The sequence below is a fragment of the Melghiribacillus thermohalophilus genome (assembly GCF_004342905.1).
GTDB lineage: Bacteria > Bacillota > Bacilli > Bacillales > Alkalibacillaceae > Melghiribacillus > Melghiribacillus thermohalophilus.
Window position 1 is genome coordinate 1 of record NZ_SMAN01000021.1, and the last position, 57,671, is coordinate 57,671.

Here is a 57,671-nt window from a genome sequence, read left to right on the forward strand (position 1 = left end):
GAAGATTCAAAAAAGAGCCAAATGAATATTTAAACACTATTGAAGAGAAATGGAAAAGGCACAACTAATTTATTGTGTTAGTTGTGCCGTTTAAGTTTTTTTTTGCCAGACGGTTCAAGCCTTCCGGTGACGCGGCCAGTTAAAAGATGTGGCATTCTAGAAAATTCTCCGGCAGGATCCAGAACAGGAAAATCAGTTTTATATTCAAAAGGATTTTCTTCGTGGAACTGTGTTCGGAATGTGGAGAAATTGACAGAGTGAAACGGGCACATTGAAAAAATTCCCAGCATGAAAAGGCTGTCATGACGCTCATCGGCTGGTTTTTCTTGTAATAGATTGGTTGTCAGTCCCGTTCCTTTAGTGTTATGATTATTTTTGGGTTATTCTATACAAATGGATGATTTTAAATAGAGGTGCATACGAATATGCTTGGATTATTGAAGAAAGTATTTGGTGATGGTAATACAAGGGAATTGAAAAAGCTTGAAAGAATAGCAGATGAAATTGAAGCACTGGAACCGGAGATGGAAAAGTTATCAGATGAAGAGCTTCGGGGAAAAACGGAAGAATTTAAACAGCGTTTTGAGCAGGGGGAAACCCTTGATGACCTTTTGGTAGAAGCTTATGCGGTCGTTCGCGAAGGAGCAAAACGAGTTTTGCATATGCGTCCGTACTACGTACAGCTTCTTGGTGCCATTGCCCTGCACGAAGGAAATATTGCTGAGATGAAAACCGGTGAGGGTAAAACTCTGGCATCCACCATGCCAGCCTATTTAAATGCCCTGACCGGAAAAGGTGTTCATATAGTTACAGTAAATGAATACCTGGCTGACCGTGACGCAAAGGAAATGGGTCAACTGTATGAATTTCTTGGGCTGACGGTTGGATTAAATGTCAATGGCATGTCCAAGGAAGAAAAACGGGAAGCCTATGCAGCTGATATTACGTATGGTACAAACAATGAGTTCGGCTTTGACTATTTACGTGATAACATGGTGCTTTACAAAGAACAAATGGTTCAACGTCCCCTTCATTTTGCCATTATTGATGAGGTCGACTCCATATTAATTGATGAGGCCCGTACACCATTAATCATTTCAGGATCAGCGCGAAAATCGGCTGATTTGTATGTGCAGGCTGATCTGTTTGTACGCCGTTTGAAACAGGATGAAGATTTTACCTATGATGAAAAGACAAAAAATGTACAATTGACTGAAGAAGGTATCAATAAAGCGGAACAATTTTTCAGTGTGGAAAATCTCTATGATTTGTCCAACGTGTCTTTGACCCACCATATTAATCAGGCCTTGAAAGCTCATGTGGTGATGAAAAAAGATACGGATTATGTCGTTCAGGATGGGGAAGTCGTCATCGTAGACCAGTTTACTGGCCGGCTTATGAAGGGACGCCGGTACAGTGACGGACTGCACCAGGCGATTGAAGCGAAAGAGGGTCTGCAAATCCAGAAAGAAAGCATGACGCTGGCAACGATTACGTTCCAGAACTATTTCCGCATGTATGAAAAACTGGCAGGGATGACCGGTACGGCAAAAACGGAAGAAGAAGAGTTCCAGAGCATTTATAACATGAATGTTATTGTCATTCCGACGAATAAGCCGGTGATTCGGGAAGACAAACCAGATGCCATTTATAAAACCATGGAAGGAAAGTTTCGAGCGGTTATCCAGGATATAAAAGAACGTCATCAGAAAGGCCAGCCGGTTCTCGTTGGCACAGTTGCGGTTGAGACGTCAGAATTAATTTCGAAGCTTTTGAAAAAAGAGGGAATTAAACATAATGTATTGAACGCAAAAAATCATTTTCGTGAGGCAGAAATTATTGCAGAAGCCGGGCAAAAGGGTGCGGTTACGATTGCTACAAATATGGCCGGACGGGGTACGGACATCAAGCTCGGTGAAGGAGTAAAAGAACTCGGCGGCCTGGCAGTGATCGGTACCGAACGTCATGAATCCCGCCGAATTGATAACCAGCTCCGAGGTCGTTCCGGACGTCAGGGAGACCCGGGTTTATCCAGGTTTTATCTGTCCCTTGAGGATGAACTGATGCGCCGATTTGGTTCTGATAATATGCGGAATATGATGGATAAACTTGGTATGGATGACAGTCAGCCGATTGAGAGCAAGATGGTTTCCCGGGCTGTGGAATCGGCACAGAAGCGGGTAGAAGGAAACAACTATGATGCCCGTAAAACATTGCTCGCTTATGACGATGTGTTACGCCAGCAGCGCGAAATTATATATAAACAGCGTTTTGAGGTGCTCGATTCCGATAATCTGCGGGAAATTATTGAGGGCATGATTCAATCGACTGTTGAACGTGTCGTTGAAACCCATACACAAGAAGAAATCCAGGAAGACTGGGATCTCGAATCCATTGCGGATTATATTCACGCCAATCTGCTGGAAAAGGAAGATTTAACGGTAGACGGGCTGAAAGGAAAAGAGCCTGAAGAGATGACAGCATTCATCATGGAAAGAGTAAAGAAAAAATATGATGAGAAAGAACAGGAACTCTCACCTGAACAAATGCGGGAGTTTGAAAAAGTGATTTTACTTCGTACAGTCGATACGAAATGGATGGACCACATTGACCAGATGGATCAACTGCGTCAGGGAATTCATCTCCGGGCTTATGGACAGACCGATCCCCTGCGTGAGTACCAGATGGAAGGGTTTGCGATGTTCGAACAGATGGTTGCTTCCATCGAAGAAGAGGTGTCCCGCTATGTGATGAAAGCACAAATCCGTGAAAATTTAGAGCGACAGGAAGTGGCAAAAGGGGCTAAAGCTGTAACCGGCGGCGGAGGAAACCAGCAGAAAAAACGGAAGCCGTATGTAAAGAAACAGGACATTGGACGGAATGATCCATGTCCGTGCGGTAGCGGCAAAAAATATAAACACTGCTGCGGAGCCTAAAACAAATGGTGTCTGACACCTTCAAAAATTATCCGAATAAGGAATCTTTATTTGTCGAGGGTTCAGCGCACATTTTTACGTCAAACCACTGTCGACAGGTGCCTGACACCCGACCCCTGTTTACCATACCCGGTCATTTATGATATATATTTACTGAAATCATACTAAAGAACAATTTTGAAGAGGTGGTCGTAATGGAATTGATTGAAATTAAGCAGGAAATCGAAAAAATGGCTGCGCGATTAGCCGATTTTAGGGGGTCTCTTTGACTTAACCGAGAAAAAAGAACGAATTGCAGAACTGGAAGAAAAAATGTCTGCACCGGATTTCTGGGACGATCAGGACCGTGCACAGACGATTATAAACGAGAATAACGCGCTAAAGGATTTAGTACAATCCTTTGAAAACAATCAAGAGGCTCTGGAAAACATCGAGGCAACGTTTGAACTGATCAAAGAAGAGGACGACCCTGAACTTCGCCAGGAACTAGAAGAAGAAGTCAAAGATCTGACAAAGGCCTTAAATGAATTTGAACTACAAATTATGCTTAGTGAACCTTATGATAAAAACAATGCCATTCTCGAGCTACACCCCGGCGCAGGGGGAACGGAATCACAGGACTGGGCGAGCATGCTTCTGCGCATGTACACCCGCTGGGCTGAACGTAAAGGATTTAAAGTGGAGACCCTTGATTATCTGCCGGGGGATGAAGCAGGTGTAAAAAGCGTCACCCTTTTGATTAAAGGCCACAATGCCTATGGCTATTTAAAAGCAGAAAAAGGCGTTCACCGCCTTGTTCGGATTTCTCCATTTGATTCATCCGGACGCCGCCATACATCCTTCGTATCCTGCGAAGTGATGCCTGAATTCAACAATGAAGTCGAGATCGAAGTGAAACCGGATGAAATAAAAATTGATACGTATCGATCTAGCGGTGCCGGGGGACAGCACGTCAATACAACCGATTCGGCTGTGCGGATCACCCATCTGCCGACAAACACGGTTGTGACCTGTCAATCGGAGCGTTCACAGATCAAAAACCGGGAAAAAGCCATGAAAATGTTAAAGGCAAAATTGTACCAGCTAGAAATTGAACGCCAGCAACAGGAACTGAATGAGATTCGCGGTGAACAAAAAGAAATTGGATGGGGCAGCCAGATCCGCTCCTATGTCTTCCATCCTTACTCTATGGTCAAAGATCACCGCACCAATGTGGAGATAGGAAATGTCCAGGCGGTTATGGACGGAGAAATCGATCCGTTTATCGATGCGTATTTACGATCAAAACTTCAATAAATGTCACTTCAGGTTATTTATATTCTGCTCGAATATTAGTGCACATGGCAGCTAAAATCAGCCATGTGCTTTTTTTATACCTGAACCTTCAAGGTTACGTTTCCCTACTCGGGAAATACCCCACGATATATGTCTGAATCATGGTAAAATAGAAATGTTATGTAGACAAAAGGCGGTGAAGAACATGGCTCGATTGAAGGAAGAAATGATGTGGCTGATCCTTCCTCTGGTATACGGATGGGTGAACGTGTATGTCATATTCCCTCCATTGATCAGTCAGATGTTGATGGGAGTATTCTGGTTCTGGGTGGGAATGAAGTGTGCCGGACAGAAACGTGCGATCAAACGATGTCTCTTCACAAACAGTTTATGGGGGATTTCCCTGATTATTTTTATCTGGCAGTTTATTTTACTAAGTGATGAAAGCAGAAATTTACCCCTGGCTTTATTTTCACAGCTGTACATTCAGGGATTTATCTGGATGGGCACAAAAATATCGGGACTCCTTTTTGATGTCGATCATGGAACAGTGATCCATATTCTGGCCTACATAAGCATGCTGGGCGTTTTTTTGCTGGGGGCTGCATACCAGAAATTACACGAACGAAGAATCTAAATGGCGGCACCTCTTTCTTTTTTTTTGATTTCTCCTCGGACAAATAATCATCCTTTCCATGCGGATTTCTCTCCATTTATCCTCTATCCTTCAACGTGCTAATGCGTTATCGGGCTCTCATTTACACATCTCAGCTTGTGTGATATATTCCATTACGGTTAAAAAAGATGCCTGATTTCAGCTCCAGCATGTTCACTGGAGATCACCATGACGAGTGATGGCCGGGAAAATTGGAGAAGATATTCATATAAAGAGGTGCTCATCCATCATGATGAAAAAATACAGACGAGAACCAATGCCCAAAAAAATGCGAATAGCCCTTGAATACGTTTATGTCATTTTAGGCTCCTTTTTTATCGCTTTTGCTTTCAACTTATTTTTGTTGCCCAACGATATCGCTTCCGGTGGTGTTGCGGGGATCAGTACCATTACAAAAGATGTGTTTGGTTGGGAACCTGCATTTGTACAGGCCGGCTTGAATATCCCTTTATTTATTGCAGGAATTGTGATTTTAGGGGCTAACTTTGGTCTGAAATCATTTATTGGCACCATTGCTTTGCCGTTTTTTGTTTATTTGACAAAAGATTTTGCTCCGGCTACATTCAATCCCCTGCTCGCTTCCATTTTTGGCGGAATGGGTGTCGGCATTGGCCTGGGTGTGGTTTTTAAGGGACGTGCATCCACCGGGGGAATTGATGTAGCCGCCCAGATTCTGCATAAATTCACCAACCTGTCACTGGGCTTATGCATTGCCATTATTGACGGTGCGATTGTCACCACTTCTGCCTTTGTTTTTAATATTGAACAGGCTTTATATGCACTCATCGGATTATTTGTAACAAGCAAAACCATCGATCTGGTTCAGGTCGGTTTCAACACATCGAAAAATGTCATGATTATAACGGATTACGTTGAAGAAGTCCAAAAGGCCATATTAACCGATGTGGATCGGGGAGTTACAGTACTAAGTGGGGTAGGTGGTTACACCAACGAATCCCGAAATGTCATTATGTGTGTAGTAGATAAGAATGAATTCACGAAATTGACACAAATCGTGAAAAACATTGATCCTAAAGCATTTGTAGTAGCTATGACAGCGGCAGAGGTTCTTGGCGAGGGTTTTAATTCAACCTGAATAGGATATAATATCCTTGAATAGTGCATAATAAGCACTATAAATTCTGTAATTGGGGGGCCACAAAATGAAGAAGAAATTAATGGCTTTACTCTTTGGATCAGCTCTAGTGCTGGCAGCCTGTGGCGGCGGTGATGATAATGCCGATAATGGTGATAATGGGGACACCGCTGACAATGGTGCAGATACTGAAGAGCCAGCAGACAATGGAGAAGGCACTGTAGATACAGCAGCAGCTGAAGAAATTTACAACAATAACTGCTCTATGTGTCATGGTGCTGATCTGTCTGGTGGAGCTGGACCAGACTTGCGCCAAATTGGCGGAAAGTACTCTAAGGAAGAAATTGTAAACATTATTAAAAATGGTATGGGTAACATGCAAGCCGTTAACATCAGCGATGATGATGCCAATACCGTCGCTGAATGGCTGGCCGCCAAACAATAACACGTTTTTGTGATGTTAAAATCCCGGGTATCTGCATTTGCAGATACCCGGGATTTTTTTGGTGTCTGGCACCTGTTGAATGGGTGATCAAGGGATATCCCTTGATCACATTAAGATTATTTTTTGACAATATTCGGGAAGTGACCGTCACTTGTTTTTATGAAACATATTTGTAATATTTTTGTGTCTAAAAGAAATGTCGTATAAATGTTATAATATAAAGGAATTGAATTTGCAGATTTTTTCTGAAAATGTCTAAATTCGTGAAGAAATAGATTGCGACTTATGTTATGATAATAATTATCAAATTATGTCATTTTTTTCGTTTTTTTGACAGCATGAAAGAACATCATAATAGAGATATAGGTGGGTATTGTTCTATGATCGAGATGAAAGGCGTACATAAAAAGTATCCTAATGGTGTTACAGCGTTAAATGGGATTAATGTAAGCATTCATAAAGGTGAATTTGTCTATGTGGTAGGGCCAAGTGGAGCCGGAAAATCCACGTTTATAAAATTGATGTATCGTGAAGAAAAGCCTTCCAAAGGCTCTGTCGTCATGAATGGAGTAGATCTAGCCACACTAAAGGAACGAAAAGTTCCTTATCTCCGCCGCAACGTCGGCGTTGTATTCCAGGATTTTAAACTCCTTCCAAAACTGACAGTCTATGAAAATATTGCATTTGCTCTTGAAGTCATTGAGGAATCACCGAAGAAAATCCGCCGTAAAGTAATGGAAGTTCTGGACCTTGTCAAATTAAAAAACAAAGCGCGTTTTTTGCCGAATGAACTGTCGGGCGGGGAACAGCAGCGAATATCTATTGCTCGGGCTATTGTCAATCGTCCAGGCCTTGTCATCGCGGACGAGCCTACCGGAAACCTTGACCCCGATACTTCATGGGATATTGTGCGCATATTAGAAGAAATCAATTCCAGGGGAACAACCGTTGTCATGGCTACTCACAGCAAGGAAATAGTAAACACATTGAAAAAACGCGTCATTGCCATCGAAAGTGGTCGAATTGTGCGTGACGAGCTTCGGGGTGAATACGGCTATGAAAGTTAGGACAATCGGCCGCCATTTCCGTGAAGGCGGAAAAAATATTATCCGGAACGGCTGGATGACACTGGCCTCAGTAGGTGCTGTGACAACAACATTGATTCTTGTCGGTTTGTTCCTGGTCCTGATGCTGAATCTAAATCAGGTTGCAGAAAATGTCGAAGAAGATGTGGAAATCAAAGTATTAATCGACTTAACCGCAAAGGAAACGGATATTAACAAACTGGAAAATGAGATTAGAAATATTCCACAGGTTTCTATGCTTCAATTTTCATCAAAGGAAGAAGAATTGAAGCAGCTGATTGAAAGCATGGGTGAAGAAGGGGAGGCCTTCGAGCTGTTTGAACAGGACAACCCTCTAAATGATGCCTTTATCGTTAAAACAGAAGACCCAATAGATACCTTTAAAGTAGCCGAACAAATCATGAAATTTGACAATGTTGGCGAGGTCGTCTATGCCGAAGACGTGATCCGCAAACTGTTTGAATTCAATCAGTATGCGCGATATGTCGGGCTGGGCTTTATTATCGCACTAGTCCTGACAGCGGCATTTCTTGTCTCCAATACGATCAAAATTACCATTATGGCCCGCAGCAAAGAAATTGGAATTATGAAACTGGTTGGTGCAACCAACAGTTTTATTCGCTGGCCTTTCTTTATTGAAGGGCTGCTCATGGGAATCTTAGGTTCCATTCTGCCAATTGCTCTGATATTGGGCGGGTATTACTACCTTTATGAAAACTTGCAGGACCGTATTCAGTTCCCGTTTGTGGAGTTGTTGCCTTATCATCCATTTGCTTTTCAGCTTTCATTTTTATTGCTGGCCATCGGAGCATTCATTGGGGTATGGGGAAGCGTGATGAGTGTCAGAAAGTTTTTAAAGGTATAAGCTTTGAATCCTTAACGATAGATCAACCAAATTGTAGGGGGAAGGAGTTGCTGGCGTGAAGAACAGGTTTGTGCCCATATTAACTATTACTCTATTAATTCTTACTGGTATGGTCTCTCAACAACAACATAAAATTTTTGCAAATACAAAAGAACAAATTCAGAACGAAATTGAAAAAATAAAGGATAGGCAGAATGAAGTAGATAAGAAACAGAGCAGCATCAATAGTGAAGTATCCCAGACGGAGGAAAAAATTGCCGATAACAAGTCCAGGCAAAATCAAATCAATGCCCAGATCAGGGATATCGATGTAAAAATTTCTGATACCAGTGCTAAAATTCGGACCAAAGAAGACGACATTCATCAGACAGAAGAAGAGATCAAAAAGTTACAGAAAGAAATTGAAGATTTAAAAGAGCGGATTGCTGTACGGGAAGAACTTCTTAAAGACCGCTTAAGAACGATTCAAAGAAATGGTGGTTCGATCAGTTACTTAGAAGTGGTAATGGGAGCAAAGACTTTTGGAGACTTTCTGGACCGTACGACAGCTGTTACAAAAATTATGAACCAGGATAAACGAATTATGGACAAGCATACCGCTGAAAAAGAATCACTTGAACAGGCGGAAGCCGAACTTGAGGATAAAAAAGACAAATTGGTCGCTCAAAAAGAGGACCTCGAAAATTTACGAACCCAGCTGCAAAATCAGCGGGGTGAAAAGGAACGGTTAATGGCCGAATTGCAAAGTGAAGAGCAGGAATTAAGAGAGTATGTCATGTCCCTTGAGGAACAGGAAGCTATTTTGCAGCAAACTGAAGCTACTTTGAAAAAGATGGAAAAAGATGTTAGAGCAGAAGAAAGACGAGCTGGAACAATTAAACCAGAGTCAGAGTCAGGGAAACGGCATCTTTATGAGACCAGCTCAGGGTCCGGTTACTTCTAGCTTTGGCCCGAGATGGGGTAGTTATCATTATGGCATTGATATCGGACGCCGGGGAACCAATGTACCGGTCGTGGCGGCCTATAGCGGTTATGTTATAAAATCTTACTATTCATCGTCCTACGGAAATGTTGTTTTTCTTGCACATACTATAGACGGTCAAGTCTACACCACCGTTTATGCTCACCTGGAAAATCGTGAAGTAAGTGACGGCCAGTTTGTCCAGAAGGGGCAGCGCCTGGGATATATGGGGAATACAGGCCATTCAACAGGACCTCATCTTCATTTTGAAATACATAAAGGCTCCTGGACATATGATAAACGAAACGCGGTCAATCCCCGGCAATACATTAATTTCTAAGGGAAAACATGTTTATGTTTATTTTTTCATATATTAAGTTTAAAGGCATCGCACAATTCGGTGTGATGCCTTTTTGCGCCAGTTTATGAAGGAATCGATAAAGGAAAAAGAGAAATTAGATGACAGAAATCAATCAGAGGTGAAAAGGATGTATATGAAAGGCAGAAATGTTGCCATTTTATTTTTCGTTGCGATGCTATTTGGGGCAGGAATGGCTTATGCTGGCACGCAAATCGTAGAAAAGGCAGATTCGGCTGATCAGGAAACGGAAGAAAATGATCAGATTGATGAGGATGGCGATAACAGATCCCAGGATAATAGCCAGCCTTCAGAAGAAGAGAAATTGGAACTGATTGAAGATTACCGTCAGATGGGGGCTTTTTCAAAAGTTCTGCAGGCCTACAGCATAATTCAAAACAATTATGTTGAGGATGTCAAAGAAGAGGAACTGATTGAAGGTGCCATTCAGGGAATGCTTGACACCCTGGACGATCCATACAGTGTATACATGGATAAGGAAACCGTAGAGCAGTTTAATGATGCCATCGAATCTTCCTTTGAAGGAATTGGGGCTGAAGTCAGTATAGTGGACGGAAGGGTAACGATTGTAGCCCCTATTAAAGATTCACCCGCAGAAAAAGCCGGCCTGAAACCGAACGACCAGATCATAGAAGTAGACGGGGAAAATATTGAAGGAATGGATTTATATGATGCCGTTTTAAAAATACGCGGTGAAAAGGGAACACCTGTCACCTTAACCATTAAACGTCCGGGAACAGAAGAACTTCTGGAAGTTGAAGTGATCAGGGATACCATTCCAATCGAAACCGTGTACACCAGCATAAAAGAGGTGAACGGTCAAACAGCGGGGATTATCGAAATCACATCCTTTTCCGAAAACACAGCTGCTGATTTTTCCAGTGCTTTAAAAAAGCTTGAAGAAGAGGAACAAATTGACGGATTAGTCATCGACGTCCGTGGGAATCCAGGCGGCCTGTTTACTTCGGTAGAAAATATTCTCGGCCATTTTATTACCAAAGATGATCCTTATGTACAGATCGAAAAGAGGGATGGTGAAAAAGTTCCTTACTATTCTGATCTGAACGAAGGAAAGGATTATCCAATTGCGGTTTTAATTGATGAAGGCAGTGCTTCCGCTTCAGAAATTTTAGCGGCAGCTATGAATGAAGCAGGAGATTATCCGCTTGTCGGAACGAAAACATTCGGGAAAGGAACAGTTCAGCAGGCGATTCCGATGGGAGACGGCAGTGATATTAAGCTGACGATTTATAAATGGCTGACCCCGGAAGGAAACTGGATTCATGAAAAGGGGATAGAGCCGACTGTCCCTGTTGAACAACCGGAATTCTTTTATGCCAATCCCATTCAAGTGGAAGAATCTTTATCATCTGACATGACAGGAGATCAGATTGCCAGTGCTCAGCTGATGTTAAAGGGAATTGGATATGATCCTGGAAGGACAGACGGATATTTTGACGATAAAACCGAGCAGGCAGTAAAGGCATTTCAACAGGATCAAGGGCTACAGGTGACGGGTCAAATTGATAATCGAACGGCATCTGTACTTGAACAACAAATCGTCGAAGCAGTCCGCAGTGAAGAAAATGACCGTCAGCTGAAAAAGGCTCTGGAGGTACTGTTTCAATAAACAGCTGAACAAACCGCGGTTTTCCGCGGTTTTTTACTTATAAACATCAAGGCTTTTGAAGCTTCCTGTGTTTACGGTTTGCAATCCAGCCGTCAGGGAAAGGAATTCAAGTATAGCTGTTTGATCAGATTATGAAGTTCCTGATCTATAGAAGGAGATTCCCGATCGTTTATCGAATGAATACATCTAAAGCTTTTCATCAAAACCTGCAAAAAATAACAAGAAATGGATTGGTATGATATACGGAGGGGACAGCATGATTGAAATCTGGCTTATGGAAATCGGAAAAGGGCTTCTCTGGCTTTTGGGTCAGCCACTCTTATACTGGGCTGTTATCGTTACCATGATTGCCTCATTTATTCGAATTAAGCAGGAACGTAAAACCTTTGGTATACGTGTGTTTCCGATCGGGTTTGAATGGAAGGGCACCCTGGCAACTGGACTAACAGCGGGTGTCATTCTTTCGGCAGGATTAATTCTGGCCGGGGGAGTATTGCCATTTTCGTTTCTCCTTTTCATATCACTTGTTACCATTTTATTATCCATAGCAGGACGTCTGTTTTTATCGCCTGCTTATCTTTTTGGCCTGAGTATCCTGGTAGTCTGGATCATCTCCTCTTTTAACCTGATTCCTTCTGATGCTCTCTGGCTTACCGAGTGGGAAAAGATCAGTCAGCAGCTATTAATTCTTTTCATGGTTTTACTGCTTGCGGTAGAAGGACTGCTGGCAAGAAGGGTCAAGCGGAATGAAACCTTCCCAAAGCTGATCAAGGGAAAGCGGGGGAAATTTGTCGGCCAGCATCTCGTACGGAAATTAAGTGTTGTGCCTGTTCTTGTTCCAGTCCCATCGGGCCGTCTGGAACTGACATGGGACTGGTGGCCACTCTTTCCCGTTGAAGGACAGGGGATCAGCTTGATGCTTGTGCCATTACTCATTGGTTTTGAGCAAACTTTTCAGGGCAGTTTTGCTGATGAAGGAGCCAGAAAACACGGGAACTGGCTGTTGATCCTTTCCGTTTTTCTTGGGGCGGTGGCTTACGCAAGTTTCTATTTTTCCTTTCTTGTTCCGGTTGCAGCGGTCACTGCCATTCTGGGAAAACTTTTGATTCATCTATGGATCCGTTTTGCTGATCTGGAAAAAGTACCAGTATTTAGCCCTGAATTAGACAGCCTCCCTATCCTGGGTGTCATGCCAGGTTCTCCAGCAGACGATATGGGGCTGATGGTCGGAGAGAAGATCATGAAAGTTAACCAGATTCCAGTCACAAATGAACATGAATTTTATCAGGCCCTGCAAAAAAATCGAACCTATATCAAACTGGAAGTTCTAAACCTGGAAGGGGAACCTCGTTTTGTGCAGCGGGCGATGTATGAAGGGGAACACCATGAACTTGGTTTAATATTTGTGAAGGAAAAGCCAAAGTTTAAATTGTATTCGGTTCAGGAAGAAAGCCTAATGAGCAGTGATATGAGTCATACAGGTGAAGGATAAAAGTCGATATCTATTTAAATAAAATTGATTAGAGCCCCGTTTTGTTCAAGTAAGACTGAACAGAATGGGGCCTGTTCATAACTCCTTTCATTTTACATGTGATGGACATCTGAATAAAGTGCAAACAGATTTCCATTTAGGGAGGATAAGTAATCGGTTTTACTAATTACAGAAATGCGAAGAGGAAGGCTTAATGTTCCCCCCTGTTTCTTATATGAGAAACGCCCGATTCCCGATTGACAGCAGCTCTCCTCTACCAGGCAATGATATCATGTTCATATAAAAAAGAGTGGGGCAGATCCATAAAAAGATATAGCCGGGTATTTAATGGGTAGGAAAAGGTCCGAATCAGTTCACCTGTTTCTATATCACTGTAAATGTCTGACAGAATACCTTTCTGCTCGTCATTCATCCGGAAAATGTTTTCCATAAAGTATGGGCGCCAGCTCCAGTTTTTTCCCTTATACTCCGAATGAAGAACCCACTTATCCTTTTGCAGGACACCGTTGGATGTCTGTTGGAATCCATCCTGATCACAGATATAGATTCGAAAGCAACAATCACTGATTTGATGGGCGATGGCTACCATCCAGTTGTCAAGATTCGTTTGCTTTTTTGTTTCTTTCAATGCCAGGTGAATTCGATTATTTAGCTCATTTGCCAGGTTATAGCGCCTTTGAATTTTTGTGCGTTCATGAAGAATAAATTGATGTACTGCTTCACGAAAACGGTCTTTGAAATGATCCACCGGAAGAAAAGATCGCTCTGGCCCGGCCAGAAAGTAACCCTGAAAATAGCGACCGTGCTGCCTCAGGGAATCATGAAGTTGATGGACGGTTTCGATTCCTTGAAATATCAAATCGGCGCCGATTTTTCTGGCAAGATGCGATAAGGAATAGAGGACGCCATGATGAGAAATAGTCTTTTCATTATAATTTAGCGAATGGATATCAATTTTGAATAAATCAGGCTCAAGTATTCCAATCCGGTCAAGATTACTTGATCCTTTCGCAACGTCGTCTAAAGCAATTTTTATTCCGAGCGTCTGCAGGTAACGGATCAAATGGGCCAGTCTCGAAATATCTCCACGATATTCATGTTCAGTTATTTCTATAACAATCTGATCTAGCCTAAGTCCCTGATCCTGATAAGAGGAAAGCATGCGGACAAACCGCTCCCCGGTGTCTTCCATTATGATATTAGGATTGATATTCAAAAATAAAGCTGCGTCTTGATTATGGCTAAGAAATTCCTCCAGAGCGATTTTTACCAGATGTTCATCCACTTCACGCTTATATTCATTGGGAACATGGCTGTCATGGAAGAAAGAGCCGAGGCTCTTGACGCCTTGCTCTGTTTTAATCCTGCCAAGCACTTCATAGCCATAAATATTGTGACTATCAGCGCTGATAATCGGTTGATAATAAGGACGTGTATTTTTAAGGTTCATTAAAATATCAAGAGCATCCACCGACTGCACCCCATCTGCATTTGTTTAAATATACGTATATATAAATAAATATACATAACAATTATACCATATCTTTTTTTCTTAGACATACGGGAAGAAAACGGATAGAGACCTGACAGATTAATTTCCTCTAAATTCAATTGTTGAGGCATAGAATTCAATGGAACCTGCCTGCATTTCATGAGTAGTTTACCATTAAAACGAATGGTCTGAAAATGGTTGTTTTGTAGATCGAAGCCATAATTCCATTTCAAACCGATCCACACGTTTTGCAAAAACGCTGTAAAAGAAATATTCTTATGAATAGAGAATGTCTATGTAAAAAAATCGAATGTTTGTTCGTGTTTGTGTTAAAATAGAGTTAGCAAAAATCCGGAATGGAGGTTCAGCCGTGGAAAATCGCTTTGAACTGGTATCGCAATATGAACCCCGGGGGGATCAGCCAAAAGCGATTCGGGAGCTTGTGGATGGTCTTAACCAGGGAAAAAAGCATCAGACGCTGCTCGGTGCAACAGGCACCGGGAAAACGTTCACCATTTCCAATGTCATTAAAGAGGTTAATAAACCGACCCTAGTCATTGCCCATAACAAGACCCTTGCCGGGCAATTATACAGTGAGTTTAAGGAATTTTTTCCAGATAATGCAGTAGAGTATTTCGTCAGCTACTATGACTATTATCAGCCGGAGGCCTATGTGCCTCAGACGGATACGTATATTGAGAAAGACGCGAGCATTAATGATGAAATTGATAAATTAAGGCACTCGGCCACATCGGCGTTGTTTGAACGCCGGGATGTGATCATTGTGGCGAGTGTATCCTGTATTTACGGATTGGGTTCCCCGGAGGAGTACCGGGATCTGGTTGTTTCCCTCCGTCCGGGAATGCAGAAAGACCGGGACCAGCTCCTCAGGGATCTGGTGGATATTCAGTATACCCGTAATGACATCGATTTTCAGCGGGGAACGTTCCGGGTTCGGGGCGATTCGGTGGAAATTATTCCGGCGTCCAGGGAAGAGCATTGTATCCGGGTTGAATTTTTCGGAGATGAGATAGACCGGATCCGGGAAGTAGACGCTCTGACAGGAGAAATTATCGGAGATCGGGAACATGCAGCCATCTTCCCGGCTTCCCACTTCGTCACCCGGGAAGAAAAACTTAAACGGGCCATCGTGAATATTGAAAAAGAACTGGAAGAGCGCCTGAAAGAACTCCGATCCCAGAACAAATTGCTGGAAGCTCAACGCCTGGAACAGCGGACCAAATACGATCTGGAAATGATGCGGGAAATGGGGTTCTGTTCAGGAATTGAGAACTACTCCCGTCATCTGACATTCCGGGAACCGGGTTCTACACCCTACACACTCCTGGATTATTTCCCGGATGATTTTCTGATTGTGGTGGATGAGTCCCATGTCACCCTGCCCCAGATCAGGGGAATGTATAACGGGGACAGAGCCCGGAAAGAAACACTGGTGGAACACGGCTTTAGGCTTCCATCCGCTCTGGATAACCGGCCGCTGAAGTTTGAAGAATTTGAAAAACATATCAATCAGATTATCTATGTTTCAGCAACGCCGGGTCCATACGAGCTGGAGCACACACCAAAAATGACCGAGCAAATTATCCGGCCAACAGGTTTGCTTGATCCAAAAATTGATGTGCGCCCGATTGACGGACAGATTGACGATCTGATTGGTGAAATCCAGAAGCGGAAAGAGCGAGGTGAACGGGTTCTCGTGACGACGTTAACCATTAAAATGGCCGAGGATTTAACGGATTACCTGAAAGACGTAGGGCTGAAGGTTGCTTACCTGCATTCGGAAATTAAAACTCTGGAGCGGATAGAAATCATTCGGGATCTCCGTCTCGGCAAATATGATGTTCTCGTGGGCATCAACCTGTTGCGGGAAGGTCTCGACATTCCGGAAGTGTCCCTCGTTGCTATTCTCGATGCGGATAAGGAAGGGTTTTTACGCTCGGAGCGTTCACTTATCCAGACCATCGGCCGGGCTGCCCGAAATCAGAATGGGGAAGTCATCATGTATGCAGACAAAATCACAGATTCCATGCGGGTGGCCATTGATGAAACGAATCGGCGACGTGCCAAACAGATGGCGTTTAACGAGGATCACGGCATTGAACCTAAAACGATAAAGAAGGAAATTCGTGACGTTATTCGGGCAACAATGGTAGCTGAAGAGGAAGAAACGTATGAAGAAGGTAAAAATCTGAAAGCATTGAGCAAAACCGAGAAAGAGAAGATGATTGAGGACCTCGAAAAAGAAATGAAACAGGCTGCCAGGGAGCTGAATTTTGAAAAGGCCGCTGAACTACGGGACATTATTCTGGAACTCAAAGCGGAAGGATGATGAAAAAATGGCGATGAAAACGATTAATATCAAGGGTGCACGTGCCCATAACCTGAAAAATATTGACCTTGAAATACCGAAAAATCAATTTGTTGTGCTGACCGGTTTATCGGGATCGGGGAAATCTTCTCTTGCTTTTGACACGATTTATGCGGAGGGACAGCGCCGTTATGTGGAATCCCTGTCTGCCTATGCCCGTCAGTTTCTGGGCCAGATGGATAAACCGGATGTGGATGCCATTGAAGGTCTGTCTCCGGCCATCTCCATTGACCAGAAAACGACGAGCCGAAATCCCCGTTCTACGGTAGGAACGGTAACGGAAATTTATGACTACCTGCGCCTTCTTTATGCGAGAATTGGCCGCCCGACCTGTCCAAAGCACGGGATTGAAATTTCGTCCCAGACAGTCCAGCAGATGGTGGACCGCATCCTGGAATATCCGGAGCGGACGAAACTGCAAATATTGGCACCCGTTGTTTCCGGGCGTAAAGGGGAGCACACCAAAGTTCTGGAGCAGCTGAAAAAAGAAGGATATGTACGTCTCCGGGTAGATGGAGAAATGCGGGAAGTTTCAGAAGAAATCAAGCTGGAAAAAAACAAGAAGCACTCCATTGAGGTGGTCATTGACCGGATTATCGTGAAAGATGGCATCGCATCCCGTTTGACCGACTCTCTCGAGAATGCTCTGAAACTTGGGGAAGGAAAAGTCTTAGTCGACATAATCGGTGATGAAGAATTGCTGTTCAGTGAAAATCACGCCTGTCCGATCTGCGGGTTTTCCATTGAAGAACTGGAGCCCAGGATGTTTTCCTTCAACAGCCCTTATGGCGCCTGTGAACGCTGTGACGGGCTCGGAACCCAGCTGGAGGTGGATCTAGATTTAGTGATTCCAGACTGGAACCGGACGCTGAGGGAACATGCGATAGCACCATGGGAGCCGAACAGCTCTCAGTATTATCCGCAGCTTCTGGAAAGCGTCTGTCTCCATTATGGTATAGACATGGATATCCCGATAAAAGAGCTGTCCAAACAGCAGCTGGATAAAATTTTGTATGGAAGCGGCAAGGAGAAAATATTGTTCCGCTATGAAAATGACCGGGGTCAGGTGCGGGAAAACTATATCTACTTTGAAGGAGTCATCCATAATGTAGCCCGCCGCTACCGGGAAACGACATCCGATTATATCCGGGAACAGATGGAAAAGTATATGGCCCAGAAGCCATGTCCGGCCTGTAATGGATATCGACTAAAGGAAGGAACTCTGGCGGTTTTAATTAACGGCAAACATATCGGGGAAATTACCGATTTTTCCGTAACAGAAGCACTGAAGTTTTTCAGCTCCCTGACCTTAACGGAAAAAGAAGAAAACATCGCCCGGTTGATTCTGAAGGAAATTCGGGGCCGGCTTACCTTTTTAGTAAATGTAGGACTGGATTATTTGACCCTTTCCCGTTCTGCCGGCACACTGTCCGGAGGGGAAGCCCAGCGGATCCGTCTGGCTACCCAGATCGGTGCAGCCTTAACCGGTGTTCTGTATGTGCTGGATGAGCCTTCTATCGGCCTCCACCAGCGGGATAACGACCGTTTGATTCAAACACTGAAGCAGATGCGGGATCTGGACAATACATTAATCGTAGTGGAACATGATGAAGATACGATGCTGGCGGCAGACTGGCTCATCGACATAGGCCCCGGTGCCGGAGCCCACGGAGGAGAAATCGTCTCGAGCGGTCCCCCGGAAAAAGTAATGAATGATCCAAACTCCTTAACGGGCCAATATTTATCTGGAAGAAAGTTTATTGCTCTCCCTGAAAAGCGACGCGAACCTGATGGCCGCTATTTAGAAATTATTGGCGCTCAGGAAAATAATTTAAAGAATGTGAATGTAAAAATTCCCCTTGGAATATTTACGGTTGTAACAGGGGTATCCGGCTCAGGGAAAAGTACATTAGTCAATGAAATATTATTTAAATCTCTGTCTCAGAAACTTCATCGTGGAAAAGCAAAACCGGGAAAACACGATGAAATCCGTGGCATGGAACATCTGGAAAAAGTGATCGATATTGACCAGTCCCCAATTGGCCGGACTCCCCGTTCCAATCCAGCGACATATACAGGTGTTTTTGACGACATCCGGGACGTGTTTGCCCGCACCAATGAAGCGAAAATACGGGGGTACAAAAAAGGTCGTTTTAGTTTCAACGTTAAGGGTGGCCGGTGTGAGGCCTGCCGGGGTGACGGAATAATCAAAATTGAAATGCACTTCCTGCCGGATGTTTATGTTCCATGTGAAGTGTGTCATGGAAAACGATACAACCGGGAAACATTAGAAGTGAAATATAAAGGAAAAAATATCGCGGATATTCTGGATATGACCATTGAAGAAGCCCTGGAGTTTTTTGAAAACATTCCAAAGATTAAACGGAAACTGCAGACCATTTATGATGTGGGACTGGGCTACATTAAGCTGGGTCAGCCGGCCACAACCCTGTCTGGAGGGGAAGCTCAACGGGTGAAGCTGGCCAGTGAGCTTCACCGTCGTTCTAATGGTCGTTCCCTGTACATTTTGGATGAGCCAACTACCGGCCTGCATGTAGATGACATTTCTCGTCTATTAAATGTTCTACAACGTCTGGTCGATCATGGGGATACAGTATTGATCATTGAACATAATCTAGATGTCATTAAAACGGCTGATCACATCATTGATCTTGGTCCGGAAGGCGGAGACGGGGGCGGTCAGATTATAGCAACGGGAACACCTGAAGAAGTAGCAGCAATAAAGGGTTCCTACACCGGTCATTATCTCAAACCTATTCTGGATCGGGATCGTAAGCGGATGGCTAAAAAAATCGAAACGAAAATATCTTCATAAGAAATGTTTTATTCGTACTACATTCAAGATCATCCTGAACCCCCGGGGCACGAATTATTTTGCCCGGGGGCTATTTACATCAATATCGTTACTCCTGTTTCTATGAAGTATATTCGTTGACGTTCCGTGTTGAATTCGATAAGGTAAAAAAAGACAAAGGGTACGTGAGAGGGGTATAAAGGGATGAAACCAATTCAGATGAAAGATGTGCAAAAAACATTCGAATCATTCGTTAATAAAGATGTATACATTCACCTCGAAACTACAAATGGAGCCTACGCCCGTCATTTTAATCAAAAGTCTTACAACGTCGGTGCCTATATTCGTAATGCAAAAGTGACATTTTCCCGGGCCAGAATTGCAGGAGAAGATGGATTTTACCGGGTAGGATTAAAGATGGACCTGGGCTGGATTTATGCAGAAGGACTGACCCACTGGGAAGTGGATGGGCAGGGACGTCTGTTAATGGCCGGACATGACGACGCAGGCCGGCTGATGGTAGCACTGGAAATCAGTGAAAAGCCATTCAAATAAAATATCACGCATTAACGATGGAATAATAGATTATAAAATTGATGTCTGTATAACAGGGAAGGAGATTACGATGGACTATAAAGAACATAAACATGTGGTTGTCATTTATCCCCACCCGGATGATGAATCCTTTGGGGCAGCGGGTACGATAACCAGATTTCGGGAAGCCGGTGTACCGGTCACTTATTTGTGCGGTACCCTGGGGGAGATGGGGCGAAATATGGGAAGCCCTTTATTTGCAAATCGGGAGACCCTTTCAGAAGTACGTAAAAAAGAACTGATGGATGTGGCTAAAGTGCTGGACATTGAGGTGATCATGCTCGGTTATCGGGATAAAACCCTTGAATTTGAAGACCGGGATGGAATCGCTGAACACTTGAGATCCTATCTGGCGAACATTCAGCCATCCCTTGTGATCACGCATTACCCTGGTTATGCGGTACACCCGGATCATAATGCTCTTGGAGCAGCGGCAGTCGAAGCCGTCAGACGTATGGAGCCGGGAAATCGTCCGATATTATGGGCACAGGCCATTTCCAATAATCGAATCGAAGCACTTGGAAAACCAGATATCGTCATTGATACCGAACCCATATTTGATAAAAAAGTTCAGGCTATTCAAGCCCACCGTTCTCAGGCTGAAGCCATGATTAAGCGAATGGAAGAAGCTTCTGATCATTCCGGTGAAGATGAATTCCGCAAGCGTATGCGTTATGAACGTTTTTATATCTGGAATTTTGATAACTGATGAGCAGAAAGGCAAGCCCTTGCATAACGCAAGGGCTGAATTATTGAAATTTCATAAGCCAAATAAGCCTCTTTGTTTTGAGTGATCGCGTTTCTGTTTCGGCAAAGATGAAACACTGTCCGTATTCAATCCGTATATGAATGAATCAAGTTTGGCCATCAGCCATTAAGGATAAAATATGTATGGGAAAGAGAAAGGAGACGGTTTGATGAACGATGAAAGAAAACGCATTTTAAAAATGGTTGAAGAAGGCTTAATTTCTGCGGACGAGGCAGCAGATTTACTGGAGTCACTGGAAAAAAACAAGCAACAAACGGATCAGTCTTCCAGTGCCATTTCAACAGAAGTAGACTGGGAAAATCAAAACACATTCACAGATGAACAGCACTCATCAGATACCAAATCTTTTAAAAATAAGCTTTTAAACTTCGTTGAAGATACCATCAAAAAAGTCAAACATGCTGATCTTGACTTCAATTTTGGAACCTATTATCATGTTTCACATATTTACCAGTATTCCGATGTTTCACTGGATGAAGTCGATCTGGACATTGAAAATGGAAGTGTCACACTCCAGGTATGGGATGAAAAAGATGTACGTGTTGAATGTAATGCCAGGGTATACCAGGTAGAAAATGAACAGGAAGCAAAGGAAAAAATGATGCGGGATTTTCGCGTCCATACCAATGACGGCAGGCTCACCCTTCGTTCCCAGACGAAAAAAATAAAGCTGGATTTACAGGTTTATGTTCCAGATAATGTTTATACCGATCTTCATGCCCGTCTATTTAACGGAACGGTCAAGTTTGAAGGTTTATCAGTCGATAAGGCAAAAGTGAAAACATCTAATGGAAAAATTCATTTGTATCAGATGGAAGGAAAGGACTGGGAAGTCGAATCGGCAAATGGATCCGTTCGACTTGAAAAAATTGTGTGCGATGAGTGTGAAGTAGAGACGATGAATGGTTCGATTCACCTGGACGGAGATTTTGGAAAAGTTGAGACGCAGACCATTAATGGCATGATTCGCTGCTACTGGAACGGTGAAAAAGGGCATACAGGTTTTTTTAAAACAACAGCCGGGTCTATTCATTTATATTTGCCTGAAAACAAAGCCATTGACGGGGAATTAAAAACAAACATAGGAAGTGTTCAATGCCATCTTCCAGTGGCAAAAATGATCCAAAATAATCAGGATGTACTAAGAAAGAGTATGCGCTTTCAAACCAGTTCAAATGTTGAACAGTATCATCATATTGAAGCAGAGACAAAAACAGGAAGCATTAAAGTTCAGCCACTGACGACAGGTCGCTGATCATTCAGGTGAACATCCAAAACATGTATCAATATAAGGGCAGGGGGTATTCAGATATGCTTAAAAACTGGCTCATTTCGATTGTCATTAATGCCATCGCGATTATAGCGGTGGCCCAGATCTTTAATGGGTTTATCGTGGAAGGCTTCGGCACAGCTTTGCTGGCCAGCTTAATGTTATCCATTTTAAATGTCATCATTAAGCCCTTTTTAGTTATTCTCACACTGCCTATCACGATTGTTACTCTTGGTCTCTTTTTATTTGTTATAAATGCCATTACATTGATGATCGCACAGGCACTTATCGGAAGTTCTTTTATCATTGAAAGTTTCGGGACGGCAATTCTGGCTGCAGTGATTATTTCGATTCTCAATTTAATTCTCCAGCAATTATTGAAAGATACCTTCCGTAAAAAATAATTACCCCGAGGAATGACGGCATGCCCTCTCCGAAGATCGAAAACAACCTGTCGAAAAAAAAGATGGGATGAACAAAGCTTCTTTCTCTTTGATTCAATCATGAAGTTCTATTACAATTGCTGTCAAACGTGCTAAAATAAGATACAGTGATTCCAATCGGGGAGGAAACAACGTGATGGGCAAAGTTCGGACAAAAGATATTCTGGAACGATTTAGCCTGGAACTGGTGGCCGGGGAAGCTGGAATTCACCGGGAGATTATTACCAGTGACATATCCAGACCGGGTATGGAAATAGCCGGATACTTTAAACATTATCCAGCAGAGCGGCTTCAGTTATTAGGGCGCACAGAGCTTTCTTTTTTTCATGAACTGCCCCAGGACGTCAAAACAGAGCGGGTTGAACAGCTATGTACTGATGTGACACCTGGTATTGTGATTACCAGGGGAATGGAAGTCCCGCAGGAGCTGGTCGATGCGGCCAATGATGCCGGAGTACCAATCATGCGTTCTCCTTATAAAACCACACGGGTCATTAGCCGTCTGACAAACTTTTTAGAATCCAAATTTGCTCCGTTTACGGCAGTCCATGGGGTACTTGTCGATATATATGGTGTTGGTGTCCTGATCACCGGACAGAGCGGTGTAGGTAAAAGCGAGGCTGCCCTTGAGCTGGTGAAGCGGGGACATCGCCTGGTAGCCGATGACAGTGTGGAAATCCGTCAGGAGGACTATGACACGTTAATAGGCAATCCGCCTCCATTAATTGAACATTTATTGGAAATTCGCGGTCTTGGTATTATTAATGTGATGACCCTGTTTGGGGCTGGTGCGGTACGAAATTTCAAAAGAATCTCTCTTGTCATCCATCTGGAACTGTGGGATGAGAAGAAACAGTATGACCGGCTGGGGCTGGATGAAGACACGATGAAAATCATGGATGTTGAATTGCCGAAAGCCACAATTCCTGTACGCCCCGGGCGAAATCTTGCTGTGATTATCGAAGTGGCAGCGATGAATTTCCGGTTAAAACGGATGGGAATCAATACAGCAGAAGAATTTTCCGATCGTTTATCGAAAATGGTGGAAGTGGATCAGGATGACTGGGAGCGCTATTAAAAGGAGGATAAGCCATTGACCTGTAATACATTACCTTATGATCGAGTATTTCTGGAACTGGGGCCTTTTACAATATACTGGTATGGGGTCATTATCGCCACCGGAGCATTTTTAGGATTGCTCCTGGCGATGCGGGAATCCGATCGTCTCGGTTTAAATAAAGATTTATTTGTGGATTTATTAGTGTTTGCTATTCCGGCAGCGATTATCGGAGCCCGTACATATTACGTCATTTTTGAATGGGAACGTTATCAGGGTGGTCCATGGTGGGATGTGTTTGCCATCTGGGAAGGTGGAATCGCTATTCATGGAGCACTGATTGCATCGATCATCACCGCTGTCCTCTATGCCCGGGCAAAAAACGTTTCGTTCTGGCAGCTGGCAGACATTGCGGCACCAAGTCTGATTTTAGGTCAGGCGATTGGGCGCTGGGGGAATTTTATGAATCAGGAAGCTTATGGGGGACCTGTATCGCCCGAAGCGTATGAGAATGTACTCCGGTATGTGCCTGATTTCATCATGAATCAGATGTGTGTGGATGGTGTTCTCCATCATCCAACCTTTTTATATGAGTCTGTCTGGAACATACTCGGGTTAATATTCTTGTTGTTTTTAAGAAAAATAAATCCGCGACGTGGGGAAATATTTTTCGGTTATTTAATCTGGTATTCCATTGGACGGTTTTTTATCGAAGGGATGCGTACGGATAGTCTTTATCTTGGCGATTTTCGTGTGGCTCAGCTGATATCCGTGGGGTTGATTTTGGCAAGCGTTGTGGTGATGATCTATCGCCGTAAAGCAGGGTATGCTGACCAACATTATGATGGATCGAGAGTGACTACAGGCAGGAGGTAACATAACATTGTCAGGAGTGTGGAAACGTGGACTGAAAAGCGGGTTATCGTTAACCTGGACCTTAGGAAAAATCATTTTTCCGATAACGGTGATTGTCACGATTTTGCAGTATACCCCGATTTTGCCCATGATCATTGACTGGCTGGCTCCAATAATGGGCTGGTTTGGCCTTTCAGGAGAAGCGGCAGTCCCCCTTGTGCTCGGGAATTTTCTGAATTTGTATGCTGCGATCGGGGCGATTTTATCCTTTGAATTCACGGTAAAAGAGGTTTTTATCCTTGCAGTCATGCTGTCTTTTTCCCATAATTTATTGATCGAATCCACGGTAGCTTCAAAAGTAGGCGTCAGCTGGTGGTTTATTTCCGGCTTAAGGCTCGGGCTTGCGGCAATTTCCGGACTGTTGATTAATCTATTCTGGCAGGGAGGGTCCGAGCTTGCAAGGTATGGAGCTAGTTCTACAGAAGGAGCGGGACCTGAAGGATGGGGTCAGATTTTGTATTCGGCCTTAGAAACAGCCTTGATTGGCGTTGTACAAATTGCGGTTATTGTGATACCACTCATGATGGTGATGCAGTGGCTGAAGGAAAACAACTGGCTGGATCGGTTTTCTCAGTGGTTCGCACCTATAACGAAATGGTTAGGGGTTGAAAAAAATGCATCCATGACGCTGGTGGCGGGATTGACGATTGGGCTTGCTTACGGCGCCGGACTCATGATTCAGGCTGTCAAGGAAGATGGAGTATCCCGAAAAGATATGTATCTTGTTCTCATTTTTCTTGTTTCCTGTCACGCAGTCGTCGAAGATACCTTGATCTTTGTACCCCTGGGAATTCCGGTATGGCCGCTGCTGTTGATTCGTATAACCACAGCTATTATATTGACGGCTGCCGTTGCTTTTGTCTGGAATCGTCTTGAATTATCAAACAGAAAGGAAACAGCCCATGAACGTGCAAACAATCCTTTTTGATTTAGATGGAACCTTGATCGACACGAATGAACTGATTATCGCCTCTTTTTTGCATACCCTGGAACAGTATTTTCCGGGAAAGTATACACGGGAGGATGTGCTCGATTTTATCGGGCCGCCTCTTCCTGACAGTTTTCGCAAAGTTCACCCTGAGAAAGTGGATGAACTGGTCGAGGCATATCGGGAACACAATTTAGCCCATCATGACCGGTATGTGACCGTTTATGATGGTGTGAAGGAAACCGTTGAAACATTAAAACATAATGGTTTTCAGCTCGGTATTGTCACAACGAAAATGCGTCCATCCGTGGATAAAGGGCTGAGGCTGACCAGACTTGATTCTTATTTTGATATCATCGTGTCACTGGATGATGTCCATCACCCCAAACCCCATCCAGAACCAGTGATGAGGGCGATGAAAGCTCTTGATGCAAAAGCTTCAGAAACGATCATGATCGGGGATAACTATCATGATATTCAAGCGGGGAAAAATGCTGGAACCAAAACAGCCGGTGTTGCCTGGACCATTAAGGGGCGAGAGAAATTGGAACAGTTCAAACCGGACTTTATGTTGGAACACATGACCGATCTTTTGAAAATTGTAGGAGTGTGATTTCATGCGGAAAACGAAACGGTACCGGGTGCACGGGGCCAATTCTCTGTGGCATGTGTATAAGACCGTTCCTTTCTGGAAAGTGGTTAAAAATTTTATCGTCATCCAGACGGCCCGTTACACCCCGTTTCTTGCCCTGAAAAACTGGATGTACCGGACTTTATTAAAGATGAAAGTCGGAGACCAGACTTCCTTCGCTCTGATGGTGATGCTGGATGTGATGTTTCCAGAAAAGATTTCCGTAGGGCGGAACACCGTTATAGGCTATAATACGACCATTCTTGCTCATGAATATCTGGTAAAGGAGTATCGGCTGGGAGAAGTAAAAATCGGTGATGAGGTCATGATTGGAGCTAATACGACCATTCTTCCCGGGGTGACGATCGGGGATGGGGCAATTGTCTCTGCCGGAACTCTGGTACATAAAGATGTCCCACCGGGCTGTTTTGCAGGCGGCAACCCTATGCGGATCATATTTTCAAAGGAAGAAATGGACAGGCGAATGGCGGAAGACCCTTTCCTGAAGGATTAGGGTCTTTTTTATGGTCATTTGCATCATTCAAAAATGAATATTACAGTTTGTTCACATTTCCTCTGTTAACTTTTGAATGAATGATAGAAAAAGCAAATACATTATGTCAAAACCAGTAGTTCGTGCATAATACCCTGTCATGTGTTTAACGAGCAGCGTGATTGACAACTGCCATCATCTGTTCTTTAATCATTCCTCTGTATAACCAGAGCAATGATTAGAACAACTAAATAGATAAGAAAGGATATGTTATCCAACTTAACCACCCACTCCCCCTAAAAAAGAACCAGAAAGACTGATATCCTTCAGTCAATCAACCAATTCAAATTGGTTCTGGGATGACATTCATGAGATTGTGTTCTTTTAATAAACGGTCATGCACTTCCATACGATTAATGAACTTTTAAGAAATGACCTCATGCAGACTGACGGGATGGTTTCTTTCAATCATTCCTCTAACAAAATAGGGGCTTTTTTGTCAAAGCAAAAAAGCCCCATTAGATGGAACATGGCAACCCGGCTATCATAGTCAAACCTTTGCTTCAGGCGGTTAGACCTTAGATCCGTAGCTTTGCGTCACCGACTTTCGACGGTTTTGCCTTTGACATATTGAATATCATGAAATGAAGTAAGAAGGTGTATGATTCAATTATTGATAGAATTGAACAAAATGTCAATTTTTATCGAATTTACCTTTATTATAGAATGTAAAAAATAGGAACAATCATAAGAATAAATATCGATATATCTGGATGAAAAAGTAAAAATATCTTTGAAACCGTTGAATAGATAGGTGTAAATTCCTGTTTTTGCATTTTTTTGTGACGGTATGATAACAAGCATTCGTTAAGTCATTGCAAGTTCTTTTTGGTAGACATCCATCATTTCCTTTAAAAACTGGACATAACGTTCCACCTCGTCCACGGTTGTATATGGAGAAATTGAAAAAAATTTATGGGCATATATGGGCATCCTTCGTTCATAATCAACTGGTTGAACGAAACGCTGTTTTCTGGTTCCGCCAAAATATATTTTTTGCCGATTCTGACCGAGAATCTCGCCAAATTTTTCATTAAATTTGTTTATCTGTTCAATTTGTGCACGGGTCAATCGACCATTCAATTCATCTTTCCACAATACCTCGTCAGGGTAAAATCGAAAGGTCGTCACAGGTGAAACATCGTTGGTAATGGCTGCATTCGGTATTTCTCTCTGGAGCAAGTTCCTAAACGAAATATTCACTTCGATATAGTTAGCTAAAATTTTTTGATACCCTTCGACCCCTAAAGCTAACAATGAAGCATAAATAGGTATGGAACTCCCCATCCGGGAACATTCCAGGGTGTAGCTGGTGTGATACGAGCCAAAACTTCGATTTCCGACATAAGGTGTTTCATCGTGATCCAGATCGACATATTTTAAGAGCTCTTTGTCCTTTATCATAAATAAACTTGAAGCATAAGGAGTTTGTCCGAGTTTATGAAAATCAAATACGAGACTGTCTGCCAGGCATAAGTTCCGGAACTTTTCCTGATATGCTTTCAGTACTTTATGGGCCTCCAGGCTTAACTCGAGAGGATTTGACTCAAAATCGTATTCATTAAAAAACGCATACATTCCCCCCATGGCAGAATCTGCATGGATATATACAGGATCCAGCCCATATTCCTTTTCCAGTTGATCAGTAACGTTCTTTATTTCTTTCAAATCATCTATTCCAAATGTATCGGTTGTTCCCATGGTAGCTAAAACATAAATGGGTACGCCGCCCCGGGAAATCACTTCGATCATTTTTTTCTTCAAATCATCAATATTGATGGAATGATCATCATTTGTTTTCACACGTATAAGATGGTCAACCCCGATACCGGTTGCTTCCATAGATTTGTACAGGCTATAATGGGACAGCTCTGAACAGAAACAGTAAAGATGGTCAGGTATCCCCTGTTTATTGGATTCCGGGTAATGGCGGGCGATAGCCAGTCTCAGCGAGTGAAAGACCGCTCCCTGTCCCCCCCATGTGGTATATCCCGCACTTTGATGAGGATCCAGTCCAATCAGTTTGGAAAGCATGCTGGTGATGGCAACTTCAGCCCGGGATGCTCCTGAGCTTTCCACATCCCAGAGATTATTTCCGTTTAATAGAATCATCAGCAAGTTTCCAAGAATAGCTGGAATGGAAGGAAGAGGTGCAGCATTGGCTACATAATTGCGGTTAATGTAACGGTGGCCTTTTGCCAGATTCAAAAGTTCATGAATCGTCTTTTCCATTGCAATAGACTGCCGGGGAATTTCAGCAGTATGAATAATTTGATTGTAATGATCTTCCTTGTAATCGGGTATTTCACCCAGTGTTAATTGATCCGGGTCTTTTAATTCGTCTAATTCGTTCAGTATGTCCTTGATATAACCGATCAGCTTATTTCTCTGATCTAAATTTCCATCTATACTTGGGAAAAATTGTTGTATATCTTTCATCATCAGGCCTCCTACAAGCAGATGTTTGTTCACATGAAAAAAATATATACCCTGAAATAACCTATTTTTCTATTATAAGGGAGTTTTCACCATACGTGCAGGTCTATTATTACCATTTATTTACTGACTTTTCATAAAACTTTATGACGATTTTTGTCGGATCAAGGCTAGGATAATATGACTAATTAAAGAAAATATGAACATTAAATTTTTATAATATAATTAATGATTTATTCTACCATCCGATGAAATAATTAGATTAGTGATGACAGAATCTTTCTCTTTTTTAAGTCGTTCATCAAAACTCCCCCTTCTTACCCCCTGATTATACCAAATAATAACGAAATTTATCCAAATATGTCGAAAATTGTATCATTTTCTTTCCTGATGTTATATAATGGAATAGAAAATGGCGGTCTAATTTGATCAAGAAATGAACATACAAAAAGGGAGGAGGGAAGTCTATATTATCTTGAAATAAAAAATAGTTAGAAGATGTGTGTAAAAAATCAGATGCAGAAAGGGGTCCGGAAATGAAAGGAATCGTTGTAGATAAAAAGAAATATAAGATGGCAATTGATGAAGCCAGACAAGAATTGCGGATTCAGGTACATGGGCTGATTCGGGAGAACGATGTAGAAAGTTATATGACAGATCTTCAGGAAACGATTAATAAAGTTCCAAAGGAGAAGTACACCTTTGTGGTAGATGGGACTTATCAGACACCTGTACCATCGAAGGTTGTCTCCCAGCTGGAGCAAACCATGCAGTTTTATGCCAGCCTTGGATTTAAGGAAATCATTATCGTCAAACCGTCTTCTAAGATTGCCCAGGTTCAGCTCAGGAACGCGCTGGAACGAATTGATTTTCCGGGAAAACTAGTTGATCAAATATAGATCTAACCAGGAGGAGTTGTCATATATGCCGACGTCGCAGCATGTATTTACCTATGAATTTTTAACAGGCGACCAATCAAAATTGATCGATCAAGCAGCCCAGTGCCTTACCCGTTCATTTATAGGGGTGGAAATTGAAGGAAAATGGGTTCAGGAGCCTATGTGTGGGGTTCTAAATATAAATGATGATGATTTTTATCAGTTTACAAAAGACTATCTTGAATCGACAGTCGATCAGGGTTTTTGCATGATTGCCAGGGATCAGGAGGATCAAGTGGTAGGTGTCCTTGCCGGTGACACCAATGCTCCTGAAATTATTGGAGAAGATGTTTTCAAGGGTTCATTTGCGGATATGAATGTGATCCTTCATGTATTAGAAGATGTGGACAAACGCTTTATGGAAGATTACAAGAAACAGAAGGGAAAAGAAATAGAGGACGGGGAATTGGTTCATTTGTTTATGCTTGGTGTTACAGCGAAGGAAGGGCGTCATGATATTATCAAACAGCTGGGGAAAGGGCTTATTGAAAAAGCTTCCACCAATGGAATGAAGGCTCTTTACGGCGAAGCGACCAACATCCGCTCGATTCGAGTGATGGAAAAATATCATGGATTTAAAAAGTATAAAGACATTAATGGAAGTCATATTGTTTACAAGTACAGGGATAACAGCCGTTTAAACCAGATTTCTCCAGATCATGGTGATGGAACATATCTGTTGATCAAAGAGTTGTAGGATATCAAGAAATGGTTCAAGAAATCTTTTTAAAAGAACAGGTGATAAACAATGAATGAAGCTTTACTTGGTTTACTCATTATTTTGGTAATATCGAATATTTATGTTGGGTATCGATACTTTCAGCTCAAACGAAGTCTTCAGTCTGATCAGGCAGTGGAAAATGCCATGGAAGAATTGTCAAGGGGGAATTTTGACAGCACCCCGGATCACCCCATCTATTCCCAACTGTCTGCCTTCTTAAAACGCACGATGGAGAAAGTATCCGTATTTTCTAAAGATGTTCATGAAAAAGGAAAAAGGCTGACCGAGCAGGGAGAGTACGCTACTGAGAAGGCGGATATTGTAAGGGCAGCCATGGATGAGGTCGGAAGGGGATTAAAAAAACAGTTAGAGGCTACTGAAGAAAGTTCAGCAGCTTTGCAGGAAATGACTTCTGCAATTGTGGATTTATCCAACCGTTCAACCCAGATTGCAGACCAGTCCAATACGACACTGGACTATACCAAAGAAGGAAATATGAAGCTCGAAACTTCAATAGCTAAGATGAACCAGTTAAACCACACGTTGAAATCAACCAATCATGCGATTAAAAATTTAGGGGAAAAATCTCAGGAAATTGGCACCATTTTAAATGTGATTACAAATATTTCTGAACAGATTAATCTGCTTGCTTTGAACGCGGCCATTGAAGCTGCCCGTGCCGGGGATCATGGAAAAGGCTTTGCGGTCGTTGCTGATGAGGTACGGAAACTGGCAGAACAGGCAAGGCAGTCTTCCGATGAAGTGGCAGCCATTATTCAGGGAACACAGAAAGAAACGGAAGTAGCTGTGAATTCCATGGAACAGGGTACAGTGGAACTGGAAGAAACCAATCAAGCAATCGAGGAAGTTGGGAATATTTTCAAGGAAATTTTATCTTCCACCCGGGTCATTGCTGAGAACAATAATGATACGTCTGCTACGGCGGAGGAATTATCTTCCGGAGCCCAGCAAATCATGTCGACCTTTGAGCAGGTAACGTTTATTTCCCGGGAATCTGTGGAAATGTTTGAAGAACTGACAGACATCAGTGACGATCAGCTGAAAACGATGGATGAACTAGTCAAAGAAGCCGAATCGCTGAAACATTTAAAGAATGATATGGAACGATTTTTAGCCTCTAATCGCATGAAACAGGGGAAAACCATCGATGGAAGACCGGCTTGAAGAAAAATATAGATCAGAGGTAAGTTTTGAACAGAAGAGAGAGCTCAAAAGCAGCAAGAAAAATAAACAAATCCGACTCATAGAGATTTAAGCTGTGAAATAATCGCTTTCCGTTACACAATAGCGGAAGGCGATTTTTTTAATCACAAGAGAGTATACTGGTTTGTGTTTGCTGTATTTCTACGGATGGAGGGCCTTCGAGGAGGCTGTTTCTGTAGAAAGCTCGAAGCAGCCTGAAGAGCCCGGGATCCCTCCTCCAGAGGTACAGTATTCTTTTACGAAATATATTTGAGGAAAATAAATCCATAAGGATGTCCCTGATTGCATCGATAGACGGATAGAGGGTGTTTTCGCGCCGGAAGTAATAATCAAACTTACGAGTCATCGGGATCGGACGGATGCTCAGTACGTTGAGCAAATACAATTTGATCTCGTGTGATACGCAAAGTTTTGAGATCATCCCGGCTCCTAAACCGTTGATGATCATTTTCTTGCTCGTTTCTATATGATTAATTCCATAGTGACTTGCCGGACAGCTGGAAAAAGGATCATCCATATCATCCATAAAGCCCTGATCCGGATTTGTTAAGAAAACGCGTATCATGTGGTAGTCTCCCCCTCTTGAATATGATATACTTGCAACGCGAAACAAAAGATGGGAGGCACCGTATGTATAAAGACAGTCATGTCACACATGAACAAAATGTTATTCCGTTTTTAAATGAGGGAGATTTTTATTTCGTTCATGGTGTAAAAGCATTGAGAAAGAAAGATTTTTTAAAAGCGAAAAAATGGCTAAAACGCGCGGTTGAACTTTCGCCGACAAACCCTTTATATAAATGTCAGCTTTCAGTGATCTACACAGAGACAGGTTCGTATCAGAAAGCCAATGACATTCTGCAGGAAGTGCTTGAGGGCTTCCCGCAGGAGTTTCCTGACTGTTATTATTTGATGGCCAATAACTACTCCCATCTCGGTCTTTTTGATCAGGCGCAAAAGTATGCAGAGATGTATCTGGAAAAGGATCCTGAAGGCGACTATAACGAAGAAGCCGGACAGCTCCTTGATATGTTGAAGATGTATCATGAACCAGAAAATGAGGATTGGCTTTTCGATCATGAAGATGAACTGCTGCATTATCAGGAAATGGTCTTTCAGCATATGGAATATGAGGAATGGAACGAGGCGCTGCCCGTATTAGAGGAAATGATGGCCCTTTTTCCCGAACATCCCTCAGCCAGGCATGATTATGCCTACGCACTGTTTTTTTCTGGAGAGCAGGAGGAGGCTATTGAACTCGAAAAACAATGGGTGGAACATGATGGAGAATCAATAAATAGTACGGTCAACCTCGCAATATTTTACCATGTATCCGGGGAGAGAGAACTTTCAACTCATCACATAAAAAAATTATGGAATGTACATCCTATTCATGAGTCCCAAAAATTAAAAATGGCTGTTGCATTTGCCAGGACAGGCTATTTCGATGAGGCTCTTATAAGGTTTCAGGAACTCTGGAGAACCCAGGAGAAAAACAGAGTTTCTTATTACAAATGGTATAGTCTGTCTGCCTTCCATTCAGGTTATGAAGAAAAGGCCCATATGATTTGGAAGGAAGGGTGCAAAAAATATCCGGAACTGTCGAAATCCAAACAGCCCTGGGAAGAACATTAAAATTTTGAACGTTTTGTGAAGTCTTTATCAATTTGAGCAAATCAATAGACGCACATGGATGACTCCGATACGATAAAATTGTGTAACACGCTGTTGGTTGAAGAGGAAGAAAAAGGAGTTGAGAAAAATGGCAGAAGAACGCATTTATGATGTGATTATTGCAGGTGCAGGACCTGCCGGTATGACTGCTGCGGTTTATACGTCCCGTGCAAACCTTGACACGTTAATGATTGAACGGGGAGTGCCGGGGGGACAGATGGCAAACACGGAAGATGTCGAAAACTATCCTGGCTACGAAAGCATACTCGGTCCGGATTTATCAAACAAAATGTTTGAGCATGCGAAAAAGTTTGGAGCGGAATATGCCTTTGGTGATATTAAAGAAGTGAAGGATGGCAAAGAATATAAAACCGTTATTGCCGGAGACAAAGAATATAAAGCACGTTCCGTCATCATCGCAACCGGTGCCCAGTATAAAAAATTAGGCGTGCCAGGGGAAGAAGAATTAGGCGGCCGTGGGGTTTCTTACTGTGCAGTCTGTGACGGTGCATTCTTTAAAGATAAAAAATTAATTGTGGTTGGCGGTGGAGATTCAGCTGTAGAAGAAGGGGTTTATTTAACCCGTTTTGCCAGCAAAGTGACCATTGTACACCGCAGGGACCAGTTGCGTGCTCAGAAAATCTTGCAGCAGCGGGCATTTGACAACGAAAAAATTGATTTTATCTGGGATACTGTTGTGAAATCCATTAATGAAAAAGACGGAAAAGTGGGCAGTGTAACTCTTTATAACAAGAAAACAGAAGAAGAATATGAAAAAGAGGCAGACGGAGTATTTATCTACATCGGAATGGTTCCACTCAGTGAGCCATTTCAATCCCTCGGAATAACGAACGAGAATGGTTATATTGAAACAAATGAAAAAATGGAGACAAAGGTGCCAGGAATATTTGCTGCCGGTGACATTCGTGAAAAGGAACTTCGACAAATTGTTACAGCTACCGGTGACGGCAGTATTGCTGCTCAGTCAGCCCAGCACTATGTGGAAAATCTGTTAGAAGAAATGAAAGTGAAAAACTAATACAGTTTATCCACAACCTTTAAAAAGCCTGTATTTATAAAAGTAACTACATTTTAATCCTGGTGTAACACGTTTGAAATATTTATGGGGTACAATGAACTTAAATAATTGACCCCCTTTTAATAGATAGATCCTATTCAGGCACAGGCAAACCCGTTTTGCCTGTGCATTTTTTGTACATAAAAAAGATGGTCAGATGGTTATAACCAACTGTTGCGTCTGAAGATTGGCCAAAGACAGATCAATACAAATTCTGACAACCCTCTATTTGTTGTCCCTTTCTTTTTCATAGTATAATAATGAACAGAGCCTCTAATGAAGAAAAATGAGGTGACTAAAAATGAAACGGGTAACCAATTGCATTTTAAAACATGATCATCATATTTTAATGTTGAAAAAGCCAAGAAGAGGATGGTATGTAGCCCCTGGCGGAAAGATGGAGCCGGGGGAGACCATCAGGCAGTCGGTTGTAAGGGAGTTTTATGAAGAGACAGGGCTGACCCTCGTACATCCGGTTTTAAAAGGGACCTATACATTTGTCATCAAAGAGGGGGACAAAACCGTCGAAGAATGGATGATGTTTACGTTTTTTGCTGAACAATTTGAAGGGAATTTACGGCCATTTTCTGAAGAAGGACAATTGGAGTGGGTTCCGTTAGATGAAGTTTTTCAGAAACCAATGGCTGAAGGAGATCTGAACATTTTTGAACATGTGTTAAATGAAAAGGAAGACATGACATATGGAACCTTCTACTACACACCTGAGTATAAATTGCTGTCACAATATTTTGATCCTGTCAATGTATAAATAAGGGGGCAATGGCTGGGCTATGAACAACGATACTTCCAAGATACAGGTCGTGATTATTACTGGCATGTCCGGTGCTGGAAAAACGGTTGCGGTACAAAGTTTTGAAGATCTGGGATATTTTTGTGTAGACAATTTGCCGCCGGCTTTAATTCCGAAGTTTCTGGAACTGATGCGGGAAAACCAGAGCAAAATATCCAAAGTGGCACTGGTCATGGATTTGAGGGGAAGGGAATTTTTTGATTCCTTATTTGATGCACTGGATCAGCTGAGCAAAGAAGAGTGGATTCAGGAGCAGGTGCTGTTTCTGGATGCGGATGATGATGTGCTGGTGTCCCGTTATAAGGAGACGAGAAGAAGTCACCCCCTTGCCAGTGAGGGCCTTCCCCTGGAAGGGATTCACAGGGAAAGAGAAATACTGGATGAATTGAAGGGAAGGGCTCAACAAATTATTTATACATCAAATTTAAAACCCCGTGAATTAAGAGAGAAGATCATTCATACGTTTAAAGAGAAGTCTCAGCAGGTATTTTCTGTACATGTGGTGTCATTTGGCTTTAAACATGGGCTGCCGATTGATTCTGATCTGGTTTTTGATGTCCGCTTTTTGCCCAATCCCCATTACGTGGAGTCTTTACGGCCTCTGACCGGTCAGAATCATGAAGTTTCTTCCTATGTGTTTAAATGGAGCGAGACCCAGACATTCATGGAGAAGCTGATTGATTTGCTAACATACATGCTGCCCCACTATAAGCGGGAAGGAAAGAGCCAGCTGGTCATAGCCATAGGCTGTACGGGGGGGCAGCATCGGTCAGTAGCCATAGCTGAGCATCTGGGAAAGGTGTTTTCTGGAGATTATGTTACCCATGTCTCGCATCGTGATATTGCCAAAAGAAAGGAAAAATAGAGATGAGGGAGCAGGAGGAACCGAGAGTAGTTGTCATTGGGGGAGGAACAGGTATGCCTGTCCTTCTTCGTGGATTAAAGGACTATCCCATCTCCCTGTCGGCTATAGTGACCGTAGCTGATGATGGAGGAAGTTCAGGAAGGCTACGAAGTGAGATGGCCATTCCTGCACCGGGAGATATCCGAAAAGTCATCGCTGCCATGTCTGATGTTGAACCGATGATTCTTGATCTGTTTGAGCACCGATTTACAAATGGAAATGGATTGTCCGGACATTCGCTGGGAAACTTATTACTGGCAGCCATGAGTACAATTACCGGAGACTTTTACCGGGGAATGAAAGAGATTTCCCGGGTGTTAAATGTGAAGGGAAGGATTTATCCGATTGCCAATCAGAACATGTATCTGCATGCAGAGATGGAAGATGGAACCATTGTATCCGGGGAGTCCAATATTCCAAAGGCAAAGAAAAAAATTAAACGAGTTTTTTTAAGCCCGGATCATATTGAACCGCTGCCGGAAGCAGTGGAAGCGATTGAGAAGGCCCACTTAATCGTGATTGCTCCGGGAAGTTTATATACAAGTATTTTGCCGAATATGATTATTCCTGAAATTGGTAGAGCGCTTCAGAGCGCCAGAGGGAAAGTCGTTTATGTTTGCAATGTCATGACACAGGATGGAGAAACAAATGGATATACGGCTTCTGATCATGTTCAGGCGATTCGTGATCATGTAGGGTTTTCTTGTATTGATGCCATTGTAGTCCATAATGCACCGATTTCAGCTGGTATTCAAAAACTTTATGAGAAGGAGAATGCAGCCCCTGTCATCTATGACATTGAAAGACTCCTTGACCTGGGTCTGGAGATAATTGAAGGGGACATTGTTAACACTTCTCAAACGAGCCTTCGCCATGATACGCAAAAAGTTGCCCGTCTGCTTTACTCATTAATATAACAAATGTTTTTTTATAGAGAGATTACAGGAAAGTTACCTGCTGAAAGAGACGTTTTTTGTACAGTTGGATGGAAGTTTTTGAGTGCAGGCGCTGGAGGTGAAAGGGTTGTCTTTTGCATCGGAAACAAAAAAGGAACTGACCAATATAGAAGTAGATACATGCTGTGCCCGGGCTGAGCTGGCTGCCCTGATTCGTATGAACGGGTCCCTCTCTTATTCCAGCAGGCAATACGTTCTGGATGTACAGACAGAAAATGCAGCCATTGCCCAGCGGATCTATAAACTGATCAAAAAAAATTTTGATTATTCGATTGAATTGCTGGTACGCAAAAAAATGCGCCTGAAGAAAAACAATGTATATATTGTTCGCCTGAAAGAAAATGTCCGCTTTTTTTTAAAAGATTTAGACATATTAGAGGAACCGTTCTCTTTTGTTCAGGATATTTCGCCGAAATATACGAAAAAAAAGTGCTGTCGCCGTTCGTATCTCAGAGGGGCTTTTCTCGCAGGTGGGTCGGTCAACAATCCGGAAACATCTTCCTACCACCTTGAAATTTCTACATTTTATAAAGAACATAATGATTCGTTGTGCGAGTTAATGAATTCCTTTGATCTTCATGCCCGAACGTTAAAGCGCAAAAAGGGATATATTACGTATCTGAAAGAAGCTGAAAAAATTACGGAATTTTTAAATGTTGTAGGTGCTCATCAGGCTCTTTTAAAATTTGAAGATGTGCGGATTATGAGGGATATGAGGAATTCCGTCAATCGCCTGGTAAACTGCGAAACCGCCAATTTAAACAAAACGATTGGGGCGGCATTTCGACAGGTGGAGAATATAAAATATATTCAGAATACCGTTGGACTTGATGTTCTTCCGGATAAACTAAGAGAGATTGCGGAATTAAGGCTGGAACATCAGGATGTTACGTTAAAGGAACTGGGTGAAATGGTTTCGTCAGGAAAAATTAGCAAATCCGGGATCAACCATCGTTTGAGGAAAATAGACGAATACGCAGAAAAATTACGTAAAGGGGAAATGCCAAAAAAAGGTTCAACTTAATTTCTTTTTAAAAATTTTCATGATATAATACAATCAATTCATGAAGGCTTTCCCGTCCGAGAGGATTCTTTTCATAGCTGAAACGTAACAGCGCTTTCACAATTGACGGATCATTTTGTCATATAAGAGAGGAGTATGAGGGTGATCGAAAAAACGGTAACAGTCGGATTGAAAACAGGTTTACAGGCCAGACCAGCTGCCCAATTTGTACAGGAGGCAAACCGCTATTCATCTGATATTTTCTTAAAAAAAGGAGATAAAAGGGTGAATGCAAAGAGCATCATGGGGCTGATGAGCCTTGCCATCGGAACTGGAGAGCAAATTACCCTGCAGGCAGAAGGTTCTGATGAAGAGGACGCCATTGATGCACTGGTCCGCTTTGTAAGCAAAGAGGAATAACTTACATAAATATGTGATTCTTTGAACAAGTTGGCTGCCTGTTGTGATCAGGCAGCTTTTTTTGCCATATATGAAAAATTTACTAATCGGAGAAGGTTTCATAAGCATAAGAGGTGGCTAGCTGAACCGCCAAAAATGATAGATAACGTTAAAAGAACCATCCCTCAGTGATCAATGAACGTTCACTGAGGGATGGTTTCTGTCATTTATCGTTTGCTCTCCATGACTTTGTCAATTAATCCATAGTCTTTTGCCTTATCGGCAGTCATAAAGAAATCCCGGTCTGTATCCCGTTCAATAACTTCCAGCGGCTGACCGGTGCGATCGGCCAGAATTTGATTAATTTTATCGCGCATTTCCATAATCCGTTTGGCATGAATCTGTATGTCTGCAGCCTGACCCTGGGTTCCGCCGAGTGGCTGGTGAATCATTACTTCACTGTTTGGCAGGGCATAACGCTTTCCCTTTGCGCCGGCTGCGAGCAGAAATGCTCCCATAGAAGCTGCCATGCCGATACAAATGGTCGATACATCTGGTTTAATAAATTGCATCGTATCGTAAATGGCCATACCTGCTGTAATGGAACCACCCGGTGAATTAATGTAAAGGGAAATATCTTTTTCTGGGTCTTCTGCTGCCAAAAACAACATCTGTGCCACTACAGAGTTCGCTACATTATCATCAATCGGGCTTCCGATCATAATGATACGGTCTTTTAAAAGTCTTGAGTAGATATCGTAAGCACGTTCTCCGCGGTTGGTTTGCTCAATGACAGTTGGGATTAAATTCATTGAAAATTCCTCCTTTGAGTGGATAACTTTGTTTCTAATGTTTATCATACATATTTGGTCAATAAAGGTCAAACAAAAAGAACTTACTTTTCAGTATTATATGTATTCGGTTTATGTTCATGATATTTCCCTTTCAACCCCTGATGTAAACCAGTCTTTATATATCATCGACCTTCCTTGACGAATCTATACCGTCCAGGTTTGGAAAAACAATGAATTTACACCTGTTATAAAACGGAAAATCCACCAGCGGTCTTTTTAATAAACCTCTTGCATTTTTCTCTAGAGGTCAGTATAATAACTTATGCCGTTTAAAAAATGCGCTCGTAGCTCAGCTGGATAGAGCGGTGGATTCCGGTTCCACGTCTGCCGGGGGTTCGAATCCCTCCGAGCGCGCTACATAAAACCAGGTGCAGCAAGGGTTTGAGGTGATCTCAGACCCTTGCTGTTTTTTGTTGCAGGACGGATAGGTACGCTTTTTTTAAACAGAAATAAACAAAATATTTTAAAAAATCGCAAATATTCGTTAAAATATGATTTGACGCGACATTTCTTTTTGGCATACGCTTACAAAGTACAATGGAGAAAGGGTGTAAGCTAAGGCCTTGAAAAGCATTCAAAGGTTATCTGATGATCAATTGTTGGAAGCTTATCAAATGGCGAAAAAACTTGGGCTGGATGAAACTTTCCTTCACTTGCTACAAGAAGAAATCATGAAGCGGGACAGGAAGATGAGCCTGCACGTGAGGAAAGGAGGAGCGGAAACTAGAAAAAAGTAATCTGTTTTCTCGTTTAGGTGTATTCGGCTTTGGCCAATGATGAATGGGGGAATAAGTTACCATGTTTTCTTCACTAGAATCCTCGCAGGAGTAGATAGGTTCCATGGTACAATTGAACGTTTGTCCAGCACCTTAAAGTAACGCTTCATGAATTGTTTATTGTACATCGAGATAAAAGTGATCTGGAAAAACTATACAGAGTAGATCTGGTTCTTTACTACATTGATTTACAGGCCGAAAAAAAAAGCACCGAACAAATAAAAAAGTCCGACCAGCGTACATAGTGGCATTTCTTTTCACACTGTCACCGAATCAGTTGAAAAATCAAATGAAAGACCATCCGCCACAAATCAGGTTGCCGTGGGAATAGTATTACTGAATTACCTGAATCTGCATCTATAACTTTCCTTTCCATAAGGAAAATTAAACTTATATCCTGTGGAAAGGAGGGGTAATTTTGGGCAGAGATGATCGCCGCAGAGCGAGAGATAAAAATCAGCCTAAACTTCCCCAGACACCCCGCCGTGATCTGGCACCTGATGGTCTGGATATAGAATTTTCAAGAGAACTCGCGGATGTTGAAGATTTAGAAGCTCAGCAGCGTGCCCGGGAGGCTGAGGAAAGGGTTCGTAATGACTAATCGTATATGCAGGTGTCCCATTGCGGGCGGCCTGCATTTTTATTTCTGGTTTTCCAGTGAACTTCATAAGTTTTGCAGGGGACGTCCATTGTTTTCTTATGATAAAATAGTGTTGGCCGCAACATGTTTTGTAAAAGGATTGAATCCTAAAACGATAGCCTTTCATTATCAGGTGTTTGATTCAATAAATCCGGTGAAAAGGTGAGAAGTATGGAACAAAAACTTACTCAGGAGCAGAAACTGACATGGCGGATGACACAGCAATTAAGCCAGGCTATCGAAATTCTTCAATACAATGGGTATGATCTTCATCAGTATTTGCAGGAACAAATGAATGAGAATCCCCTGATAGAAGTAGAAACCACAGGTGAAGAACAGTTTTCGTCCATTCGCCGCCGGTTCGTTTCACATGGGACGGATTTACCAGAAGACTTTTTTGCCCCTCCAAAATCCCTTTATGATTTAGTAAAAGAACAGATGGTCCATTATCAGCTTACCCCAGAACAGAGAAACATCCTCGAATACGGCATAGATTCCCTGGATGAGCGGGGATATTTGACGGTTTCACTTGAAGAATGGGCCGATCATTGTAACTCAACGATTCATTTAACTGAGGAATGTCTTCATATTCTTCAGTCCATGGACCCTCCAGGCATCGGGGCACGTTCCCTCCAGGAATGTTTGACTTTGCAATTAATCAGAAAACAAAAACCAGAACCATTCATTGATCTAGTTCAAAACCATATTGACTGGGTTGCCGACCATAACGTTGGCCAAATTGCGCAAACATATAACATTTCCCAGGAAGAGGCAGCTGAATTGATCCAGGAAATTCAATCCTTAACGCCCCACCCTGGTTTGCAGCTGCAGCAAAAAAAATCTGATTATATTATCCCGGACGGGGAAGTGATCCGGGAACAGGGAATCTGGAAAGTGAAATTGTACGTCTGGAATTCGCCCAGAGTATCCATTGATCGGTCTTATCTGGTTCAGGAACAACTGGATCAAGAAACAAAGGAATTTGTAAATAAATTTATCCGCCACGGGAACTGGCTGATTCGAGCCTTAGAAACACGCAGACAAAACCTTTTAAACGTATTTGAAAAGGTGGTGGAAAAACAGGTTGCTTTTTTTCATTATGGCTCTCCAATGCTGAGGCCTCTTACTCTTCAAGAGGTTGCAGGAGAAATTGGCCTTCATGTATCAACCGTTAGCCGTGCTGTAAAGGATAAATATTTACAAACTCCTCATGGGGTTTTTCCGGTGAAATTTTTTTTCCAGCAGGGGATACAAAAAAAGGACGGAGGACTGGCCAGCGCTCATTTCACACAAGTGTTGATTCGGGAGCTCGTGGCAGGGGAAGATCCGTCATCGCCTTTATCGGACGAACAGATCAGGGAGAAGCTGAAGAAAGGTTTTGGTATTCATATTTCCCGGAGAACGGTAGCAAAATACCGGGAATTCATGCATATTCCATCTTCATTCAAACGAAAGAGGAGAGGCTAACATGCAGGAACTTCATTTTTATATGCGGAACAACTGTCCGTTATGTGAAGAAGCAAAGACCTTGCTCGAACTTTTTCATGATGATTGGTCCTTTCGTATTATAGAACATGACATTGAACAGGATGATCATCTTTTGGAACGCTATCACATAAAAATCCCTGTTATAGCCATTCATGAAGAGGAGCTTGATGCCAGCGAAATTAATTATGAATCTCTCGAAAAGTTTCTCAAAAAGCATTGCGGTTCTTAACAAGGTATGTTGGAAGTATTCAAAAAAAATTGTAATGGAAATGTTAATGAGTTGTAAAATATCCATGAATTCGCTTTGTATCAATGGTTTTCGGACTAGCTAAGCATTTGTTCCTGCTTGCACCCCCTGTTAAAAAATGATTGAATGGTCAATGATTATCATATAGAAGCTATTTTAGAAGGAGTGTTTGGGATTTGTTTAAAAAAGTGACATCCATCGGGGTTGTATTTTTGCTCATCTTTGTCGCAGCATGTGCCGATGGAGAAGAGAAAAGCGAAGAGGATATCACCGATGATACCATAGTCGCAACTGTGAACGGGATGGAAATCAAAGGTGAGGATTATAATTTCGCTTATGAACAGCTCGAACAGCTTTATGAACAGACTGGACAGGACCTTGAAGATGAAGAGATAGCAGAAACGATTAAAGAAACGGTACTTGAACAATTAATCGGCCAGACGGTCCTGTTATATTATGCCGAGCAGAATGGATTTGAAGCTGAGGATGAGGAAGTGGAACAGGAACTGAACACGATTAAAGAACAGTATGAGGAAGACGAATTTGCCAGAGTTCTTGAAGATAGTGGAATCACCGAAGAGCAGCTTCGGGAGGAAATGGCCAATCAGATTAAAACCAATAAGTTTATTGATCAAGAAATCGGATCAATAGATGTATCTGAGGAAGAGGTTCAGGAATACTATGAAACCTATAAAGAACAAATGGGTGAAGAAGCGAAAGAACTTGAAGATGTGGAAGAGGTCATTAAACGTGAACTGGAAAATCAAAAAAGACAGGAAAAAGCAAAAGAAATTGTTGATGAATTAAAGGAGAAAAGTGATATTGAGATTCTCATCTAAAGCTTTATGATCACGAAAGATCCCTATAATGAAATGAAATTGGCATGCCCCGGTAAAATGGAACGATTTTATGCGGGGGGTTTTTGTCATCGGAGCACCCTCCCTGAAAGGCCTGGTTTCTTCGCCCTCGGGCTCATGGGTGCTTTTCGCTTTATTGGGTGATAACCAGTCACCTGTGAATAAAGAGAGTGGGCCTGTCTCGATCCGCTCTTTCAACAAGCTGGCAGGGAATCATTCGTTTTAAGAGGTGATTCCATGGGAAGGAGTAAGCAAAGGATTGATTACTTCGATAATGCCAGGTTTATATTGATTTTTTTAGTGGTGGTGGGGCATATGATCAGTCCTTACCGGCACGAAAGCGCGTTTTTGGAAGCTTTTTATAAGTTTATTTATACTTTTCACATGCCAGCCTTTATTTTGATTTCCGGTTTTTTTGCCAAGAAGATTTTTGAAAAAGGATATTTGTTAAAAGTGTTTCAGAAAGTGTTGCTTCCTTATTTTATTTTTCAGCTGATTTATACAGCTTTTTATACGATTCAGGATGATGAGTTTGAATTTACCCTGTTTGACCCTCACTGGACGCTGTGGTTTTTGGTCAGTTTGGCGAGCTGGCACCTTTTGCTTCTGATTTTTATCCGTATTCGGTATTCCCTTTTCATTGCAGTCGGAATAGGGGCACTGATTGGAACTGTCCCATTTATAGGAACATACTTAAGTTTGTCTAGAACGTTTGTTTTCTTTCCAATTTTTTTACTGGGGTACTATCTCGATCAAAAACAGTTTGAACGCTTAAGTCATCGAAATTACCGGATTCCAGGAGCCATTAGCCTGATTCTCCTGTTCACTTCCTACTATGTGTTTTTACGGGATTTGCCGAGAGAATGGCTTTTTGCTTCTTCATCTTATGCTGATTTGGGTGTGCATGCAGATGATGGGGTATGGATCAGGTTAAGTATCTATGCGATTGTTTTCATTGGGACGTTTGCCTTTTTATCCATTGTTCCCAAACAAAAATTATTTTTTACAAAACTGGGTGAGCGGACTCTCTATGTTTATTTACTCCATGGCTTAGTCCTTAAAATTCTTGACCGAACCCCTATTTTGGAAATGTTTGTTGACAGAAATATTCCTATCATGCTGTTTCTGATCGGATTTATGATTACCTGGATACTGGCATCCAGACCGGTCATCAAAGCAGCCCGTGTAATTGTTGAACCAGGTAAATCGATATTTTAGCCTGGTTCAACTTTTTTCAGCACTGAGTGGAGGTTCAAATACGGTCAGGTAAAAAAGGTTTCGTGAAGCTATGTGTAAAATTGTTCTCGAGGGTATGTAAGCTAAATTATGGCAAAAAAAGAGAAGGCACTCTATCATAAATGTATGCTTGGACGGCAAATACATTTAGAAAGAGGCCTTCTCATGGAAAAGATTATATCAAATTTATATAAAATAATAAAGAGAGCTGAAAACTTAATCGACCTCGAAGAATGCATCAAGACGTATATGCATGAGGTATTTGCGACATTGTTGGGGGACGTTTTTACTCAGTTGGATCAGGCCATTAAGAAACAAAAACAGGAAACAGGCTGGACTGTCATCAGAGATGATGAAAAAACGGTTCAATTTACCTTTGGGAGCGTAACCTTCCGTCATACATCGATGAGAGATGGAAAAGGGGAATGCAGACATCCGTTGGATGAGTGGTTAGGGTTGAGAAAATACCAGCGTCACAGTTCATTAGTGGAAGTGAAAGTAGCGGAAATGGCCAGTGAAATGGACTATCGTGAAGCGGCACGGGTTTTAAAAGAGTGGACCGCTGTAAATCTTAGTCATACGACTGTGGGAAGTATTGTGAGGCATGTAGGAGAAGCACAGGCACAGGCGGATCAAGAAATGGTGGAAGAGTTGGAGGAGGCTGCCTCTCTGCCAGAAGGGAAAGAGGTAGACTTTTTATACGCAGAGGCAGACGGTGTGTTTGTACGCGGCACAGAAAAGAAAAAAAGCCATGAGGTTCGTCACGCAGTGATCCATGAAGGATGGGACCGGAATGGAAAACGGGTCTCATTAAGGAACCCAAAAGTGATCATGACCATGCAAGACACAGCGGAATTTTGGAAAGAAGTTCAAGCTTTTACGGCTCATCATTATTCTCTAGAAAATGCGCAAATGGTGAGTAATAGTGATGGTGGGGCAGGATATACGGCAGAGAAATTTCAAGAAGCATTTTCCCAGTCGAAATACCCGGTGTTGAATCAATTAGATCCTTACCACGTTTCCCAGGCTCTAAATCGTACATTTGGTGCAGGGAAGAATCCATTTAAAGATGGTGTAAGAAAAGCCATAAACGAACATAATCAGGATGATTTTAAGCTTTGGGTGGACACGTTTGAAAGTACGCTGGAAGAAGAAAAAACCATTGAGAAGCTCAACTCATTCCGAACGTATATTACTCAGAACTGGGACCGAATATTTGACTGGAGAGAAAAGGTCGAGAATCCGCCTAAAGATGCGCGAAGTCTAGGAGCTATGGAGTCGAATCAACGGCACATTTCGTTCCGTATGAAGAAACGGGGAATGCATTGGAGCAAAGCAGGCGGAGAGGGAATGGTGAAAGTGATCCAGGGAATATTAAATGGAACATTACGAAACGTGTATTTGAAGCACCAAACAAAGCGAAGTAAGCGAAAGCAACGTCACGTAAAACAGACTGTCCGAATAGCACAGATCCTTCGTCAGCCAACACGAACATCGGTCGGGATAAAACAAGGGTCTATCAGCATATATACCGCTCATTCATCCGCAATCGGAAAATTAATGAAGAGCTTTCGATAATCCCCTTGAAGATGGGGTTTTTGTAACATAACCCCATCTTCGAGGCCAGCAAGCGATAGCGCGGTAGCCTAGAAAAAGTGTACAAAAATAGAGTGCTGGATTTAGCATGATAAAAACAACATCGAGAAAAACTTGACACATACTTCGTGAAGCTAGCCATTGCATCCTTTTTTTTAACCTGTTAAAATAAAAATGGAATATTTATTTTATATTTTTTTGCTCCTAACGGGACATAATATACCATGCCGGGACAAAAATGGTCCCGATATGAAGATTAAAGGAGCTGCGTTATGAAAGACTTAATTGCTCTTCAACAAAAACTGGTGCCTGATGTCCTGGATATGATGGAACGCCGCTATATGATGTTGAAAAGCATCGAAATCCTGCAGCCTATTGGCAGACGCAGTTTAGCGGAACAAACCAAAAACCCCGAGCGATTGATCCGGACAGAATTGGATTTTCTTCATAAACAGGGCTTCATAGACATTTCCGCAAAAGGGGTTCGGCTGACAGCAGAGGGGCTGCGGATCGTTAACCAGCTGTCTTTGTTTATGAGACAGGTATCAGGTCTTGATATGCTTGAGCATCAACTGAAAGAACAATTACAGATTGAGCATGTCATTGTGGTGTCCGGTGACAGCGATGAAGCAGAGGAAGTCAAAACCGAACTGGGAAAAGCAGCGGTAACTTATTTAAAACAGGTTTTAAAACAGCAGTCTACGATCGCTGTGACAGGCGGCTCGACAATGGCAGCTGTAGCAGATGCTATGACTCCGTTGAACCAGAATATGGAATGTCTGTTTGTTCCGGCCAGAGGCGGTCTCGGGGAACAAGTGGAAAATCAGGCCAATACCATCTGTGTGGAAATGGCTAAAAAAGCGAAAGGATCCTATCGTCTATTGTATGTTCCCGATCCTCTCAGTGAGGAGTCCTACCATTCCATTATTGAGGAACCCTCTGTTCGGGAAGTACTCCATTATATCCGACATGCGGACATCGTCATTCACGGAATAGGAGATGCACTGACGATGGCAGAGAGAAGAAAGACTCCGGCAGATGAAATGAAAAAAATCAAAAATGGAAATGCTGTAGGTGAAGCATTTGGATATTATTTTGACAAAAATGGAAACATGGTTCATAAAGTTCGGACAGTTGGGCTTCAGATGGAAGATGTAAAACAGGCAGAGCGTGTGATTGCTGTAGCCGGAGGAAAATCAAAAGCTGATGCCATTCAATCTTATTTTAACCAGGGCTATAGCAATGTACTGATTACCGATGAGGCGGCAGCAATGGAATTATTAAGATAAATGTTTTTAAGAAAATAAGGAGGAGTTTTCCATGACAGTGAAATTAGGAATTAATGGATTTGGGCGTATTGGACGGAATGTATTCCGGGCAGCTTTGAAGCATGACGAGGTAGAAGTGGTGGCCATCAATGATTTAACAGATGCAGATATGCTGGCCCATCTGCTGAAATATGATTCCGTTCACGGAGAGCTGAATGAGGAAGTGGTAGCCAATGGTTCAAGCCTTGTAGTTGGAGGCAAAGAGTATAACGTGCTATCTGAGCGTGATCCAGCGAATCTTCCATGGGGAGATTTAGGCGTGGATATCGTCATTGAATCTACCGGTCGCTTTACCCATCGTGATGATGCGAAAAAACATCTGGATGCCGGTGCAAAGAAGGTAATTATTTCGGCCCCGGGTAAAGAGGAAGACATTACACTGGTAATGGGTGTCAATGAAGACAAGTATGATCCGGCCAGCCATCATGTGATTTCCAATGCATCCTGTACAACGAACGCACTGGCGCCGTTAGCCAAAGTGCTGCATGAAAAGTTCGGTCTAAAACGGGGAATGATGACGACCGTTCATTCCTATACCAACGACCAGCAAATTCTAGACCTGCCCCATAAAGACTACCGCCGTGCCCGTGCAGCAGCTGAGAGCATCATTCCAACCACTACCGGGGCTGCTAAAGCCGTAGGAAAAGTGTTGCCTGAACTAAATGGAAAATTAAATGGAATGGCGATGCGTGTCCCTACTCCAAACGTGTCTATTGTCGATCTCGTTGCCGAATTAGATCAATCAGTAACCGAAGAAGAAGTGAATGCAGCTCTGAAGGATGCGTCTGAAGGCTCTCTGAAAGGCATACTGGCTTACAGCGATAAGCCCCTTGTATCCCGTGATTACAACGGCAGCACCTACTCTTCAATTGTAGATGCCCTCTCTACCATGGTTATTGAAAGCAATATGGTTAAGGCTGTAACATGGTATGATAATGAAACAGGGTATTCGAACCGCTGTGTAGATTTAGCAAAATATATTGCGAAAAAAGGATTTTAGTGAAAAAAATGCAGAAATTTTTGTTTGAAATCTTTATAATAGAGTAAGGAAGCTTGCAGGGAGGATGGGTACGACCCACCTCCTTTGTGCTGTTTTCGGAGTGAAAGGGTTTGGACAAACTACATATGAGAGAACTGGAGCTGTTCTTAATAAAGGAGGAGGTCCCACTGATGAACAAACAGACCATTCGTGATGTGGATGTAAAGGGAAAAACCGTCTTTTGTCGGGTTGATTTTAACGTGCCGATGGAAAATGGAACGATTACCGATGATACGCGCATTCAGGCAGCTATTCCAACCATTGATTATTTAATCAATGAAGGGGCAAAAGTCATTCTGGCCAGTCACCTTGGTAGACCAAAGGGAAAGGTGGTAGAAGAGCTCAGACTCAATCCAGTTGCACAGCGCCTCAGTGATTTATTAGGCCGTACGGTGATCAAGACGGATGACGTCTCAGGAGAAGAAGTGAAAGAAGCCGTATTGCAAATGAAAGATGGAGATGTTTTATTGCTGGAAAATGTCCGCTTTCATCCGGGTGAAAAAGAAAATGATCCTGTTCTTGCTAAGGAATGGGCATCTCTTGCTGACCTTTATGTGAACGATGCTTTTGGGACTGCCCACCGTGCACATGCTTCAACTGCCGGTGTGGCAGAACACCTGCATGCTGTCGCCGGCTTTTTAATGGAAAAGGAACTAAATGTCCTCGGACAGGCGCTTGAAAAGCCAAAAAGGCCGTTTACCGCTATTATAGGTGGAGCAAAAGTGAAAGATAAAATTGGCGTGATTGAAAACTTGCTTGACAAAGTCAATTTTTTAGTGATTGGCGGTGGAATGGCCAATACCTTTTTGAAAGCGAAAGGATATGAAATTGGAAAATCACTTATAGAAGAAGATAAAATAGAGCTGGCGAAACAATTAATGAACAAAGCGGACGAAAAGGGCGTTCATTTCGTCATGCCGGTTGATCTGGTTGTGGCGGAGGAGTTTTCAAAGGATGCGAATCATAAGGTGGTTACCATTGATGATATCCCATCGGACTGGCAGGCGCTTGATATTGGACCGGAAACTGTTGAGAAATATAAGGAAATTGTAGAACATTCAAAACTGGTCATCTGGAATGGTCCAATGGGCGTGTTCGAATTTGACGCCTTTGCGGGCGGAACGAAAGGTGTAGCGGAAGCCCTTGCTGAAACAGAAGCCTTTACGGTGATTGGCGGCGGTGATTCAGCAGCTGCGGTAGAAAAGTTCGGTTTAGGAGAAAAAATGGATCATATTTCCACTGGCGGAGGAGCATCCCTTGAATTAATGGAAGGGAAAGTGCTTCCTGGTGTTGCAGTTTTAAATGATCAATAAGTGTGAGGTGAAAGCATGCGAAAAAAAGTAATTGCCGGAAACTGGAAAATGAATAAACTTCTTGGGGAAGCAGAAGGATTTGTGGATCAGGTGAAGGACCGGGTTCCTGATGCCGATCAGGTTGAAAGTGTGATCTGTGCGCCATTTCCCTTTCTCGCTTCGATGGTCAAACGGGCTGAAGGAAGCCCTGTGAAAATCGGGGCGCAGAACATGTATGTGGAAGAAAAGGGAGCCTTTACAGGAGAAGTTAGCCCGGTGATGCTAAAAGATTTAGGCGTTTCCTATGTGATTCTTGGACATTCGGAGCGCCGGGAGCTATTTCATGAAACCGATGAAATGGTCAATCAGAAAGTGAAGGCAGCGTTTACCCATGATTTAATTCCGATTATTTGCGTCGGAGAGACGTTAGAGCAGCGGGAAAACCATGAAACGATGTCCCATATAGAATCACAGGTCAAAAAAGCGTTAGAAGGACTAAGCGAGGAGCAGGTCAAGCAGATCATCATTGCCTATGAACCGATCTGGGCGATTGGCACTGGCAAAACTGCATCTGCGGAAGATGCCAATGAAGTCTGTGCCCATATTCGTAAAGTAGTAGCTGAAACCGTTTCCAGTGACGCTGCAGAAGCGGTTCGTATTCAATATGGCGGCAGTGTGAAGCCGGCCAACATTGATGAGCTCCTTGCCCAATCTGATATTGATGGTGCCCTTGTCGGAGGAGCCAGCCTGGAAGCGAACTCCTACTTACAGCTGGTGGAGGCAGGTGCCAAATGAGGGAGCAAAAACTTGCAGCCCTAATCATTTTAGACGGATTTGCCTTAAGGGACGAGGAAAAGGGGAATGCGGTGAAACAGGCCCATACCCCGAACTTTGATCGTTACTGGAATACGTATCCTCATACGACTCTCAAAGCCTGCGGAGAAGCCGTAGGTCTTCCGGAAGGGCAGATGGGCAATTCGGAAGTGGGACATTTAAATATCGGAGCCGGACGGGTTGTCTATCAGAGTTTAACCCGGGTCAATCTTGCTATGAAAGACGGATCTTTTTATGAAAACAAAGCCTTTAACGGAGCCATGGACCATGTGAAAACGAAGGGAACTTCCCTGCATATTTTTGGTCTGTTATCGGATGGAGGCGTCCACAGCCATATCCAACATTTATTTGCTCTTTTGAAAATGGCAAAAGATCAGGGACTGGACAACGTATATGTCCATGCCTTTCTCGATGGACGGGATGTGGGTCCTGCAACAGCGAAACAGTATCTTCAGGAAACGGTTGATAAAATGAATGAGCTTGGTGTCGGTCAGCTTGCTACGATTTCCGGACGATACTATTCCATGGACAGGGACCGCCGCTGGGATCGGGTGGAAAAAGCCTACCGGGCCATGGTTTATGGTGAAGGTGAAAAGGGAACGGACCCTATTGAGATCCTGGAAAGATTTTATGAACAGGAAATTTATGATGAATTTGTTCTGCCGACGGTGATGACCGATGAAAATGGCAAGCCCGTTGCCACTATTCAGGATGAAGACGCGATAATTTTTTACAACTTCCGTCCGGACCGGGCGATTCAACTGACGAAAGTGTTTACGGAGGAAGGCTTTGACGGGTTTGACCGTGGCGAAAAGAAACCGGATGATTTATATTATGTTACATTGACCCAGTATAGCGATGAGTTTGATGTGGAGGTTGCCTTTGGGCCGGATATGCCGCAAAATACGATTGGAGAAGTGGTTTCAAAACATGGTCTGAAGCAGCTGAGGATTGCGGAAACGGAAAAATATCCCCATGTGACTTATTTTATGAGCGGGGGACGTGAGGAGCGCTTTCCTGGAGAGGAGCGGATTTTAATCGATTCCCCGAAGGTAGCCACTTATGATTTAAAACCGGAAATGAGTGCTTATGAAGTAACCGATGCCCTTTTAATGGAGATACACAAAGATAAGCACCATGTGATTATTTTGAACTTCGCGAATCCGGATATGGTGGGGCATTCCGGCAAGCTGGAACCTACCATAAAAGCGGTTGAGGCTGTTGATGAATGTCTGGGGAAAGTCGTTGATGCCATTCTGGAAAAGGGCGGTTATGCGATTATTACCGCAGATCACGGAAATGCGGATGAAGTCGTAACACTGGATGGGAAGCCGATGACAGCCCATACGACCAATCCGGTACCGGTGATTGTCACCAAAAAGGGAATTCACCTGCGTAATGGGGGAATATTGGGTGATTTGGCCCCTACACTATTAGAACTGCTTGAAATTGAACAGCCTGAAGAGATGACAGGGAAATCATTAATTCAATCATAAAAGGAGAGATGATGATGCCATACATTACAGATATTTATGCCCGTGAAGTGCTGGACTCCCGGGGAAATCCGACGGTAGAAGTGGAAGTCATGACTGAATCAGGTGCTTTTGGCCGGGCTCTTGTGCCAAGCGGTGCCTCCACCGGTGAATATGAAGCAGTGGAGCTTCGGGATGGCGATAAAGACCGCTATTTAGGCAAAGGGGTCATGAAAGCGGTACAAAATGTAAATGAAGTCATTGCTCCAGAATTGATCGGCTACCGTGTAACCGAACAGATTGAAATGGACCGGATCATGATGCAGCTGGATGGTACGGAAAACAAAGGGAAGCTTGGAGCCAATGCCATTCTTGGCGTTTCCATGGCGGTAGCCCGTGCTGCTGCTGATTATCTGGATCTTCCTTTATACCAGTATCTTGGCGGCTTTCACGCCAAAACCTTGCCTACTCCGATGATGAACATCTTAAACGGTGGAGAGCATGCGGATAACAACGTTGATATTCAAGAATTTATGATTATGCCTGTCGGTGCTCCTACCTTTAAAGAAGCACTGCGTATGGGGGCAGAAATTTTCCACGCCCTGAAAAAAGTGCTGAAGAGCAAGGGATATAACACCGCTGTTGGTGATGAGGGCGGTTTTGCCCCTGACCTGAAGTCCAATGAAGAGGCCCTGGAAACGATTATGGAAGCGATCCGTGAAGCGGGATATGAGCCTGGAAGTCAGGTGAAGCTGGCAATGGATGTAGCTTCCTCCGAGCTTTACGAAGATGGCAAATACCATTTGAAAGGTGAAGGAGTTACCCGTACTTCCGAAGAGATGGTCGCCTGGTATGAGGAACTTGTTGAAAAATATCCGATTGTATCGATTGAGGATGGGCTGGATGAAAACGATTGGGATGGACATAAATTACTGACTGAACGGATCGGCGGCCGTGTACAGCTTGTGGGTGACGACCTGTTTGTGACCAACACCAAACGTCTGTCTGAGGGGATCGAAAAAGGCGTTGGTAATTCCATTCTCGTAAAAGTGAATCAGATCGGTACCCTGACGGAAACCTTTGAAGCAATCGAAATGGCTAAACGTGCCGGCTACACAGCTGTTATTTCCCACCGTTCTGGTGAAACGGAAGATTCTACGATTGCCGATATCGCTGTGGCAACTAATGCTGGTCAGATCAAAACTGGTGCTCCTTCGAGAACAGACCGGGTGGCGAAATACAACCAGCTGCTTCGTATTGAGGATGAGCTGGGGGAAACGGCGGTATATGCAGGCAATCATGCTTTCTACAATTTGACATAACGTTTTGGAATCAAGACACCCTCCCTGTCTGGACTTCAGCCGTCAGGGAGGTTGTCTATACATGACGAGCAAACCTCTTGAATACCATGTGGCTTCATCCATGTTTGGCTTAAATAGAAGTTATCTGAAAGATTCGTTTAAACCGTTTTCAGGGGCGTCTGTCATGTTGAATAGACCTACCAGGGATTATCTTTATTTTATCTAATCCGGTGATGACAGGACCCTACTCGCAAAAAAGGCCGGTATGTTTGCAGGGGTTATAATACTACTGGCTTGGTATTATCGGCTGATATGAATTGGGAGTGAACTCCATGGATGTAAAAGAAGCCATCGCAAAACGCCGTTCCATCCGTTCTTTTCAAGAGCAACAGATTCCTGAACACGTGCTGGAAGACATTTTTCAGCTGGCATCCTGGGCTCCGACACACCGGATGAAAGAGCCCTGGAAGCTGAAAGTATTTCAGGGTAAAGGCAGAAACATATATGTCAAAGCCTTGATGAGAAGCTACGAACGGCTAGGATTTTTTCACCAAAATCAAACAGAGAAAGCTGAAAAAATGAAACAGGGAATCGAAACATATCTATTTTCTATCCCGCATCACGTTCTCGTTTATATGGAGAAAGAAGAGGATCCCTTAAAAATGGATGAAGATTTTGCCTCGGTCTCTGCCTTTATTCAAAATGTTCAGCTCATAGCCTGGAGCAAAGGAATCGGGGTTTTATGGACGTCCAGCCCCTGCTATTATGAGAATGGATTTTACGAGGAAATCGGGCTGCATATGAAGGGGCATAAAATTGTCGGGCTTTTGCAGATGGGATTTCCGAAATCCATTCCTGAACCAAAACCGAGGACAGCCATTCAAGAAAAAGTAGAATGGGTTGAGGAAGGATAAAAGAATGTTGCTAAAACATATCCTTCTTTTCACAAGTGGAAAAGATTGCATGATAAAACTTGCTATTTGAAATTCTTTTGTGCTACATTTATATTATGTGGATTTGTGTGCGTGGCTGATTGAGGAGGTGGAATACGTAAATGTACGGACTACTCATTGCCCTATTGCTTATTGATGCGATTGTACTGATCGCACTTGTGTTGCTACAATCCGGCAAAAGTGCAGGTCTTTCCGGAGCCATTTCCGGGGGAGCAGAGCAACTATTTGGAAAGCAAAAGGCAAGAGGAATTGATGCGGTGCTCCATCGGGCAACAATCGTTGCAGGAACACTCTTCTTCATCCTCACATTCTTGCTAGGATATATCGTAAACGGTTAAACAGCAAGTGTTGAACTTGCTGTTTTTTTGCACCTGATGAAAAATAATCAGAAGACAAATAAGGGAATGAGTTTATATACCAGGCTATGAAGGAGATGACAGCATATGAAAATCAAAAAACCAGAACCATTTACATTTGAAGCAGGAAAACGAGCTGTGTTGTTGCTCCACGGTTTTACCGGAAATTCAGCAGATGTACGGATGCTAGGACGATTTTTGCAGAAAAAGGGATATACGTCCCATGCGCCGGTGTATCGCGGGCATGATGGGTCTCCTGAAGATATTATCCGGTATAATCCCGATGACTGGTGGATAGATGTCAGAAAAGGGTTGAATGTTCTGCGGGAACGGGGCCATGAGGAGGTTGCTGTAGCCGGTCTGTCCATGGGGGGCGTTTTCGGACTGAAACTGGCTTATCATGAACCATTAAAAGGTGTCATTACGATGTGTTCCCCGATTTTTTTTGATAATGAAAAGCAATTAACCCAGGGGTTTATGCGCTTTGCAAGAGAGTATAAACAGCTCCAACGAAAAAATGAGGAGATGATTTCCCGGGAAATAGACGAGTTGATGGAAAATTCGACCTATACATTTCAGAAAATTAAAGAACTGATAGAAGATGTCCACGATCATGTGGATCATATTTATACGCCGACGTTTGTCGTTCAGGGAAGAAAAGACCACATGATTAATACGGACAGTGCAAACTATATATATGAGAAGGTAGAAGCGGAACATAAACACATCAAGTGGTACGAGGAATCCGGGCATGCCATTACATTTGATGATGAAAAAGATCAATTGCATGAAGATATTTACGATTTTCTGGAATCTCTGGATTGGTCAGAGGGGTAATGTGGAATAATAGGAACAAACATGACATGACGTGTGTAAATAACAGGCAATAGTGGATGGTACATTTTAGGGTCGCCTGTAAAATGATTTAATTTTGGAAGGTGAAAACGATTGGATGAAATGAAGCAAAAAGTATTTAATTTTTTTAAGGAAAATTCATCACGGCCGCTGTCGGTACATGAAATGGAAGAAGCCCTCGAACTATATGATGCCGATGATTTTACTCTGCTGGTAAAGGCTTTAAATGAACTGGAGCAGGAAGGTGAATTAGTGAGGACGAGAAAAAATCGCTATGGCCTTCCTGAACGGATGAATCTGATTCGGGGGAACATTCAGGTCCACTCCAAAGGGTTTGCATTTTTGATCCCTGATCAAGAAGGTCAGGACGATATTTTTATCCACCAGAATGATTTGAATTCGGCAATGAATGGGGATAAAGTTCTTGTCCGAATCGAATCAAGGGGGAAAGACAAACTAAAGCCGGAAGGTACCGTTATCCGTATTCTAGAGCGGAATGTGGAGAAAATTGTCGGCACCTATGAGGATAACGGTCATTTTGGTTTTGTCATTGCAGATGATAAACGGATCCCCAATGATATTTTTATTCCTAAAAAGGCAGCCAATGGGGCTGTAGATGGTCACAAGGTAATTGCGAAAATTACAAAATACCCCGAGGGACGGATGAGCGCGGAAGGAGAAGTTCTAGAAATTCTAGGTCATAAAAATGATCCAGGTATCGACATTTTAGCCATTATCCATAAACACGGGATCAAACCGGATTTTCCCGTTGAGGTGCTTCAGCATGCCAATCGTGTGCCTGAAGAGGCGGATGAAGAGGAAATATCCAGGCGGCGTGATCTTCGGGATGAAATAATCATTACTATAGATGGGGCGGATGCCAAGGACCTGGATGATGCCGTTACCGTTAAACGTCTGGATAATGGGAATTATAAGCTGGGTGTTCATATTGCCGATGTGAGTCATTATGTGACGGAAAATTCACCTATTGACAAAGAAGCTTTTGAACGGGGGACAAGTGTCTATTTGACGGATCGGGTTGTGCCTATGATTCCTCATCGTTTATCCAACGGAATCTGTTCCTTAAATCCGAGAGTGAACCGGCTTACCCTATCCTGTGAGATGGAAATTAATCCAAAGGGTGAAGTCGTGCAGCACGAGATATTTGACAGTGTAATTAAGACGAAAGAACGGATGACCTATAAAGATGTCAACCGCATTCTGGTGGATAAGGATCAGGAACTGCAGGAGCGGTATGCAGACATTGTACCGATGCTTGAGGATATGGAAGAACTGGCAGCGATTCTGCGTCAGAAACGTATGAACCGGGGGGCCATTGATTTTGATTTTAAGGAAGCGAAAATTTTAGTAAACGATCAGGGTCAGGCGATAGATATCGTTTTGAGGGAACGGTCAGTTGCTGAGAAGTTAATTGAAGAATTCATGCTGGCGGCCAATGAAACGGTAGCTGAACATTTTCACTGGATGCAGGTGCCATTTATGTATCGTGTCCACGAAGACCCGGATCCAATGAAGCTGCAGCATTTCTTCGAGTTCATTACGAACTTTGGATATACGGTGAAAGGCACAGCCAATGAGGTACATCCAAAGGCACTTCAGGGATTGCTGGAGAAAATTAAGGGAACGAAGGAGGATATGGTGATTTCAACCCTTATGCTTCGTTCGATGCAGCATGCTCGTTATGAC

The 57,671-nt window shown here is 42.9% G+C and carries 53 protein-coding genes, 1 tRNA gene and 1 riboswitch (1 of these 55 running past the window's edge); of the genes, 51 read left to right on the forward strand and 3 right to left on the reverse strand.

Annotated features, from left to right (window positions below; translation table 11 throughout):
- Positions 1–425: 425 nt before the first annotated feature.
- The 11 genes from secA (at position 426) to EDD68_RS12505 (ending at position 12,840) form a co-directional block, all read left to right on the forward strand.
- Positions 426–2,936, forward strand: a complete 2,511-nt coding sequence (gene secA, locus EDD68_RS12455) for a preprotein translocase subunit SecA (RefSeq protein WP_132372621.1) — start codon at positions 426–428, stop codon at positions 2,934–2,936.
- A gap of 194 nt (positions 2,937–3,130) precedes the next feature.
- Positions 3,131–4,232, forward strand: a protein-coding gene (gene prfB, locus EDD68_RS12460) for a peptide chain release factor 2 (protein WP_132372622.1) whose coding sequence is annotated in 2 segments (ribosomal slippage) — positions 3,131–3,202 and positions 3,204–4,232 — 1,101 coding nt in all. Because the reading frame shifts where the segments join, the coding sequence is not laid out codon by codon here.
- Between the two features lie 184 nt (positions 4,233–4,416).
- The gene (locus EDD68_RS12465; RefSeq protein ID WP_132372623.1) at positions 4,417–4,848 is read left to right on the forward strand and encodes a hypothetical protein; all 432 of its coding nucleotides are present in this window, start codon (positions 4,417–4,419) and stop codon (positions 4,846–4,848) included.
- Positions 4,849–5,119: 271 nt separating this feature from the next.
- Complete coding sequence (locus tag EDD68_RS12470; protein ID WP_132372624.1) at positions 5,120–5,983, forward strand: YitT family protein; 864 nt, start codon at positions 5,120–5,122, stop codon at positions 5,981–5,983.
- A gap of 67 nt (positions 5,984–6,050) precedes the next feature.
- Entirely contained in the window at positions 6,051–6,428 is a 378-nt protein-coding gene (gene cccB, locus EDD68_RS12475; RefSeq protein ID WP_132372625.1) for a cytochrome c551, read from the forward strand.
- A gap of 380 nt (positions 6,429–6,808) precedes the next feature.
- The gene (gene ftsE, locus EDD68_RS12480) at positions 6,809–7,495 is read left to right on the forward strand and encodes a cell division ATP-binding protein FtsE (RefSeq protein WP_132372626.1); all 687 of its coding nucleotides are present in this window, start codon (positions 6,809–6,811) and stop codon (positions 7,493–7,495) included.
- Positions 7,485–8,378: a permease-like cell division protein FtsX gene (gene ftsX / locus EDD68_RS12485; RefSeq protein ID WP_132372627.1), complete on the forward strand. Its 894-nt coding sequence runs from the start codon at positions 7,485–7,487 to the stop codon at positions 8,376–8,378. The genes ftsE and ftsX overlap by 11 nt, the downstream gene beginning before the upstream one ends.
- Positions 8,379–8,433: 55 nt before the next feature.
- Positions 8,434–9,321: a coiled-coil domain-containing protein gene (locus EDD68_RS12490; RefSeq protein ID WP_132372628.1), complete on the forward strand. Its 888-nt coding sequence runs from the start codon at positions 8,434–8,436 to the stop codon at positions 9,319–9,321.
- Complete coding sequence (locus tag EDD68_RS12495; RefSeq protein ID WP_165902177.1) at positions 9,290–9,679, forward strand: M23 family metallopeptidase; 390 nt, start codon at positions 9,290–9,292, stop codon at positions 9,677–9,679. Before EDD68_RS12490 ends, EDD68_RS12495 begins: the two co-directional genes overlap by 32 nt.
- Before the next feature lie 154 nt (positions 9,680–9,833).
- Positions 9,834–11,348, forward strand: coding sequence for a S41 family peptidase (locus EDD68_RS12500; protein WP_132372672.1), 1,515 nt, complete (start codon positions 9,834–9,836; stop codon positions 11,346–11,348).
- A gap of 256 nt (positions 11,349–11,604) precedes the next feature.
- Positions 11,605–12,840 carry a PDZ domain-containing protein gene (locus EDD68_RS12505; protein WP_132372630.1) on the forward strand — a complete coding sequence of 412 codons (1,236 nt, stop codon included), beginning with the start codon at positions 11,605–11,607 and terminating at the stop codon, positions 12,838–12,840.
- A gap of 253 nt (positions 12,841–13,093) precedes the next feature.
- Here EDD68_RS12505 and EDD68_RS12510 read toward each other — a convergent pair whose 3' ends face one another.
- The gene (locus tag EDD68_RS12510) at positions 13,094–14,311 is read right to left on the reverse strand and encodes an EAL domain-containing protein (RefSeq protein WP_132372631.1); all 1,218 of its coding nucleotides are present in this window, start codon (positions 14,309–14,311) and stop codon (positions 13,094–13,096) included.
- A 391-nt stretch (positions 14,312–14,702) separates the two neighbouring features.
- On the opposite strand from EDD68_RS12510, the gene uvrB reads away from it, so the two are divergent.
- From uvrB to EDD68_RS12565, 11 genes are all read left to right on the forward strand, one after another.
- A complete protein-coding gene (uvrB, locus tag EDD68_RS12515) occupies positions 14,703–16,682 on the forward strand; it encodes an excinuclease ABC subunit UvrB (protein ID WP_132372632.1) in 1,980 nt (659 codons plus the stop codon).
- Between the two features lie 7 nt (positions 16,683–16,689).
- Entirely contained in the window at positions 16,690–19,557 is a 2,868-nt protein-coding gene (gene uvrA / locus EDD68_RS12520; protein WP_132372673.1) for an excinuclease ABC subunit UvrA, read from the forward strand.
- Positions 19,558–19,740: 183 nt separating this feature from the next.
- Complete coding sequence (locus tag EDD68_RS12525; RefSeq protein WP_132372633.1) at positions 19,741–20,091, forward strand: YojF family protein; 351 nt, start codon at positions 19,741–19,743, stop codon at positions 20,089–20,091.
- Between the two features lie 70 nt (positions 20,092–20,161).
- Positions 20,162–20,839, forward strand: a complete 678-nt coding sequence (gene bshB2 / locus EDD68_RS12530; RefSeq protein ID WP_132372634.1) for a bacillithiol biosynthesis deacetylase BshB2 — start codon at positions 20,162–20,164, stop codon at positions 20,837–20,839.
- Between the two features lie 208 nt (positions 20,840–21,047).
- Positions 21,048–22,154, forward strand: a complete 1,107-nt coding sequence (locus EDD68_RS12535; protein WP_165902178.1) for a DUF4097 family beta strand repeat-containing protein — start codon at positions 21,048–21,050, stop codon at positions 22,152–22,154.
- Positions 22,155–22,210: 56 nt separating this feature from the next.
- The gene (locus EDD68_RS12540) at positions 22,211–22,573 is read left to right on the forward strand and encodes a phage holin family protein (protein ID WP_132372636.1); all 363 of its coding nucleotides are present in this window, start codon (positions 22,211–22,213) and stop codon (positions 22,571–22,573) included.
- A 175-nt stretch (positions 22,574–22,748) separates the two neighbouring features.
- On the forward strand, positions 22,749–23,690 hold the full coding sequence (hprK, locus tag EDD68_RS12545; protein ID WP_132372674.1) for an HPr(Ser) kinase/phosphatase: 942 nt from the start codon (positions 22,749–22,751) through the stop codon (positions 23,688–23,690).
- A gap of 15 nt (positions 23,691–23,705) precedes the next feature.
- Positions 23,706–24,545 (forward strand): prolipoprotein diacylglyceryl transferase, encoded by an 840-nt coding sequence (gene lgt, locus EDD68_RS12550; RefSeq protein ID WP_132372637.1) that lies wholly within the window; start codon positions 23,706–23,708, stop codon positions 24,543–24,545.
- A 7-nt stretch (positions 24,546–24,552) separates the two neighbouring features.
- A complete protein-coding gene (locus tag EDD68_RS12555; RefSeq protein WP_132372638.1) occupies positions 24,553–25,512 on the forward strand; it encodes a nucleoside recognition domain-containing protein in 960 nt (319 codons plus the stop codon).
- Positions 25,487–26,125, forward strand: a complete 639-nt coding sequence (gene ppaX / locus EDD68_RS12560) for a pyrophosphatase PpaX (protein WP_132372639.1) — start codon at positions 25,487–25,489, stop codon at positions 26,123–26,125. The genes EDD68_RS12555 and ppaX overlap by 26 nt, the downstream gene beginning before the upstream one ends.
- 4 nt (positions 26,126–26,129) lie before the next feature.
- Positions 26,130–26,657, forward strand: coding sequence for an acyltransferase (locus EDD68_RS12565; protein ID WP_132372640.1), 528 nt, complete (start codon positions 26,130–26,132; stop codon positions 26,655–26,657).
- Between the two features lie 507 nt (positions 26,658–27,164).
- Positions 27,165–27,267: riboswitch (cyclic di-GMP riboswitch) on the reverse strand.
- 236 nt (positions 27,268–27,503) lie between these two features.
- Here the strand turns inward: EDD68_RS12565 and EDD68_RS12570 are convergent.
- Positions 27,504–29,135 carry a pyridoxal phosphate-dependent decarboxylase family protein gene (locus EDD68_RS12570; protein WP_132372641.1) on the reverse strand — a complete coding sequence of 544 codons (1,632 nt, stop codon included), beginning with the start codon at positions 29,133–29,135 and terminating at the stop codon, positions 27,504–27,506.
- Positions 29,136–29,668: 533 nt separating this feature from the next.
- Between EDD68_RS12570 and EDD68_RS12575 the strand changes: the two genes are divergently transcribed.
- From EDD68_RS12575 to EDD68_RS12625, 10 genes are all read left to right on the forward strand, one after another.
- Positions 29,669–30,031, forward strand: a complete 363-nt coding sequence (locus tag EDD68_RS12575; RefSeq protein WP_132372642.1) for a hypothetical protein — start codon at positions 29,669–29,671, stop codon at positions 30,029–30,031.
- Positions 30,032–30,056: 25 nt separating this feature from the next.
- Positions 30,057–30,767 (forward strand): hypothetical protein, encoded by a 711-nt coding sequence (locus tag EDD68_RS12580; RefSeq protein ID WP_132372643.1) that lies wholly within the window; start codon positions 30,057–30,059, stop codon positions 30,765–30,767.
- Positions 30,768–30,818: 51 nt separating this feature from the next.
- On the forward strand, positions 30,819–31,976 hold the full coding sequence (locus tag EDD68_RS12585; protein ID WP_132372644.1) for a methyl-accepting chemotaxis protein: 1,158 nt from the start codon (positions 30,819–30,821) through the stop codon (positions 31,974–31,976).
- 669 nt (positions 31,977–32,645) lie between these two features.
- Positions 32,646–33,650 (forward strand): tetratricopeptide repeat protein, encoded by a 1,005-nt coding sequence (locus tag EDD68_RS12595; RefSeq protein WP_132372646.1) that lies wholly within the window; start codon positions 32,646–32,648, stop codon positions 33,648–33,650.
- A 97-nt stretch (positions 33,651–33,747) separates the two neighbouring features.
- Positions 33,748–34,728, forward strand: coding sequence for a thioredoxin-disulfide reductase (gene trxB, locus EDD68_RS12600; RefSeq protein ID WP_279388268.1), 981 nt, complete (start codon positions 33,748–33,750; stop codon positions 34,726–34,728).
- Positions 34,729–35,068: 340 nt separating this feature from the next.
- Positions 35,069–35,536 (forward strand): 8-oxo-dGTP diphosphatase, encoded by a 468-nt coding sequence (locus EDD68_RS12605; RefSeq protein WP_132372648.1) that lies wholly within the window; start codon positions 35,069–35,071, stop codon positions 35,534–35,536.
- 22 nt (positions 35,537–35,558) lie between these two features.
- Positions 35,559–36,443, forward strand: a complete 885-nt coding sequence (rapZ, locus tag EDD68_RS12610; protein ID WP_132372649.1) for an RNase adapter RapZ — start codon at positions 35,559–35,561, stop codon at positions 36,441–36,443.
- A 2-nt stretch (positions 36,444–36,445) separates the two neighbouring features.
- Positions 36,446–37,399 carry a gluconeogenesis factor YvcK family protein gene (locus EDD68_RS12615; RefSeq protein WP_132372650.1) on the forward strand — a complete coding sequence of 318 codons (954 nt, stop codon included), beginning with the start codon at positions 36,446–36,448 and terminating at the stop codon, positions 37,397–37,399.
- A gap of 106 nt (positions 37,400–37,505) precedes the next feature.
- Entirely contained in the window at positions 37,506–38,462 is a 957-nt protein-coding gene (gene whiA, locus EDD68_RS12620; protein ID WP_132372651.1) for a DNA-binding protein WhiA, read from the forward strand.
- Between the two features lie 141 nt (positions 38,463–38,603).
- Positions 38,604–38,861, forward strand: coding sequence for an HPr family phosphocarrier protein (locus EDD68_RS12625; RefSeq protein WP_132372652.1), 258 nt, complete (start codon positions 38,604–38,606; stop codon positions 38,859–38,861).
- 206 nt (positions 38,862–39,067) lie between these two features.
- Here EDD68_RS12625 and clpP read toward each other — a convergent pair whose 3' ends face one another.
- Complete coding sequence (clpP, locus tag EDD68_RS12630; RefSeq protein ID WP_279388269.1) at positions 39,068–39,700, reverse strand: ATP-dependent Clp endopeptidase proteolytic subunit ClpP; 633 nt, start codon at positions 39,698–39,700, stop codon at positions 39,068–39,070.
- A 272-nt stretch (positions 39,701–39,972) separates the two neighbouring features.
- On the opposite strand from clpP, the gene EDD68_RS12635 reads away from it, so the two are divergent.
- The 19 genes from EDD68_RS12635 to rnr all read left to right on the forward strand — a co-directional run.
- Positions 39,973–40,048, forward strand: a tRNA-Arg gene (locus EDD68_RS12635).
- A 209-nt stretch (positions 40,049–40,257) separates the two neighbouring features.
- Positions 40,258–40,431 carry a sporulation histidine kinase inhibitor Sda gene (gene sda, locus EDD68_RS12640; protein ID WP_279388270.1) on the forward strand — a complete coding sequence of 58 codons (174 nt, stop codon included), beginning with the start codon at positions 40,258–40,260 and terminating at the stop codon, positions 40,429–40,431.
- Positions 40,432–40,888: 457 nt separating this feature from the next.
- A complete protein-coding gene (locus EDD68_RS12645; RefSeq protein WP_132372654.1) occupies positions 40,889–41,071 on the forward strand; it encodes a YfhD family protein in 183 nt (60 codons plus the stop codon).
- Positions 41,072–41,281: 210 nt separating this feature from the next.
- Complete coding sequence (rpoN, locus tag EDD68_RS12650) at positions 41,282–42,577, forward strand: RNA polymerase factor sigma-54 (RefSeq protein WP_132372655.1); 1,296 nt, start codon at positions 41,282–41,284, stop codon at positions 42,575–42,577.
- 1 nt (position 42,578) lies between these two features.
- Positions 42,579–42,827 (forward strand): glutaredoxin family protein, encoded by a 249-nt coding sequence (locus EDD68_RS12655; RefSeq protein WP_132372656.1) that lies wholly within the window; start codon positions 42,579–42,581, stop codon positions 42,825–42,827.
- Positions 42,828–43,021: 194 nt separating this feature from the next.
- A complete protein-coding gene (locus EDD68_RS12660) occupies positions 43,022–43,684 on the forward strand; it encodes a SurA N-terminal domain-containing protein (protein ID WP_132372657.1) in 663 nt (220 codons plus the stop codon).
- 255 nt (positions 43,685–43,939) lie between these two features.
- Entirely contained in the window at positions 43,940–44,920 is a 981-nt protein-coding gene (locus EDD68_RS12665) for an acyltransferase family protein (protein ID WP_132372658.1), read from the forward strand.
- A 183-nt stretch (positions 44,921–45,103) separates the two neighbouring features.
- Positions 45,104–46,516, forward strand: coding sequence for an ISLre2 family transposase (locus EDD68_RS12670; RefSeq protein ID WP_132372659.1), 1,413 nt, complete (start codon positions 45,104–45,106; stop codon positions 46,514–46,516).
- A gap of 290 nt (positions 46,517–46,806) precedes the next feature.
- Positions 46,807–47,823, forward strand: coding sequence for a sugar-binding transcriptional regulator (locus EDD68_RS12675; protein ID WP_132372660.1), 1,017 nt, complete (start codon positions 46,807–46,809; stop codon positions 47,821–47,823).
- 31 nt (positions 47,824–47,854) lie between these two features.
- The gene (gap, locus tag EDD68_RS12680; protein ID WP_132372661.1) at positions 47,855–48,862 is read left to right on the forward strand and encodes a type I glyceraldehyde-3-phosphate dehydrogenase; all 1,008 of its coding nucleotides are present in this window, start codon (positions 47,855–47,857) and stop codon (positions 48,860–48,862) included.
- Positions 48,863–49,032: 170 nt separating this feature from the next.
- The gene (locus EDD68_RS12685) at positions 49,033–50,214 is read left to right on the forward strand and encodes a phosphoglycerate kinase (RefSeq protein ID WP_132372662.1); all 1,182 of its coding nucleotides are present in this window, start codon (positions 49,033–49,035) and stop codon (positions 50,212–50,214) included.
- A 15-nt stretch (positions 50,215–50,229) separates the two neighbouring features.
- Positions 50,230–50,988, forward strand: coding sequence for a triose-phosphate isomerase (tpiA, locus tag EDD68_RS12690; protein WP_132372663.1), 759 nt, complete (start codon positions 50,230–50,232; stop codon positions 50,986–50,988).
- On the forward strand, positions 50,985–52,523 hold the full coding sequence (gene gpmI / locus EDD68_RS12695; RefSeq protein WP_132372664.1) for a 2,3-bisphosphoglycerate-independent phosphoglycerate mutase: 1,539 nt from the start codon (positions 50,985–50,987) through the stop codon (positions 52,521–52,523). The genes tpiA and gpmI overlap by 4 nt, the downstream gene beginning before the upstream one ends.
- A 14-nt stretch (positions 52,524–52,537) precedes the next feature.
- Positions 52,538–53,821: a phosphopyruvate hydratase gene (gene eno / locus EDD68_RS12700; protein WP_132372665.1), complete on the forward strand. Its 1,284-nt coding sequence runs from the start codon at positions 52,538–52,540 to the stop codon at positions 53,819–53,821.
- A gap of 61 nt (positions 53,822–53,882) precedes the next feature.
- Entirely contained in the window at positions 53,883–54,026 is a 144-nt protein-coding gene (locus EDD68_RS15330; RefSeq protein WP_165902179.1) for a hypothetical protein, read from the forward strand.
- Between the two features lie 106 nt (positions 54,027–54,132).
- Entirely contained in the window at positions 54,133–54,714 is a 582-nt protein-coding gene (locus EDD68_RS12705; RefSeq protein ID WP_132372666.1) for a nitroreductase family protein, read from the forward strand.
- 140 nt (positions 54,715–54,854) lie between these two features.
- Complete coding sequence (secG, locus tag EDD68_RS12710; protein ID WP_132372667.1) at positions 54,855–55,091, forward strand: preprotein translocase subunit SecG; 237 nt, start codon at positions 54,855–54,857, stop codon at positions 55,089–55,091.
- 105 nt (positions 55,092–55,196) lie between these two features.
- Positions 55,197–55,946: an alpha/beta hydrolase gene (locus tag EDD68_RS12715; protein WP_132372668.1), complete on the forward strand. Its 750-nt coding sequence runs from the start codon at positions 55,197–55,199 to the stop codon at positions 55,944–55,946.
- Positions 55,947–56,066: 120 nt separating this feature from the next.
- Positions 56,067–57,671, forward strand: partial view of a ribonuclease R gene (gene rnr / locus EDD68_RS12720; protein ID WP_132372676.1) — the 5' portion only. The gene runs 513 nt beyond the window's last position; only the first 1,605 of its 2,118 coding nucleotides appear in the window; the start codon lies at positions 56,067–56,069; the stop codon falls past the right edge of the window.

What these genes read in the sequence shown, in the direction of transcription:
- EDD68_RS12615 (WP_132372650.1), top strand. Translation starts at nt 36,446, where the DNA reads ATGAGGGAGCAGGAGGAACCGAGAGTAGTTGTCATTGGGGGAGGAACA.
- EDD68_RS12670 (WP_132372659.1), top strand. Translation starts at nt 45,104, where the DNA reads ATGGAAAAGATTATATCAAATTTATATAAAATAATAAAGAGAGCTGAA.
- ftsE (WP_132372626.1), top strand. Translation starts at nt 6,809, where the DNA reads ATGATCGAGATGAAAGGCGTACATAAAAAGTATCCTAATGGTGTTACA.
- EDD68_RS12570 (WP_132372641.1), bottom strand. Translation starts at nt 29,135, where the DNA reads ATGAAAGATATACAACAATTTTTCCCAAGTATAGATGGAAATTTAGAT.
- EDD68_RS12585 (WP_132372644.1), top strand. Translation starts at nt 30,819, where the DNA reads ATGAATGAAGCTTTACTTGGTTTACTCATTATTTTGGTAATATCGAAT.
- clpP (WP_279388269.1), bottom strand. Translation starts at nt 39,700, where the DNA reads ATGATAAACATTAGAAACAAAGTTATCCACTCAAAGGAGGAATTTTCA.
- EDD68_RS12470 (WP_132372624.1), top strand. Translation starts at nt 5,120, where the DNA reads ATGAAAAAATACAGACGAGAACCAATGCCCAAAAAAATGCGAATAGCC.
- EDD68_RS12500 (WP_132372672.1), top strand. Translation starts at nt 9,834, where the DNA reads ATGAAAGGCAGAAATGTTGCCATTTTATTTTTCGTTGCGATGCTATTT.
- EDD68_RS12575 (WP_132372642.1), top strand. Translation starts at nt 29,669, where the DNA reads ATGAAAGGAATCGTTGTAGATAAAAAGAAATATAAGATGGCAATTGAT.
- ppaX (WP_132372639.1), top strand. Translation starts at nt 25,487, where the DNA reads ATGAACGTGCAAACAATCCTTTTTGATTTAGATGGAACCTTGATCGAC.
- rapZ (WP_132372649.1), top strand. Translation starts at nt 35,559, where the DNA reads ATGAACAACGATACTTCCAAGATACAGGTCGTGATTATTACTGGCATG.
- cccB (WP_132372625.1), top strand. Translation starts at nt 6,051, where the DNA reads ATGAAGAAGAAATTAATGGCTTTACTCTTTGGATCAGCTCTAGTGCTG.
- EDD68_RS12675 (WP_132372660.1), top strand. Translation starts at nt 46,807, where the DNA reads ATGAAAGACTTAATTGCTCTTCAACAAAAACTGGTGCCTGATGTCCTG.
- EDD68_RS12505 (WP_132372630.1), top strand. Translation starts at nt 11,605, where the DNA reads ATGATTGAAATCTGGCTTATGGAAATCGGAAAAGGGCTTCTCTGGCTT.
- EDD68_RS12595 (WP_132372646.1), top strand. Translation starts at nt 32,646, where the DNA reads ATGTATAAAGACAGTCATGTCACACATGAACAAAATGTTATTCCGTTT.
- secG (WP_132372667.1), top strand. Translation starts at nt 54,855, where the DNA reads ATGTACGGACTACTCATTGCCCTATTGCTTATTGATGCGATTGTACTG.
- uvrA (WP_132372673.1), top strand. Translation starts at nt 16,690, where the DNA reads ATGGCGATGAAAACGATTAATATCAAGGGTGCACGTGCCCATAACCTG.
- EDD68_RS12525 (WP_132372633.1), top strand. Translation starts at nt 19,741, where the DNA reads ATGAAACCAATTCAGATGAAAGATGTGCAAAAAACATTCGAATCATTC.
- tpiA (WP_132372663.1), top strand. Translation starts at nt 50,230, where the DNA reads ATGCGAAAAAAAGTAATTGCCGGAAACTGGAAAATGAATAAACTTCTT.
- EDD68_RS15330 (WP_165902179.1), top strand. Translation starts at nt 53,883, where the DNA reads ATGACGAGCAAACCTCTTGAATACCATGTGGCTTCATCCATGTTTGGC.
- EDD68_RS12715 (WP_132372668.1), top strand. Translation starts at nt 55,197, where the DNA reads ATGAAAATCAAAAAACCAGAACCATTTACATTTGAAGCAGGAAAACGA.
- ftsX (WP_132372627.1), top strand. Translation starts at nt 7,485, where the DNA reads ATGAAAGTTAGGACAATCGGCCGCCATTTCCGTGAAGGCGGAAAAAAT.
- EDD68_RS12665 (WP_132372658.1), top strand. Translation starts at nt 43,940, where the DNA reads ATGGGAAGGAGTAAGCAAAGGATTGATTACTTCGATAATGCCAGGTTT.
- gpmI (WP_132372664.1), top strand. Translation starts at nt 50,985, where the DNA reads ATGAGGGAGCAAAAACTTGCAGCCCTAATCATTTTAGACGGATTTGCC.
- rpoN (WP_132372655.1), top strand. Translation starts at nt 41,282, where the DNA reads ATGGAACAAAAACTTACTCAGGAGCAGAAACTGACATGGCGGATGACA.
- hprK (WP_132372674.1), top strand. Translation starts at nt 22,749, where the DNA reads ATGGGCAAAGTTCGGACAAAAGATATTCTGGAACGATTTAGCCTGGAA.
- gap (WP_132372661.1), top strand. Translation starts at nt 47,855, where the DNA reads ATGACAGTGAAATTAGGAATTAATGGATTTGGGCGTATTGGACGGAAT.
- secA (WP_132372621.1), top strand. Translation starts at nt 426, where the DNA reads ATGCTTGGATTATTGAAGAAAGTATTTGGTGATGGTAATACAAGGGAA.
- EDD68_RS12565 (WP_132372640.1), top strand. Translation starts at nt 26,130, where the DNA reads ATGCGGAAAACGAAACGGTACCGGGTGCACGGGGCCAATTCTCTGTGG.
- EDD68_RS12685 (WP_132372662.1), top strand. Translation starts at nt 49,033, where the DNA reads ATGAACAAACAGACCATTCGTGATGTGGATGTAAAGGGAAAAACCGTC.
- bshB2 (WP_132372634.1), top strand. Translation starts at nt 20,162, where the DNA reads ATGGACTATAAAGAACATAAACATGTGGTTGTCATTTATCCCCACCCG.
- EDD68_RS12535 (WP_165902178.1), top strand. Translation starts at nt 21,048, where the DNA reads ATGAACGATGAAAGAAAACGCATTTTAAAAATGGTTGAAGAAGGCTTA.
- EDD68_RS12540 (WP_132372636.1), top strand. Translation starts at nt 22,211, where the DNA reads ATGCTTAAAAACTGGCTCATTTCGATTGTCATTAATGCCATCGCGATT.
- EDD68_RS12655 (WP_132372656.1), top strand. Translation starts at nt 42,579, where the DNA reads ATGCAGGAACTTCATTTTTATATGCGGAACAACTGTCCGTTATGTGAA.
- EDD68_RS12705 (WP_132372666.1), top strand. Translation starts at nt 54,133, where the DNA reads ATGGATGTAAAAGAAGCCATCGCAAAACGCCGTTCCATCCGTTCTTTT.
- EDD68_RS12605 (WP_132372648.1), top strand. Translation starts at nt 35,069, where the DNA reads ATGAAACGGGTAACCAATTGCATTTTAAAACATGATCATCATATTTTA.
- EDD68_RS12465 (WP_132372623.1), top strand. Translation starts at nt 4,417, where the DNA reads ATGGCTCGATTGAAGGAAGAAATGATGTGGCTGATCCTTCCTCTGGTA.
- EDD68_RS12495 (WP_165902177.1), top strand. Translation starts at nt 9,290, where the DNA reads ATGAGACCAGCTCAGGGTCCGGTTACTTCTAGCTTTGGCCCGAGATGG.
- EDD68_RS12580 (WP_132372643.1), top strand. Translation starts at nt 30,057, where the DNA reads ATGCCGACGTCGCAGCATGTATTTACCTATGAATTTTTAACAGGCGAC.
- eno (WP_132372665.1), top strand. Translation starts at nt 52,538, where the DNA reads ATGCCATACATTACAGATATTTATGCCCGTGAAGTGCTGGACTCCCGG.